This window comes from uncultured Roseovarius sp. (assembly GCF_913054395.1).
Classification (GTDB): domain Bacteria; phylum Pseudomonadota; class Alphaproteobacteria; order Rhodobacterales; family Rhodobacteraceae; genus Roseovarius.
This window is the reverse complement of sequence record NZ_CAJXIP010000019.1, coordinates 1-42202: the sequence shown is the minus strand read 5'-3', so window position 1 is coordinate 42202 and position 42202 is coordinate 1. Positions and strand designations below refer to the sequence as shown.

General features: G+C 62.5%; 36 protein-coding genes and 1 pseudogene. 21 read left to right on the top strand and 16 right to left on the bottom strand.

What is annotated here, in order from left to right; all coding sequences use genetic code 11:
* Positions 1 to 174: 174 nt before the first annotated feature.
* The 4 genes from QZ522_RS04670 to QZ522_RS04655 all read left to right on the top strand — a co-directional run bounded on the left by QZ522_RS04670 (position 175) and on the right by QZ522_RS04655 (position 5631).
* Positions 175 to 1056 (top strand): MBL fold metallo-hydrolase, encoded by an 882-nt coding sequence (locus tag QZ522_RS04670; protein ID WP_294608120.1) that lies wholly within the window; start codon positions 175 to 177, stop codon positions 1054 to 1056.
* A 17-nt stretch (positions 1057 to 1073) separates the two neighbouring features.
* Positions 1074 to 2747 (top strand): bifunctional protein tyrosine phosphatase family protein/NAD(P)/FAD-dependent oxidoreductase, encoded by a 1674-nt coding sequence (locus QZ522_RS04665; protein ID WP_294608118.1) that lies wholly within the window; start codon positions 1074 to 1076, stop codon positions 2745 to 2747.
* Positions 2748 to 2807: 60 nt separating this feature from the next.
* Complete coding sequence (gene sulP, locus QZ522_RS04660) at positions 2808 to 4541, top strand: sulfate permease (RefSeq protein ID WP_294608115.1); 1734 nt, start codon at positions 2808 to 2810, stop codon at positions 4539 to 4541.
* Positions 4542 to 4626: 85 nt separating this feature from the next.
* A complete protein-coding gene (locus QZ522_RS04655) occupies positions 4627 to 5631 on the top strand; it encodes a hypothetical protein (RefSeq protein WP_294608113.1) in 1005 nt (334 codons plus the stop codon).
* A 20-nt stretch (positions 5632 to 5651) separates the two neighbouring features.
* Here QZ522_RS04655 and QZ522_RS04650 read toward each other — a convergent pair whose 3' ends face one another.
* Entirely contained in the window at positions 5652 to 6065 is a 414-nt protein-coding gene (locus QZ522_RS04650) for a VOC family protein (protein WP_294608110.1), read from the bottom strand.
* 92 nt (positions 6066 to 6157) lie between these two features.
* On the opposite strand from QZ522_RS04650, the gene QZ522_RS04645 reads away from it, so the two are divergent.
* The 9 genes from QZ522_RS04645 to QZ522_RS04605 all read left to right on the top strand — a co-directional run bounded on the left by QZ522_RS04645 (position 6158) and on the right by QZ522_RS04605 (position 18336).
* Positions 6158 to 7438: an O-acetylhomoserine aminocarboxypropyltransferase/cysteine synthase family protein gene (locus tag QZ522_RS04645; RefSeq protein ID WP_294608107.1), complete on the top strand. Its 1281-nt coding sequence runs from the start codon at positions 6158 to 6160 to the stop codon at positions 7436 to 7438.
* 136 nt (positions 7439 to 7574) lie between these two features.
* A complete protein-coding gene (locus QZ522_RS04640) occupies positions 7575 to 9881 on the top strand; it encodes a hypothetical protein (protein WP_294608104.1) in 2307 nt (768 codons plus the stop codon).
* A complete protein-coding gene (locus QZ522_RS04635) occupies positions 9881 to 11794 on the top strand; it encodes a cation:proton antiporter (RefSeq protein ID WP_294608102.1) in 1914 nt (637 codons plus the stop codon). The genes QZ522_RS04640 and QZ522_RS04635 overlap by 1 nt, the downstream gene beginning before the upstream one ends.
* Positions 11795 to 11958: 164 nt before the next feature.
* Positions 11959 to 12435, top strand: a complete 477-nt coding sequence (locus QZ522_RS04630; protein ID WP_294608099.1) for an NUDIX hydrolase — start codon at positions 11959 to 11961, stop codon at positions 12433 to 12435.
* Between the two features lie 69 nt (positions 12436 to 12504).
* A complete protein-coding gene (locus tag QZ522_RS04625) occupies positions 12505 to 12951 on the top strand; it encodes a DUF1178 family protein (protein ID WP_294608097.1) in 447 nt (148 codons plus the stop codon).
* Positions 12952 to 12972: 21 nt separating this feature from the next.
* Entirely contained in the window at positions 12973 to 13620 is a 648-nt protein-coding gene (locus QZ522_RS04620) for an SDR family NAD(P)-dependent oxidoreductase (protein ID WP_294608094.1), read from the top strand.
* Positions 13621 to 13769: 149 nt separating this feature from the next.
* The gene (locus tag QZ522_RS04615; RefSeq protein WP_294608092.1) at positions 13770 to 15008 is read left to right on the top strand and encodes an aspartate kinase; all 1239 of its coding nucleotides are present in this window, start codon (positions 13770 to 13772) and stop codon (positions 15006 to 15008) included.
* A gap of 75 nt (positions 15009 to 15083) precedes the next feature.
* Complete coding sequence (gene ptsP / locus QZ522_RS04610; protein ID WP_294608090.1) at positions 15084 to 17324, top strand: phosphoenolpyruvate--protein phosphotransferase; 2241 nt, start codon at positions 15084 to 15086, stop codon at positions 17322 to 17324.
* Positions 17325 to 17457: 133 nt separating this feature from the next.
* Positions 17458 to 18336, top strand: coding sequence for a ZIP family metal transporter (locus QZ522_RS04605; RefSeq protein ID WP_294608087.1), 879 nt, complete (start codon positions 17458 to 17460; stop codon positions 18334 to 18336).
* Here QZ522_RS04605 and QZ522_RS04600 read toward each other — a convergent pair.
* Entirely contained in the window at positions 18253 to 19023 is a 771-nt protein-coding gene (locus QZ522_RS04600; protein ID WP_294608130.1) for an EcsC family protein, read from the bottom strand. The genes QZ522_RS04605 and QZ522_RS04600 overlap by 84 nt on opposite strands.
* Before the next feature lie 54 nt (positions 19024 to 19077).
* The gene (locus QZ522_RS04595; RefSeq protein ID WP_294608084.1) at positions 19078 to 19563 is read right to left on the bottom strand and encodes an N-acetyltransferase; all 486 of its coding nucleotides are present in this window, start codon (positions 19561 to 19563) and stop codon (positions 19078 to 19080) included.
* Between the two features lie 87 nt (positions 19564 to 19650).
* Here QZ522_RS04595 and QZ522_RS04590 point away from each other — a divergent pair, with 87 nt between their 5' ends.
* The gene (locus QZ522_RS04590) at positions 19651 to 20256 is read left to right on the top strand and encodes a flavin reductase family protein (RefSeq protein ID WP_294608081.1); all 606 of its coding nucleotides are present in this window, start codon (positions 19651 to 19653) and stop codon (positions 20254 to 20256) included.
* 72 nt (positions 20257 to 20328) lie between these two features.
* Here the strand turns inward: QZ522_RS04590 and QZ522_RS04585 are convergent, their stop codons facing one another.
* Positions 20329 to 21993, bottom strand: coding sequence for an iron ABC transporter permease (locus QZ522_RS04585; protein ID WP_294608079.1), 1665 nt, complete (start codon positions 21991 to 21993; stop codon positions 20329 to 20331).
* A 97-nt stretch (positions 21994 to 22090) separates the two neighbouring features.
* A complete protein-coding gene (cobT, locus tag QZ522_RS04580) occupies positions 22091 to 23107 on the bottom strand; it encodes a nicotinate-nucleotide--dimethylbenzimidazole phosphoribosyltransferase (protein WP_294608076.1) in 1017 nt (338 codons plus the stop codon).
* Between the two features lie 77 nt (positions 23108 to 23184).
* On the opposite strand from cobT, the gene cobS reads away from it, so the two are divergent.
* The gene (gene cobS / locus QZ522_RS04575; protein ID WP_294608074.1) at positions 23185 to 23943 is read left to right on the top strand and encodes an adenosylcobinamide-GDP ribazoletransferase; all 759 of its coding nucleotides are present in this window, start codon (positions 23185 to 23187) and stop codon (positions 23941 to 23943) included.
* 60 nt (positions 23944 to 24003) lie between these two features.
* On the opposite strand, the gene QZ522_RS04570 is transcribed toward cobS, so the two are convergent.
* From QZ522_RS04570 to QZ522_RS04550, 5 genes are all read right to left on the bottom strand, one after another.
* A complete protein-coding gene (locus QZ522_RS04570) occupies positions 24004 to 24516 on the bottom strand; it encodes a CarD family transcriptional regulator (RefSeq protein WP_294608071.1) in 513 nt (170 codons plus the stop codon).
* A 318-nt stretch (positions 24517 to 24834) separates the two neighbouring features.
* Entirely contained in the window at positions 24835 to 25173 is a 339-nt protein-coding gene (gene fdxA, locus QZ522_RS04565) for a ferredoxin FdxA (RefSeq protein WP_294608069.1), read from the bottom strand.
* A 52-nt stretch (positions 25174 to 25225) separates the two neighbouring features.
* Positions 25226 to 25606, bottom strand: a complete 381-nt coding sequence (locus tag QZ522_RS04560; protein ID WP_294608066.1) for an RNA-binding S4 domain-containing protein — start codon at positions 25604 to 25606, stop codon at positions 25226 to 25228.
* 2 nt (positions 25607 to 25608) lie between these two features.
* Positions 25609 to 28464, bottom strand: a complete 2856-nt coding sequence (locus tag QZ522_RS04555; protein WP_294608063.1) for a helicase-related protein — start codon at positions 28462 to 28464, stop codon at positions 25609 to 25611.
* Positions 28465 to 28487: 23 nt separating this feature from the next.
* The gene (locus QZ522_RS04550) at positions 28488 to 29051 is read right to left on the bottom strand and encodes a tetratricopeptide repeat protein (RefSeq protein WP_294608061.1); all 564 of its coding nucleotides are present in this window, start codon (positions 29049 to 29051) and stop codon (positions 28488 to 28490) included.
* Between the two features lie 71 nt (positions 29052 to 29122).
* Between QZ522_RS04550 and QZ522_RS04545 the strand changes: the two genes are divergently transcribed.
* Together QZ522_RS04545 and QZ522_RS04540 are read left to right on the top strand one after the other, a co-directional pair.
* The gene (locus QZ522_RS04545) at positions 29123 to 29413 is read left to right on the top strand and encodes an SCP2 sterol-binding domain-containing protein (protein WP_294608059.1); all 291 of its coding nucleotides are present in this window, start codon (positions 29123 to 29125) and stop codon (positions 29411 to 29413) included.
* Positions 29413 to 30408, top strand: a complete 996-nt coding sequence (locus QZ522_RS04540) for an alpha/beta hydrolase (RefSeq protein WP_294608057.1) — start codon at positions 29413 to 29415, stop codon at positions 30406 to 30408. Before QZ522_RS04545 ends, QZ522_RS04540 begins: the two co-directional genes overlap by 1 nt.
* On the opposite strand, the gene QZ522_RS04535 is transcribed toward QZ522_RS04540, so the two are convergent.
* The gene (locus QZ522_RS04535; RefSeq protein ID WP_294608054.1) at positions 30356 to 31186 is read right to left on the bottom strand and encodes a fumarylacetoacetate hydrolase family protein; all 831 of its coding nucleotides are present in this window, start codon (positions 31184 to 31186) and stop codon (positions 30356 to 30358) included. The two genes, QZ522_RS04540 and QZ522_RS04535, sit on opposite strands and share 53 nt — an antisense overlap.
* A gap of 142 nt (positions 31187 to 31328) precedes the next feature.
* On the opposite strand from QZ522_RS04535, the gene QZ522_RS04530 reads away from it, so the two are divergent.
* Positions 31329 to 33149 carry a M3 family oligoendopeptidase gene (locus QZ522_RS04530; protein ID WP_294608051.1) on the top strand — a complete coding sequence of 607 codons (1821 nt, stop codon included), beginning with the start codon at positions 31329 to 31331 and terminating at the stop codon, positions 33147 to 33149.
* A 161-nt stretch (positions 33150 to 33310) separates the two neighbouring features.
* Here QZ522_RS04530 and QZ522_RS04525 read toward each other — a convergent pair.
* Both QZ522_RS04525 and QZ522_RS04520 read right to left on the bottom strand, forming a co-directional pair.
* Positions 33311 to 33802 (bottom strand): annotated as a pseudogene (locus QZ522_RS04525) (oligosaccharide flippase family protein); the annotation flags it as partial.
* A 79-nt stretch (positions 33803 to 33881) separates the two neighbouring features.
* Positions 33882 to 34730, bottom strand: a complete 849-nt coding sequence (locus QZ522_RS04520) for a glycosyltransferase (RefSeq protein WP_294608127.1) — start codon at positions 34728 to 34730, stop codon at positions 33882 to 33884.
* 93 nt (positions 34731 to 34823) lie between these two features.
* On the opposite strand from QZ522_RS04520, the gene epsE reads away from it, so the two are divergent.
* The gene (gene epsE / locus QZ522_RS04515) at positions 34824 to 36059 is read left to right on the top strand and encodes an exopolysaccharide biosynthesis GT4 family glycosyltransferase EpsE (protein ID WP_294608049.1); all 1236 of its coding nucleotides are present in this window, start codon (positions 34824 to 34826) and stop codon (positions 36057 to 36059) included.
* On the opposite strand, the gene QZ522_RS04510 is transcribed toward epsE, so the two are convergent.
* On the bottom strand, positions 36043 to 38907 hold the full coding sequence (locus tag QZ522_RS04510) for a calcium-binding protein (RefSeq protein WP_294608046.1): 2865 nt from the start codon (positions 38905 to 38907) through the stop codon (positions 36043 to 36045). The genes epsE and QZ522_RS04510 overlap by 17 nt on opposite strands.
* A gap of 222 nt (positions 38908 to 39129) precedes the next feature.
* Here QZ522_RS04510 and QZ522_RS04505 point away from each other — a divergent pair, with 222 nt between their 5' ends.
* Positions 39130 to 39627, top strand: a complete 498-nt coding sequence (locus tag QZ522_RS04505; protein ID WP_294608044.1) for a L,D-transpeptidase family protein — start codon at positions 39130 to 39132, stop codon at positions 39625 to 39627.
* On the opposite strand, the gene QZ522_RS04500 is transcribed toward QZ522_RS04505, so the two are convergent.
* A complete protein-coding gene (locus QZ522_RS04500; protein WP_294608040.1) occupies positions 39624 to 40277 on the bottom strand; it encodes a YggS family pyridoxal phosphate-dependent enzyme in 654 nt (217 codons plus the stop codon). The genes QZ522_RS04505 and QZ522_RS04500 overlap by 4 nt on opposite strands.
* 245 nt (positions 40278 to 40522) lie before the next feature.
* On the opposite strand from QZ522_RS04500, the gene QZ522_RS04495 reads away from it, so the two are divergent.
* Positions 40523 to 40900, top strand: a complete 378-nt coding sequence (locus QZ522_RS04495; RefSeq protein ID WP_294608124.1) for a DUF3576 domain-containing protein — start codon at positions 40523 to 40525, stop codon at positions 40898 to 40900.
* A gap of 61 nt (positions 40901 to 40961) precedes the next feature.
* Here QZ522_RS04495 and QZ522_RS04490 read toward each other — a convergent pair whose 3' ends face one another.
* Positions 40962 to 42200, bottom strand: a complete 1239-nt coding sequence (locus tag QZ522_RS04490; protein WP_294608039.1) for a glycosyltransferase — start codon at positions 42198 to 42200, stop codon at positions 40962 to 40964.
* Between the last annotated feature and the right edge of the window lie 2 nt (positions 42201 to 42202).

The window sequence follows — 42202 nt, the reverse complement described above, 5'->3', positions numbered from 1 at the left end:
GCCTGCGGACATGCAAATCCTGCGGCTGATGCCTGCTCGAACCCCAAAAAGGCCGCGCCGCGGTCCAGTGCTTTTTCGCCCCCTATTGACAGGGATCATTCCAGCGAAAACTTCGCCAACTACATTGTCAGGGCACAAAGAGCTCGTGCATCTGACCCAAAGGAGGATCACAGTATGACCTACCCTGTAAACATGGATGTCAAACCCGAGGTCTCGGCTCATTTTGACGAGGCGACAAACACCATCAGCTATATCGTCAAGGACCCGGGCAGCACTCATTGCGCGATCATCGACAGCGTGATGGATATAGACTATGCCGCCGGCCGGATCACCTATGATCACGCGGATGCGCTGATCGCCGAGGTCAAGGAGCGCGGCCTGACCGTCGACTGGATCATCCAAACCCATGTTCATGCCGATCACCTGAGTGCTGCGCCCTATCTGCAGGACGCTCTCGGCGGCAAGATCGGCGTCGGCGAGAAAATCATGGTGGTGCAGGAAACCTTTGGAAAGATCTTCAACGAAGGCACAGAATTCCAACGGGACGGGTCGCAATTTGACGCTTTGTTCAAGGATGGCGATACCTATATGGTTGGCGGCCTGCAGGGATTTGCCATGTACACGCCCGGCCACACCCCCGCCTGCATGGTGCATGTGATGGGCAATGCCGCCTTTGTGGGTGACACGCTGTTCATGCCCGATGGCGGCTCGGCGCGCGCGGATTTTCCGGGCGGGGATGCGGCACAGCTTTACGACAGCATCCAGAAGGTGCTTGCCCTGCCCGACGAGATGCGCCTGTTCATGTGTCACGATTACGGCCCCAATGGCCGCGACATTCAGTGGGAAACCACCGTGGCCGAGGAAAAGGCCCACAACATCCATGTGGGCGGTGGCAAGACCCGCGAGGATTTCATCAAGTTCCGCACCGAGCGCGACGCGACACTGGCGATGCCGCGGCTGATCATCCCGTCGTTGCAGGTCAACATGCGCGCGGGCGAGGTGCCGAGGGATGAAGACGGCAATCCGATGCTCAAGGTGCCGGTCAACAAGCTTTAAACTCTGGGGGAAGTCTTTTGGATATCAAAACGATCACGTCAGGCCTGTCTGTCGCGGCGCAAATCACCGCCGCGGACATGCGGGCAATCAAGGATGCGGGCTTTCGCTCTGTGATCTGCAACCGGCCCGATGGCGAAGGCGCGGATCAGCCGACCTTTGACGAACTTTCCAGGGCGGCAAGGGACCTCGGGCTTGAGGCCGCCTATTTGCCGATCGTATCGGGCAAGGTCGCGGACGAGGACGCCGAGGCCTTTGACGCGGCCCTGACCGCCTTGCCGGGGCCGACGCTGGCCTATTGCCGGACCGGGACGCGCTCGGCCACTCTCTGGTCACTGTCACAGGCCAGGACGCGGGACCTGTCGGACATCCTCGCCGCGACCAAGGCGGCGGGCTATGACATGGCGGGCGTGGTGCGCCGGATTGCCAATGGCGGCAAGACGCCGACCGACACCGGCGACGCCAGCTTTGAAGTGGTGATCGTCGGTGCAGGGGCTGGCGGAATTGCCGCCGCCGCCAGCCTCAAGGCGCGCAAACCGGACCTTGAGATTGCCATCATCGACCCCGCCGACATCCACTATTACCAACCCGGCTGGACCATGGTTGGCGGCGGCATTTTCGAGCCGTCAGACACCGCGCGCACCATGGGGTCCCTCATTCCACGTGGCGTGCATTGGATCAAATCCGCCGTGGCGGCCTTCGAGCCGGACAACAACGCCGTCATCCTCGATGGGTGTCGCGTGGTGAAATACCAACGCCTCATCGTCTGTCCGGGGATCAAGCTTGACTGGCACAAGATCGACGGCCTTGTCGATACATTGGGTCAGAACGGCGTGACCTCGAATTACCGCTACGACCTGGCACCCTATACCTGGCAACTGGTGCAGGGGATGAAAGAGGGCCGCGCGATCTTTACCCAGCCACCGATGCCGATCAAATGCGCCGGTGCGCCGCAAAAGGCGATGTATCTTTCGGGCGATGCCTGGGCCCGGCGCGGGGTTCTGAAAGATATAGACATTCAGTTCAACAATGCCGGGGGCGTTCTCTTCGGGGTCAAGGATTATGTTCCGGCGCTGATGGAGTACGTCGGAAAATACGACGCAACGCTGAATTTCTTTCATAATCTGGTCGCCGTCGATGGCCCGGCCCGCAAGGCATGGTTCGATGTGGCCAGGCCCGACGCCCCGGTCGAGCGCGTCGAGATGGAGTTTGACATGATGCATGTCTGCCCGCCCCAGACCGCGCCCGACTTCATCCGCGTCTCGCCGCTGGCGGATGCGGCGGGATGGGTCGATGTGGATCAGGCGACGCTGCGCCACAAAAGCTATGACAACATCTGGTCGCTTGGCGATGTGATGAACGCCCCCAATGCCAAAACCGCCGCCGCCGCGCGCATTCAGGCGCCGATCGTGGCCGAGAATATCGTCGCGGACATCCGCGGCGGATCGCCCGTGGCGCAGTATAACGGCTATGGCTCCTGCCCGCTCACGGTCGAGCGCGGCAAGATCGTACTGGCGGAATTCGGCTATGGCGGCACCATGCTTCCAAGCTTTCCAAAGGCGTTCATTGACGGCACCAAGCCGTCGCGGGCCGCATGGTTCCTGAAGGAAAAGATGCTGCCGCCGATCTATTGGAAGGCCATGCTCAAGGGCCATGAGTGGATGGCCAAACCCGAAAAAGTCACCGTCAAGTAAACCCTCGCGCGCCGTCTTTGCCCCGGTTGCAAAGGCGGCCTTCACAAGACCGAGCCCTGAATGCCTGCTTACCTGACCCGCGCGCTTCCCATCCTGTCATGGGGGCGCGTCTATGATCGCACTGCCTTTGGCAATGACCTGGTTGCGGCGCTGATCGTCACTATAATGCTTATCCCGCAATCGCTGGCCTATGCCCTGCTTGCCGGATTGCCGCCCGAGGCAGGGCTTTATGCCTCGATTGCGCCGATCATCCTTTACGCGATCTTCGGCACCAGCCGCGCACTTGCCGTCGGCCCGGTCGCCGTTGTGTCCCTGATGACCGCCGCCGCGCTCAGCAATATCGTGGAACAGGGCACGATGGGCTATGGCATTGCCGCATTGTCCCTGGCGGTCCTGTCCGGGGGGATCCTGTTGGGCATGGGGCTTTTCCGGCTTGGGTTTGTCGCCAACTTCCTGTCGCACCCGGTGATTGCGGGCTTTATCACCGCCTCGGGGCTAATCATCGCCGCAAGTCAGCTCAAGCATATCCTGGGGATCAATGCGCAGGGCCACACCCTGTTGGACATCGTGGTGTCGCTGGCCGGGCACCTGGGCGAAACAAACCCCATTACCGCCGTGATCGGCATTCTGGGCACGGCGTTTCTGTTCTGGGTGCGCAAGGGCCTCAAGCCGCTGATGCAGCGCCTTGGTGCGGGCGCGGGCCTTACTGGCGTCGCGGTCAAGGCCGGGCCGGTCGCGGTCGTGGTCGTGAGCACGCTTGCCGTCTGGGGCTTGGGCCTTGCGGACCGGGGCGTCAGGATCGTTGGCGACGTGCCCCAGAGCCTGCCGCCGCTGACCATGCCTTCGCTCTCGCCGACGCTTCTGGGGCAGCTATTGCTACCGGCCTTCCTGATCTCGATTATCGGATTTGTTGAATCGATTTCCGTGGCCCAGACCCTTGCCGCGAAGAAACGCCAGCGGATTGATCCAGACCAGGAGCTGATCGGCCTTGGCGCCGCCAATATCGGCGCGGCCTTTACCGGCGGTTTCCCGGTGACGGGCGGGTTTTCGCGCTCGGTGGTAAATTTCGATGCCGGCGCCGAAACCCCGGCCGCGGGGGCTTATACGGCGGTCGGGCTTGCGATTGCGGCGCTGTTTCTCACCCCGCTGATCTATTTCCTGCCCAAGGCAACCCTTGCCGCTACCATCATCGTCGCGGTGCTGAGCCTTGTGGATTTCAGCATCCTCAAACGCAGCTGGGACTATTCCAAGGCGGATTTCGCCGCCGTTCTGGTCACGATCCTTCTGACGCTTGGTCTTGGGGTCGAGGCTGGTGTTTCCGCCGGGGTGGGCCTGTCGATCCTGCTGCATCTTTACAAGACCTCCCGCCCGCATGTGGCCGAGGTCGGACAGGTCCCCGGCACCGAACATTTCCGCAATATCCTGCGGCACAAGGTCAAGACCGATCCCCACATCGTAAGCCTGCGCGTCGATGAAAGCCTGTATTTCGCCAATGCCCGCTTTCTTGAGGAAAAGATTCACAACCGGGTGGCCAATGATCCGCAAATTCGCCACGTGATCCTGCAATGCTCGGCGATCAATGAAATCGACCTGAGCGCGCTTGAATCGCTTGAAATGATCAACGAGCGCCTGCACGAGATGAACGTCAGGCTTCACCTGTCCGAGGTCAAGGGCCCGGTCATGGACCGCCTCAGGCAACAGCATTTCCTGACGGAAATGACCGGTCAGGTCTTTTTGTCCCAATATGAGGCGGTCACGACCCTGAAATCCCTGCCCCGGGAAGACCAGGCCTGACAGGCGTTCACTTCCCCCTTCTGCCCCTGCGGGATTGCCCCTATAGTGGCCCGAAAAGCAGCAAGGCACGAACCGGGGCGCAGGCATGGCAAAGACCACGGAGAAGCACACCGATTTCAATATCATGATCGTTGGTCAGGGTGGGCGGCTACAATTCGAGGCGCTGATATTTGCGGCCTCGCTGCGCGACCAGAGCCCTGATTTCAAGGGCAGGCTGTTCGTAGCCGAACCCCAGCCGGGCGCGCTCTGGCCCAATGATCCGCGCATCAGGGGCGACGAGACCCGCGATCTTCTGAAGGAGCTGGGCGCCGAAATCATTCCGTTTGAGAACAAGCACTTCGGCCACACCTATCCCTATGGCAACAAGATCGAGGCTCTGTTCAGCCTGCCCAAGGGCGAGCCCTTCGTGTTTTTTGATACCGACACCCTGATCACCGGGGATCTGGCCTCGGTTCCGTTCGATTTCACCCGCCCCACCGCCTCGATGCGGCGCGAAGGCACCTGGCCGCAGCTTGAACTTTACGGCCCCGGCTATGGCGCCATCTGGAAATCACTTTATGACAAGTTCGGGCTTGATTTTGAAAGCTCACTGGATCTGGGGCAGCCCGATGAATACTGGCAGCGCTATCTTTATTTCAACGCGGGTTTTTTCTTTTACGACTGCCCGCGTGTCTTTGGTCAGCGGTTTCTGGACTACGCCCTGGCCATTGCCAACGATGCCCCGCCGGAACTTGTCTGCCAGGAACTTGATCCCTGGCTTGATCAGGTTGCCCTGCCTCTGGTGATCCACTCGTTTGGCGGTGCCCGCGACACGCCTGAGGCGGGGCTTCTGGATGGCGATATCACCTGTCATTACCGGGTTCTGCCCCTGCTTTATGCCCGCGAATCCGATCATGTGGTCAAGGTACTGGAAAGCGTAACCGCGCCCAATCGCGTCAAGAAGGTGCTGAAGGAATACGACCCGATCAAACGGATGATCTATCAGGGGCGCGGCCGGAAAGTGCGTGCGTTGTTCGATCAGGACGACCTGCCGCGCCGCGAACAGGCCATCCGCAATACGATCAAGCGCAACGGATTTTGGATGCGCTAAGCCCCGAAAGATTCAGCCTGTCACGACGCGAACACAGCGCCCATATCGGCAAAACCTTTCAATTCCACAGGGTTGCCCGAGGGGTCACAGAAAAACATCGTCCATTGCTCCCCCGGCTCTCCTTCAAAGCGCACGGTCGGCGGGATGACAAACTCTGTCCCGGCCTGTTCGAGGCGCGCGGCGACCTCGCGCCATGTCTCCAGCGGCAAAACCACGCCGAAATGCGGCATCTGAACCATGTGATCACCGACCTTGCCGGTTGGCTTGGTGGCAAAGGGCGCACCGAGATGCAGGCTTAGTTGATGGCCGAAGAAATCGAAATCGACCCAGGTTTCGGTCGATCGGCCCTCGGTCGCGCCCAGAAGGTCGCCATAAAAGCCGCGCGCCGCGTCCAGATCGGTCACATTTATCGCCAGATGAAACGGATATGCCATCTCGGGTCTCCTAGAATGAGTTAACGCCAGTTGTGGCGCAAACTCGGATGCCCTAAACCCGAATGCAAGCATTTCCGAGGAGGACAGATAAAATGGCTTATGGCTTTGACACATTGCAGATTCACGCCGGCGCCCGACCGGATCCCGCCACCGGCGCGCGGCAGGTGCCGATTTACCAGACAACGGCCTATGTGTTTCGCGATGCCGAACACGCCGCCGCGCTGTTCAACCTGCAAGAGGTCGGGTACATCTACTCGCGCCTGACCAATCCGACGGTGGCCGCGCTTCAGGAACGTGTCGCGACACTTGAGGGCGGTGTCGGCGCGGTCTGTTGTTCATCCGGCCATGCCGCCCAGATCATGGCGCTTTTCCCGCTGATGGGGCCGGGCCTTAACGTGGTGGTCTCGACGCGTCTTTATGGTGGCTCGATCACCCAGTTCAGCCAGACAATCAAACGCTTTGGCTGGTCCGCGAAATTCGTCGATTTCGATGACCTCGACGCAATTGCGGCGGCGATTGATGACGATACCCGCGCCGTCTTCTGCGAATCCATCGCCAATCCGGGCGGCTATATCACCGATCTCGACGCGGTGGCGAAGATCGCCGATACCGCCGGTGTGCCGCTGATCGTGGATAACACAAGCGCCACGCCGTACCTCTGCCGTCCGATCGAGCACGGTGCGACGCTTGTCGTGCATTCGATGACCAAATACCTGACCGGCAATGGCACCGTCACCGGCGGCGTCGTGGTGGATTCGGGCAATTTCAACTGGTCTGCCTCGGATAAGTTCCCCTCGCTCAGCGCCCCCGAGACCGCCTATCACGGCCTCAAGTTCCACGAAACCTTCGGGCCGCTCGCCTTTACCTTCCACAGCATCGCCATTGGCCTGCGTGATCTGGGCATGACACTCAACCCGCAAGCGGCGCATTACACCCTGATGGGGATCGAAACCCTCAGCCTGCGCATGGAGCGCCATGTTCAGAACGCCGAAAAAGTGGCCGGATGGCTTGAAAGTCACCCCGCGATCGAGGCCGTGACCTATGCCGGTCTTGCCTCGTCGCCCTATCACGACCGTGTCGCGCGGATTTGCCCAAAAGGCGCTGGCGGGCTGTTCACGATTGCGCTCAAGGGGGGCTATGATGCCTGCATCCGCTTTGTCGACAGCCTTGAATTGTTCAGCCATGTGGCCAACCTCGGTGACACCCGAAGCCTGGTGATCCATTCCGCCTCGACCACCCACCGCCAGCTTTCGCCGGAACAGCAAACCGCTGCCGGGGCTGCGCCGAATGTGGTGCGAATCTCGATCGGGATCGAGGATGCCGAGGACATCATCGCCGATCTCGATCAGGCGCTGTCCAAGGCGAACGGCTGATTCTTCCCCCGTTCCGGGCCGCCCGTGGCGGCGCCGGGACGGGGCTTTTAGTTTGCCTCGGCGCGAAGCTGCTATAAAATCAGCGCGGTGAACGCAGGACTCCCGATTGCGCAGTGCCGGTGTTAAAGCAGTATAGATGAAACCCAATTTCGCCTTATCCCTGTCCGTCGAAGGCATCGGCCTTTTGCACCGCGCGCATGCGGGCTGGCATCTGGTGGGCGAAACGACCCTCGACGCAGAGGACCTGAATGGCGATCTCGCGGCTTTGAAATCCAAGGCACTGGCACTTGATCCCTCGGGCTTTGCGACCAAGCTGATCCTGCCGAACGAACAGATTAAATACCTTGACCTGTCGGCGGATACGGCACCGGATGGTGATATTGACCGTGCGGTCGCTGAGGCGCTGGACGGGGCCACGCCCTATGCGCTTGAGGATCTGACCTATGACTGGGCGCTGGATGGCGATCGTATCCTGGTCGCCGCCGTTGCCCGCGAAACGCTGGAAGAGGCCGAAGCCTTTGGCCTTGAGCACGCGTTCAATCCGATAAGCTTTGTCGCGCGCCCCGATGCGAGCACCTTTCCCGGCGAGCCGTTTTTTGGCACCACCCGGCACGCCCGTGACACGCTTGGCCCCAAGGTGTCGATTGACCGCGACGAGACCGCCGTGTCGATCATCGGTGCGGCCCATATGCCCGAGGGTACAGAGGCATCTGCCCCGGATGCGCCGCAAGACCCCGCGCCCCCTGCCGCGCCCGAGAACAAGACCCCGGCCGTTGCCTTTACCAGCATCCGGGCCAATCGCACCGTTGATCCGGGGCAGGCGCCAAAGCTGGCGGGTGCCGAGCGATTTACGCCCACGGCCCCTTCGGCGCCGCTGCCGGATCTGCCTGGGCCCGGCCCCGCGCCGCAACTGACCGGCGCCGTTGATCCCGCCTGGGGCGATCTGGCCGCCGCCAGCCTGACGCCGACGCCCGAACCACAGGAACGGGCCGCAGCGGCTTTGCGCCGCAACAAACCGGCCAAACGTGCCGAGGCAAAAACAGGCTCGCCGAACGAGGCCGAGCGCATGACGGTCTTTGGCGCACGTGCGGATCAGCGCGTGGGCGGAAAGCCGCGCTATCTGGGCCTGATCCTGACCGCGGTCCTGCTGCTTTTCCTGATCATGGTTGCGGCCTGGGCGGCAATGTTCACCGACGGGGGCGTGGCCGGATTGTTCCGCAAGTCCCCCACGCCCGAGATCATAGCAACCCGGCCACCGCCCGCCCCCGAGACCGAGGACCCGGTTGCGGATGCCGTGAACCAGCCGACGCCACTGCCCGAGGCAGCCCCCCCGCAGGAGGCACAGCTTGACCCGGTGGTCGCACCTGCGCCAGTGTCCGAAGCCACCCCGCCAGAGACCGCGGCGCAAGAGACCGCACAGGCCGTTCCTGCTGCGGAACTGACGCCGGATCAGGCCTTGGCGCGCTACGCCGCGACCGGGATCTGGCAAATGGCACCGACCCAGACAGAGGTGCCCAATGCCACCGGGCTTGATGATTTCTATCTCACCTCAATTGACGACACGGTCAATTTTCAGGATGCGGTCGCCCTGCCCTCGCCCCAGGGCGCCGGGGTTGACCGGCGCCCCGAAACCCCCGCCTCGCCCGCGCCGCCGGACACGCAGTTCGCACTTGACCCGCGTGGCTTTGTTCTTGCAACACGCGGTGGGGCGCTGACGCCGGATGGCGTGCTTGTACGCGCAGGGCCGCCGCCGCTTGTGCCGCCGGACATGCCCGCCCGCGCCGTGCCCCTGCCGGGACTTGAGCAAACCGCCGAAGCGCAGGCCGAACAGCAGCGATTAGGCGAAATTCGCCCGCGCAGCCGCCCCGATAATCTGGCTGAACAACAGGAACGCGGCGTACTCAGTGGGCGCACCCGTTCGGAACTGGCGGCGCTGCGCCCGCGCAGCCGCCCGCAAACGGTGATCAACGCCGCCGCCCTCCTGCGCGCGCCCGAACCTGATGCTGCCGCAGTGGCCAAAGCCCTTGCCGAGGCCGTCGAAACACCGGACACCACCAGCACCGAACAGGCGGTGGTGGCTTCGCTCAAGCCCAAACCGCGACCCGGCAATTTCGAAAAGATCGTGAGCCGCAGCACGCCTTCGAATACGCCCGCGATTTCCGGCCAGGCCGCCAAGCCCGCCGCGCCGTCGATTCCCTCCAAGGCCTCGGTGGCGCGACAGGCGACCGCGCGCAACGCGATCAATCTGCGCGACGTCAATCTTATCGGCGTTTACGGCAACGCCAAGAACCGCCGCGCCCTGGTCCGGCTGGCCAATGGCCGCTATCAGAAAGTGCAGGTAGGCGACCGCCTGAATGGCGGGCAGGTATTGGCGATTGGCGACACGGAGCTTCGCTATAAGAAGCGTGGGCGCGACGTGGTACTGCGGATGCCCAAAGGCTGATGGAGGGGTTCCTTTTCCAGGCTTCGATCTATCTCGCGGCCACGGTGATCGCCGTTCCCCTGGCGGCACGCCTTGGGCTTGGGTCGGTGCTTGGCTACCTTCTGGCCGGAGTTTTGATCGGGCCGGTCTTTGGCTTTGTCGGCGGGCATGAAACCGCTGAATTACAGCACGTTGCCGAATTCGGCGTGGTGATGATGCTGTTTCTGATCGGGCTGGAACTTGAGCCGCGCGCGCTTTGGGACATGCGCCATCGCCTGCTTGGTCTGGGCGGGTTGCAGATCGTGCTAACCACGCTGGCGATCATGACCGGAGCAAGCCTTTTGGGGCTGGGCTGGAGTGTGGCGCTTGCGATAGGGCTTATCTTTGCGCTGTCGTCGACGGCGATTGTTCTGCAAACCCTGTCGGAAAAGAGGTTGATGCGGACGGGGGGCGGGCGATCGGCGTTTTCGGTGCTCCTGACACAGGATATCGCGGTGATCCCGATGCTGGCCTTCCTGCCGCTTCTGGCCTTGCCGAAGACTGCCGACATGGTTTTGGGCGAGGTGCTTTCGCGCGGCGCACAGCCGCCGGAACACGGCGCGGCGGGCGCACATCAGGTTGCGCAATCCCTGATCGCGAGCCTGCCGGGATGGGGTGCCACACTGGTCACAATCGGCGCCGTGGCCGCCATCATCCTGGCCGGAATTTACCTGACGCGGCCTGTGTTCCGCTTTATCCATGCCGCCCGGCTGCGGGAAATGTACACCGCGCTTGCCCTGCTTATCGTGGTGTCGATTTCGTTCTTGATGATGCTGGTCGGCCTGTCCCCGGCGCTTGGCGCGTTTCTGGCCGGCGTGGTTCTTGCCAACAGTGAATTCCGCCACGAACTTGAAAGCGATATCGCGCCCTTCAAAGGCCTGTTGCTGGGGCTGTTCTTTATCACCGTTGGGGCGGGAATCAATTTCACCATCCTGTTCGGCGCACCGTTCCTGGTGGTTGGGCTTGCGCTTGCGGTGATCGTGATCAAGGGCGGCGTGCTTTGCATTCTGGGCTGGGCCTTTGCGCTGCGCGGGCGTGATTTGTGGCTGTTCACACTGGGCCTGGCGCAAGCGGGGGAATTCGGGCTGGTATTGATCGGCTTTACCGATCAGCAACACGTTCTGCCGCGCGGCCTAAGTGAAACGCTGTTGCTTGTGGTGGCGCTGACCATGCTGATCACGCCGCTGTTGTTCATTCTCTATGATTGGCTGTCGCAGCACATTCAGGACAGTGACGACGGGCAGGATGCCGATGAGATCGACGAGAAAGGCCCGGTCATTATCGCCGGGATCGGGCGTTTTGGGCAGATCGTCAACCGGCTTGTGCGCTCAAGCGGGTTTGAAACCGTGGTGCTTGACCATGACCTGAACGCGATTCAGCGGATGCGCCGCTTTGGCATCAAGGGTTTTCTGGGCGATCCGACACGACCCGACCTCTTGCACGCCGCCGGCCTGCACGACGCGCGTGTCCTGGTGGCCGCGCTTGACGATCCTGATGCCGTGGTGCGCCTTGTCGCCTTTGCGCGCCGCGAGTGCCCCGATCTGCACATCATCGCGCGCGCGCATGATCGCACCCATGTGTTTCGCCTTTATCAGGCCGGGGCCAATGACATCGTGCGCGAACTGTTCGACAGCTCGCTGCGGGCGGGGCGCTATGTGCTTGAGAACATGGGCCTGACCGAGTTCGAGGCCGCCGAGCTTGAGAAAACCTTTTACAAGCATGACCGCACATCGGTCCGCGAATTGGCGGCGCTTTGGGATCCGACGATCCCCACGACCGACAATGCCGCCTATATCAGCCGCGCGCGAGAGCTGGAAAAAGACCTTGAAACCATGCTGCTGTCACAGCTTGAAGAATCCGCCGCCCTGTCAGCCGAGGAAAGAGACGAAACCTGATTTCCCGGAGCTGGTAACGCCATGTTGTTCAATTATTGGCACAATTGCCGCAAGGCGTCCTTGAAAAAGGGCGCGCGGTAAATCGCGCTGGCAAGATCGCGACAGGCCGTTATATAGTTGAATTCAATTCCCGACCGGACGAGCAGCCAATGGGACAGGGCCCTATGAGCCTTCAGGCAACACCCCAGATGCCGCTTGCCCTGCCAGCGGCCACAAAGACCGAAGTACGCACACAGTTTGCGGCGCTTTGCTATCGCATGGTGCGCGACAAGCCGGAAATCCTTTTGATCACAAGTCGCGGATCGGGCCGCTGGATCGTTCCCAAGGGATGGCCGATACCGGGCAAGACCCCCTCTGAGATCGCCCTGACCGAAGCCTGGGAAGAGGCCGGCGTGCGCGGTCGCGCCTATGAGCGTTGCATTGGCGTCTATTCCTATACCAAGGCGATCGGTCCAGAGCGCGGCCTGCCCTGTGTTGCCATGGTTTACCCGGTGCGGGTCAAGACGCTTGCCGGGAAATACCCCGAAGCCGGACAGCGCAAACACAAATGGCTGCGCCCCAAAAAGGCCGCGGCCCGCATCGACGAACCCGAATTGGCGCATATCATCCGCGCCTTCAACCCGCATCAACTCGGCATCTAAGTGGTGCATATACCTTGAACTTCGCGCGATCACGCGTAACTATCATATGTATTCCATCTGGACCTGGACATGATTCAATTCAGCCTGAAATGCGCCGGGGATCACCGCTTTGACAGCTGGTTCCAATCGGCCGAAGCCTTTGAGAAGCTGCGCGCGCGCGGCATGGTGACCTGTGCCGTATGCGGATCTGATGAAGTGGAAAAGGCGCTTATGGCGCCGCGGGTGCGGGCAAGCCGCGCGCGCGCGGTCGAGGATTCCCCCACGCCCGAGGATGGCGCGATCCCCCAACCCGCCAGCCCCGCGGAACAGGCCATCGCCGAATTGCGCCGCCGGGTCGAGGAAAACTCGGAATATGTCGGGCGTAATTTTGCGCGCGAAGCGCGAGACATGCATGGCGGGCTGGCCCCCGAACGCGCGATCTATGGCGAGGCGCACCCCGATGAGGCGCGAAAGCTGTTTGAAGCGGGCGTGCCCGTCACCCCCCTGCCGTTCATTCCAGGGCGCAAATCGAACTGATCCCAACCCGAAAGGTCATTCATGCATATCGTCATCACGGGCGCGAATCGCGGCATTGGCAAGGCCCTGGCCGATCACTATCGCGCGGCGGGTCACCGTGTTACCGGAACGGCGCGACAGCCGACCGGAGAGCTGATCGCGCTTGATGTAACCGATCCGACAGCGCATCACGCGATGGCAGAGCAGATGGGCGATCAGCCGGTCGATCTTCTGATCTGCAACGCCGGGGTTTATCCCGACAGGCACGAAACCCTCGAAAACGGCTACCCGGCCTCGATGTGGGCGCAGGCATTTGCCACCAATGTGACCGGCGTTTTCCTGAGCATTCAAACGCTTTTGCCGCGGATCAAGGCAGCGAAGGCAGGCAAGATCGCGGTGATCTCAAGCCAGATGGCAAGCGACACCCGTGCACCCGGCGGAAGCTATATCTATCGCGCCTCAAAGGCGGCGGCGCTAAATCTGGGGCGCAACCTGGCGGTAGACCTGGCGCCAAGCGGCGTTGCGGTTGGTATTTACCACCCCGGCTGGGTGCGCACCGGCATGGGCGGCGACGGCGCCGCCATCTCGGTTGACGAGGCGGCCGAGGGTCTTGTCGCGCGGTTCGCCGAACTTGACCTTGCAAGCACCGGATGTTTTCGCACCTATGACGGCCAGGATCACCCCTATTAGGCGCGCGCGCAGTTTCGTCATGCTGCGAAAATGCCCGGAGAAACGCGCACGAATTTTCCGGGCGGAGGCATCCTGCGACACCTGCCCTCTTGCACCGGGCCCTGCCCGCGCGTAAACCGCGCGCGATAAACCGGCTCAGGACATTGCACATGCCCGTTCTCGTCATGAAATTCGGTGGCACCTCTGTTGCCACGCTTGACCGTATCCGCCGCGCCGCCAAACGCGTTGGCGTCGAAGTGGCCAAAGGCTATGACGTGATCGTCATCGTCTCTGCGATGTCGGGCAAAACCAACGAGCTTGTCGGCTGGGTGAATGAAATCTCGCCGCTTTACGATGCACGCGAATATGACGCCGTGGTCAGCTCTGGCGAAAATATCACTGCGGGCCTCATGGCGCTGACGCTTCAGGAAATGGACGTGCCCGCGCGCAGCTGGCAGGGCTGGCAAGTGCCGCTAAAGACCAATTCGGCGCATTCGTCGGCGCGGATCGAAGAAATCCCGACCGACAATCTCAACGCCAAGTTCTCAGAGGGCATGCGCGTGGCGGTGGTTGCCGGCTTTCAGGGGATTTCCCCGGAGGGGCGTATTACCACCCTCGGCCGGGGCGGATCAGACACCACCGCCGTGGCCTTTGCCGCCGCCTTTGATGCCGAACGCTGCGATATCTACACCGATGTCGATGGCGTTTATACCACCGATCCGCGGATCAGCTCCAAGGCGCGAAAGCTTGACAAGATCGCCTTCGAGGAAATGCTTGAACTGGCCTCGCTCGGGGCCAAGGTATTGCAGACCCGCTCTGTCGAGCTGGCGATGCGGTTTAATGTCCGGCTGCGGGTTCTCAGCAGCTTTGAGGAGCAATCAGACGACGCAGGGACCCTGGTCTGCGCCGAGGAGGAAATCATGGAATCAAATGTCGTCAGTGGCATCGCCTATTCGCGTGACGAGGCAAAGATGACCCTTATTTCTGTCGCCGACCGCCCCGGCATCGCCGCCGCCATCTTCGGGCCGCTTTCAGAAGCGGGGGTCAATGTCGACATGATCATTCAGAACATCGCCGAGGAAGGTCGCACCGACATGACCTTTTCGTGCCCCACAGATCATGTCAAGCGCGCCGAAAAGGCGCTGCAAGAGGCCAAGGAAAAGGGCGAAATCAACTATCACGATCTGGTCGCCGATACCGATGTGGCCAAGATTTCCGCCGTGGGCATCGGCATGCGGAGCCAATCGGGCGTGGCCGCCAAGATGTTCAAGACGCTGTCGGATGAAGGTGTGAACATCAAGGTCATTGCAACATCAGAGATCAAGATTTCTGTTCTGGTTGACCGGAAATACATGGAACTTGCGGTCCAAGCCCTGCATGATGCCTTCGAACTGGATAAAGCGGCCTGATCCTGTTTCCTGCCCGATGCGTGTCGGCAAGGGTCGGGCCAAGACCTGAAACGGCCCCCGGGGTGCGATGCTGCCATGACCAAGACATTCAAGACCGACAGCCGCCAAATGCTGGGACGTCTGCGCGACGTCATGGCAGAGGATGCCGCAGGTCAGACGCGGCTGGATCAGATCACCCGGCTGATCGCCGAGGAAATGCGCACCGAGGTGTGCTCGATCTATCTGTTCCGCGACGAGGACACACTCGAGCTTTGCGCGACCGAAGGGCTTAACCCGCAGGCGGTGCATGAAACCCGGCTTAAGCTTGGCGAGGGCCTTGTGGGCCGCGTGGCACGCACCGGCCAGGTTGTGAACACCGACGATGCGCCCTCGGCCAAGGGCTTTCGCTTCATGCCGGAAACCGGCGAAGAGGCCTATTCGTCGTTCATGGGTGTTCCGATCCAGCGGCTTGGCGAAAAGCTTGGCGTGCTGGTCGTGCAATCCAAGCAATCCCGGCTGTTTTCCGAAGAAGAGGTTTACGCCGTCGAAGTGGTCGCCATGGTGCTCGCCGAAATGGCCGAGCTTGGCGTTTTCGTCGGTGAAGGCGCGGCCATGTCGGCGCGCCATCAGCAGGCCAAGCTGTTCCGCGGCACAACCGTGCAGGAAGGCACCGCGCAGGGCCATGTCTGGCTTCATGAACCCCGCGTCGTGGTCACCAACCCGATCGCCGAAGACCCCGCGCGCGAGCTTGAGCGCCTGCATGAGGCGGTCGAGACCCTGCGCGTTGGCGTTGACCGGATGCTATCCACCGCCGGTGGCGACAAGGATCAGCTTGACGTGCTCGAAGCCTACCGGATGTTTGCCAACTCCAAAGGCTGGATGCGCCGGATGGAAGAGGATATCAACAGCGGCCTTTCCGCCGAGGCCGCCGTCGAGAAAGAACAATCCGCCGCGCGTGCACGGATGAACCAGGTAAGTGACGCCTATCTGCGCGACCGCCTGCATGACCTTGACGATCTGTCCAACCGGCTGTTGCGGATTCTGACCGGGCAAGGCACCGAGACCGGGGCAGAGATGCCGCCCGACCCGATCCTGATCGCGCGCAATATCGGCCCGGCCGAGCTTTTGGATTATGGCCGCTCTCTCAGGGGGATCGTCCTTGAAGAGGGATCGGTCGGCAGCCATGCCGCGATCGTCGCGCGGGCGCTGGCGATACCGCTGGTGATCCATGCGGCGCGGATCAGCAACGAGGCGCTGAATGGCGATTACATTCTGGTGGATGGCGATCAGGGTCTGGCGCATCTGCGCCCTGACGACGCCGTCGTGGCGGCGTTTCGCGACAAGATCGCGATGCAGGCCCAGGCGCAGGAACGCTATGCCTCGATTCGCGACAAACCGGCGGAAACCCTGTGCGGTCAACGCATCAAACTTAAGATGAATGCTGGCCTGATGGCCGACCTGCCCAGCCTTGAAAGCTCAGGCGCCGAAGGCGTCGGCCTTTTTCGTACCGAGCTTCAGTTCCTGATCCGAAGCCATATGCCCAAGCGTGCCGAACTGTCCGAGCTTTATTCGCGGGTGATGGATGCCGCCAAGGATCAGCGCGTGGTCTTCCGCACTCTGGACATCGGGTCGGACAAGGTGCTGCCCTACATGCAGGCCACGGACGAGCCGAACCCGGCCATGGGCTGGCGCGCGATCCGCGTCGGATTGGACAAGCCGGGCGTCATGCGCATGCAGCTTCAGGCGCTGATCCGCGGCGCCAAGGGGCGGCACCTGTCGATCATGTTCCCCTTCGTGGCGCAGCGAAGCGAATTCACCGCCGCGCGCGCCGAGATGGACAAGGCGCTTGAACGCGAGCGCATTCTCGGCCATCCGCTTCCGGCTTCGATCGAGTTGGGGGCGATGCTGGAAACGCCCTCGCTCGCCTTTGCCCCGGATGATTTCTATAGCGAGGTAGATTTCATCTCGGTGGGGGGCAACGACCTCAAACAGTTCTTCTTTGCTGCGGACCGTGAAAACGAACGGGTACGCAAGCGCTACGACACCCTCAATGTCAGCTTTCTGAACTTTCTCGAAGGCATCGTCTATCGCTGTGCCACCACCGGTACGCCGCTCAGCTTTTGTGGCGAAGATGCCGGTCGTCCGGTCGAGGCCGCCTGTCTGGCCGCCATCGGCTTTCGCACGCTGTCGATGCGCCCCGCCTCTATCGGGCCGGTCAAAAGCCTGTTGCGCCGACTTGATCTCGGCGAATTGCGCAGCGTCATCCATACTGAGCGCGACCGCGGCACCCAGTCGGTACGCAGCGCGGTGATGGAGTATCTGCGCGGTCGCTTCTAAGCCCGCGCCGACCGGCCAAACCAGCCCCCTACCGCCGCGACACACCAGCCGACAACGCCTGATTACTTGCGCTTTTCAATTACGCCGTCATCCCACTATAAGGCGGGTGCAGTCAGGCAGGCATAGGGCACCCGTGGACTATTTATCACCCGTCGCACTCGGATTTCTGGGAAGCCTCATTGCCGGTCTGATGACCGCCCTCGGCGCGATTCCCGTGCTCATGGGCAAAACCCCGAACCGTACCCTGCGGGACATGTCCCTTGGCTTCGCAGCCGGGGTGATGCTTTCGGCCTCATTCTTTTCGCTGATCATTCCATCGCTTGACGCGGCGACCGAACGATATGGCGAGGGCGCCCTGCCTGCGGCGCTTGCCGCGGCCGGTATCCTTTTGGGGATGGCTGCCGTTGCCCTGCTCAACGAGACCTTGCCACACGAGCATTTTCGCACCGGCCCCGAAGGCCCGGAAGCGCCCTCTCTGCGGCGGGTCTGGCTGTTCATTATCGCGATCACGATTCACAACTTTCCCGAAGGTCTTTCCGTCGGCGTCAATTTTGGCGCGCATGGTCTTGCCGAGGGCATGCCGCTGGCGATCGGGATCGGGCTTCAGAATGCGCCCGAGGGTCTGGCGGTTGCGGTCGCCCTGCTCGGCGAAGGCTATGGCCGCCGCCGCGCCTTTGGCATCGCGGCCCTCACCGGCCTGATCGAACCGGTCGGCGGCCTCATCGGTGCGGCGATCATCTCGGTTTCCGAGCCGTTCCTGCCCTGGGGACTGGCCTTTGCGGCCGGTGCGATGCTCTATGTCATCAGCCACGAGATCATCCCCGAAACCCACCGCAGCGGCCATCAGAACAAGGCCACGCTTGGCTTTGCCATCGGGCTTGTGCTGATGCTGTTTCTTGATGTCTGGCATGGCCAGGCCACGGCGGCGCTAGCCCCGCCTCGCCGGAAGGTTCTCGACCGCAAGGCGAAAGGCCTCGACCATTTCACCGTGGTCACGCCCGGCATCAATTGACAGGCATCGCAGCCCGAAATGCACATGCGCCATCTGCTGGTAATAGCTTGTGTAGGCGTAATTCGTCGCCGCCCCGGCGGCCGCGCCCAGGATCGGCACGGTCTGCGCCGCAAGCTTTTGACCGAGCACCGTTGCAAGCCGTGGCGCCACCCGCGCGATCAGCGAATTGAGCGCGGCCCCGGTCACCGTGACGCGCGTGCCGATAAACCCAAGATCGGCCCCGTCATCATCCGACAGAGGGCCCGCCGCACCGAACACCTCAACCGCCTCGAACCGCACGCTCGGCTCTGCCGGATCAAAGCCATATTCGATCGCCACATCCTGAATCGCGCGCAAAAGCACCGTCGTGGTCACCGGCAATTCCGCGAGCGCCGTCGGCAGGCCGCCCATGCCACCGGCAGCCCCCATGGCCGTGGTCACCGCCCGCGCCATCCAGCCGGGCTGATCGCCGACCACATCGCGCGAACGATGTGCCATATCCATCGCCCGGTGAAGCGCGCTTTCGGTGACCTCGCCAAGGCGCAGGCGCACCGCCACAGGCAGCCGATCCAAAAGCCCCTCTGCCTGTCCGCCCACAAGGTTCAACACATCAATCGCGGCATTGCCCGCCCGCGCATGGCGCCGCGCCAGCGCGCCAAGCCGTGCGTCGATCTCGCCTTGCTCAATCGGCTTGCCCAACAGTTCCATCTTCATGTCCTGACACCTGTGCATGTCCCGAGATTGCCCACAGCAGGGCGCATTTCAAGCGTGACGTGTCACTTTCCCGCGCACATTCTCCCATGCGCCGGGTTTTAATTCCAGCCCCAGAACCCGCTCGGGGTTGGTCGGCGGCGGCATTTCCACCCCGCTCAGCCTGGTAAAGCCGAAGCGCCCGTAATAGGGCGCATCGCCCACCAGCATCACCCGCGCCCAGCCCTGTTCAGCGGCGCGATCCAGGCTGTCCTGGATCAGGTAGCCACCAAGCCCTTCGCCCTGATGGGTCGGGTGCACCGCCACAGGCCCCAGCAAAAGCGCGTCAAGCTGCCCGATCAGCACCGGCCAAAAGCGGATCGCCCCGGCCAGAATCCCGTTCGGGTCGCGCGCCACAAGGCTAAGCCCCGCCACCGGCGGCACCCCGTCGCGCAGCCGGTAAGACGACAGGGCCTCGCGGCCCGGCGCAAAACACAGGTCATAAAGCGCCTCGACTTCCCACCAGTCTTCGGCTGTTTCGGGCCGCAGATCGAACATGCGGGTGATCCCTTTCGTGAATTCGACTGGCAATGCGCCTAACACGACGCTAGGTCTGGCACAAACCAGATCATGAAGGAGAGGCAGATGTTCTACAAACCAGAGGATGGCCACGGCCTGCCGCATAACCCGTTCAACTCTATCGTCAGCCCGCGCCCGATTGGCTGGATCTCGACGCGCGGCACCGACGGGCGCGACAATCTTGCACCCTATTCCTTTTTCAATGCCGTTGCTTACGTGCCGCCGCAGGTGATGTTCTCTTCGACGTCGGCCAAGGAAGATCGCGGCGATACCAAGGACAGCGTCGCCAATATCCGCGAGACCGGCGTGTTCTGCGTCAATATCGTAGAATACGAAATGCGCGACGCGATGAACAAAACCTCAGGCCTCTGGGATCGCGAGATGGACGAGTTCGACCTCGCCGCTCTGGAAAAAGCTGAATGCGAGACGATCGCCTGTTCGCGCGTCGCCCGCGCCCCCGCCAACCTTGAATGTAAACTGACCCAGATCCTGCAATTGCCCGGCGAAGCGAATTTCGCCGTCTTCGGCGAGGTGACCGGCGTGCACATGCGCGACGACTGCGTGGTTGACGGCATGTTCGACGTCTTGCGTTACAACCCGCTGACCCGCCTTGGCTATCAGGACTATTCGGTCATACGCGAAAAGTTCAGCCTCAAACGCCCCGGCGAATAAACCTCTTCTTCTTGCCGAAAATATCCCGGGGTGAATTGGCCAGGGGCCAAGAGGGGCGGCGCCCCTGCCCTGCTATCCGGCTGAAATCGCCGTCCCAAGCTTGGCGGCGCTGCGTCCGCGGCTGTCGCGCCCGATCGTGCGGCACAGGATCAGCACCGGCACAAGGCCGAAGCCGACCAGCACCAGCGAGGGCACCGCCGCCTCGGCCAATCGCTCGTCGGCGGCAAGGCGATGGGCCTGTACCGCCAGCGTCTGAAAGTTGAACGGATGCAGGATAAGCGTGGCGGGCAGCTCTTTCATCACATCCACGAAAACGATCAACAGTGCGGTCAAAACGCTGGTCCGCGCCACCGGAAGATGCACCCGCATCAACAGCTTCGGCCCCGGCTGGCCGAGGGATCGGCCAATCGCATCGAAATGCACCGGCACCGTGGCCATGCCGCTGTCATAGGCATTCAGCGCCGCGGCCATGAACCGCGCCAGATAGGCCAGCACCATCAACCAGATCGACCCGGTGATCAAAAGCCCGGTACGGATGCCGAATGTCTCGCGCATGAAGGCATCAATCGTATTATCGAGCGCCGCCATCGGCACCATGAGTCCGACCGCGATCACGCCGCCGGGCACCGCATAGCCAAGCCCGGCACCGATCACCAACCAGCGCGAGGCACGCCCCGGTCTGGTACGCGCGCGAAAGCCGACAAGCACGGCGCCAATCACCGTCAGCACCGCCGCCACACCGGCGAGCGTCACCGAATTGGCCATGAAACCAAGATAGCGGTCCGACAACAGGCTCTGGCCCGATCCTATCGCCATGCTGCCCAGCATGACCACCGGGATGACAAAGCCAAGCAGGACCGGCAAAAGGCATATCGTGAAAGCCCCCCAGCCGACCGCACCGCGCAGGGCGGGTCGCTCCATTGTCTCGAACCGCGCCCCGCGTCCGGCGGTGCGCGCGCGCCCCCGGCTGGCGCGTTCCAGCCCGGCCAGAAGCAGGGCAAAGCTCAACAGGCACAGCGCCAGTTGCGCCGCTGCGGCGCGATCCCCAAGCGAAAACCACGCCTGATAGATACCGGTGGCAAAGGTCTGTACGTTGAAAAAGGCCACCGTGCCGAAATCGGCAATCGTTTCCATCACCGCCAGAAGGGCACCGCCCGCAATCGCCGGGCGCGCCATCGGCAGGGCCACCCGCCAGAACGCCGCAAGCGGCGAGCGCCCCAGCGTGCGCGCCACCAGAAAGGCATTGGCGCTTTGTTGACGAAACGAGGCCCGCGCCAGAAGGTAGACATAAGGATAAAGCACGATGGTCAGCATAAGCGCCGCGCCGCCAAGGCTTCGGACTTCGGGGAACCAGTAATCGCGCGGCCCCCATCCGGTCACCGCGCGCAAGGCGGTCTGCACCGGGCCGGGATGGTCAAGCATATGGGTATAGGCATAGGCCATCACATAGGCCGGAAACGCCAGCGGCAGCGCAAGCGCCACCTCAAGGATCCGCACGCCGGGAAAGCGATAGACCGTCACCAACCAGGCGGTCACCGACCCGATCACCGCCGTGCTTGTCCCGACCACCGCCACCAATGTCAGCGTGGTTGCCGTATAGCGCGGCAGAACGCTTGAAAGCACCTCGCGCCAGGTCTGCAAATCGCCGGTCAGCGCCGCCAGGGCCGCCGCAAAAATCGGGGCGACGCAAAACGCCACCACGACCCATGCCAGACGATGCAACAGGCGTTCGCTCATGCCTTCGCCTCCTTGGGCGTGATTTCCGACTGTTTTGATCAGTATTCCCTGCGCCCGGAAGGGTCAAGAGAGGCGGGCGCGCTGTTTTGGCAGGTGTTCAGCCGGTCGAGACCCCTGCCTCTGCAAAGCTCGCCATACCGGAATGACAGGCAAGCGCGCCGCGCAGCACACCAATCGCAAGCGCCCCGCCAGAGCCTTCGCCAAGGCGCATGCCAAGCGACAGGATCGGTTCTTTTTGCAGATGCGCCAAAAGCCTGACATGACCCGGTTCGGCGCTGACATGACCGGCCACCGCGTGATCGAGCGCGCCGGGGGATGCCACCTCAAGACAAGCCGCCGCAGCGGTACAGATAAAGCCATCCAGAATCAGGGGAACAGAAAGGATCCTCGCGCGCAGCATCGCGCCGGCCATGGCCGCCAATTCGCGCCCGCCAAGACAGCGCAGCGCCTCCAGCCCGTTGTTCTCGGCGCCCGGATTGGCCGCAACTGCACGCGCCACGACCCTGGCCTTATGGTCCATCGCCTCGGGCGCAAGCCCGGTACCCCGCCCGGTCCAGCCGGAGGCACCCCCGCCAAACAGCGCCAGCGCAATTGCCGCCGCGCTGGTGGTATTGCCGATGCCCATCTCGCCGACCACAAGCAGATCGGTCCCGGCATCCACCGCATCCCAGCCGGTTTTGAGCGCGTCTATCAGGTCGTCCTCGCTCATCGCCGGGCCACCGGTCATATCTTTTGTCGGGGTGTCCAGCGCCAGGGCATGCACATCCATCCGCGCGCCCACGGCCCCGGCGATCTGGTTCACCGCAGCGCCACCGTTCTGAAAGTTCGCCACCATCTGGGCGGTGACCTCGGCGGGAAAGGCGGAAATGCCTTGCGCCGTGACCCCGTGATTGCCCGCAAAGACGATCACTTGCGGATGCTCGACCCGTGCGCGTGCGTCGCCGCGCCAGCCGCAATACCAAAGCGCCAGGTCTTCAAGTCGCCCAAGCGCGCCCGGCGGCTTGGTCAGTTGCCCGTCGCGCGCACGCGCCGCGTCAATCGCTGCGGCGTCTGGTCCGGGCAAATCCTGTAAAAGGGCGGAAAATTCGGCGAGGGTCGTGAAATTCAGGGGCATAAGAGCCTCATTGCATGTTATTTACCCTCTGTGTATCGCAGGGTCAGCCAAGGCCCCAGCCGAAAAAGGGCACGCCCATGACGGAAAACGACAAGAGCCTGATCCACCCCCTGGATCTGCCGCTGGCGCTGAGTCTTCTCAGCCGTTTACCGGTGCCGGTGCGCGCCTATGGACGCAGCGCAGAGGCCGCCTGGGCCTATCCGCTGGTCGGTACGATGCTTGGTGCCCTCGCCGCCCTTGGCGGGCTTGCGGCGGGGTGGCTCGGCCTTCCGGCACCGGTGGCCGCACTTGTCGCACTGGCCATGTTGATCGTGCTGAGCGGGGCCATGCACGAGGACGGGCTGGCGGATACGGCGGATGGGCTCTGGGGCGGCTGGACCCGCGAAAAGCGCCTTGAGATCATGAAAGACAGCCATATCGGAAGCTACGGTGTTCTGGCGCTGATCCTGTCGCTTGGGGCGCGGTGGTGCGCGCTCTGGCTGTTGTTTCAATCTGGCGCGGCGGTGGCGACAAGTGCGCTTATCGTTGGGGCGACACTCTCGCGGGGGATGATGCCGATGGTGATGATGGCGCTGCCGCATGCGCGCGAAACCGGCCTGTCGCATCGCGTCGGGCGGGTCGCACCGAGGGCCGCCGCGCTTGCACTGGTGCTTGGCGGCGGAATTGCGATTGTGCTGCTTGGCGGGGCCGGGCTTGTGGCGGCGGTCTGGGCTGCACTGGCGGCGCTAGGCGTCGGCGCGGTGGCGCGGGCCAAGATTGGCGGGCAAACCGGCGACATCCTTGGCGCGACCCAGCAAATCGCGGAGATCGCAGCCCTGTTCAGCCTGCTGGCCTGACCCGGAAACGAAAAAGGCCGCGCCCATCCGGCACGGCCCTTTCCTCATCTGTTCGCCGGATCAGGCAGCGGCGCGCGATTCCAGAACGTCATCGACCTGTTTGGCGGCAAGCACCTCGTCGCCACCGCTCACGGCGGCCACTTCGCGGGTCAGACGCTCAAGCGCGGCCTCGTAAAGCTGACGCTCGGAATAGCTTTGCTCGCGCTGATCATCTGCGCGGTGCAGGTCGCGCACGACCTCGGCAATCGCGATCAGATCGCCAGAGTTGATCTTTTGTTCATATTCCTGGGCGCGGCGCGACCACATCGCGCGCTTGACCTTGGCCTTCCCCTTAAGGGTGGTCATCGCCTTGGAGACCACATCGGGGCTTGAGAGGCTGCGCATGCCAATCTCGGTTGCCTTGTTGGTCGGCACCCGCAAGGTCATCTTGTCTTTTTCAAACGAGATCACGAACAGTTCCAGCGTGATACCGGCGATTTCCTGTTCTTCGATCGAAACAATCTGGCCCACGCCATGGGCCGGGTAGACCACATAGTCATCAGGGCGGAACTCGGACTTTTTAGACTTCGTCATTCAGGTCTTCCTCGCAAGGGGGCCCGTTCGCAAACGCAAAAACACACGCCAAGGGCCGGATCGGTCCACGGTATATGTGCATTTATCGCAGAGAATTCCACCCCCGGGCTGTGGCACGGGCGCATGGAAACCGGGCAAATCTATTCTTCTGTCATAAATGTATAACACAAAAAACGGCCCCGCGAAAGGCTGCTAGGTGCGGGGCGGCAATAACACCTTTGAAATCAGGCTTTTGGCCTGTCAAAGACGGGGTAATATGCCGCCTTCCCCGTCGATCTGAACGAATCGGTTCGGGGCCGGGCCTTCTGTGCCGCTGGCTTAGCCGCCTTCGCCGGGGGCCTCGGAAAAGTATTTCTCAAGCTTGCCGGACTCGCCATCACGCTCTTCCGCCTCGGGCAGCGGATCTTTCTTGGTGATGATCACCGGCCACATCTCAGAGTATTTGCGGTTGAATTCAACCCACTTTTCCATCTCCGGCTCGGTGTCCGGGCGGATCGCGTCGGCGGGGCATTCCGGTTCGCAGACGCCGCAGTCGATGCATTCATCGGGGTGAATGACCAGCATGTTCTCGCCTTCGTAAAAACAATCCACCGGGCATACCTCGACACAGTCAGTGTATTTGCAGGCAATGCAGTTGTCGTTCACGATATAGGTCATGGCCGTCTCTCATACTTGGCGGGATGCGCCTCACCTAATCCAGAGGCGCGGATCATTCAAGCGTTCCCGGCCCATTCAGATCGAGTTTGCGCCGGTCACGCTTGGTCGGACGTCCTTTTCCCTCATATTTGGGCGCAGCAGGAACAGTTTCCTCGGAAACCGGCGGCGAAAGGTCGTCATAGAGGGCCTGCGCCTCGGGGGCGGGGCCGCGCCGGGTGCCGATGGCCAACACCCTTACCACGCGCACCGCCCGCGCCTGCGGGAAGGTTAGAACGTCCTCGGGGGCAACAGAGTGCGCGGGCTTGGCCACGCGGGTGCCATTGACCCGCACATGGCCCGCCGAAACCTCTTTGGCGGCCAGCGTGCGGGTTTTGAAAAACCGCGCATGCCAGAGCCATTTGTCGAGCCGGATTTTCGCCCCGTCCGCCGCCAAGATCAGCCTTTGGTCTTGAGGCCCATCAAGGCCGCAGCGAAGGGATTATCGGGGTCGATGCGGTCTTTTTTCTCGGGCCGGGCGCTAAAGGTCTTGGCGCCCTTCTCTTGCGGGGCGCCACGCGGCTTGCCTTTGCCGGGCTTGCCGCCACGCGGCTTGCCGGATTTGGCGGCCTTGTCACGTCCACCACCAGCGGGGCGCTCGGCTCGGGCACGATTGGCGCGCGGAGCCCAGGTGAAGGTATAGAACACCTCGATCTCGGGCGCGGCCACCTCGGGGGTTTCGCCGGGGGCAGTCTCGGCCTCGGCGGTCACCGCAATCTCGGCAGGAACTTCGGCCTCGGGGGCGGGATCGGCGACAATCGGCGCGACGCCTTCATCGGCGATCGTTTCGACGATATCGGCGGCGGTTTCAGGCGTTGAATCCCCCGCCGCAGCGGCGGCATCGGCGGGCGCATCGGCAATGGCCTTGTCGGCCGGCTTGACCTTTTCACGTTCGCCACGCTCGGCCTTATATCCGAGGCCCTGCATCAGGGCCGCAAACTGTTCCAGCGTCATGCCGGTGATCGAGAGCATGTCCGCCTTGGCCTCGAATCCGCCACGGCTATCTTCCGAGCGCAGCATATCAGCCAGCCGTTCCAGCATGTCGATGCGAATCGCCCGCTCCCCGGCGGCGCGATAGCCCGACATCGTGTGAAAGCCCCTGGCGACGCTGTCGTTCGACGGCACGGTCACAAGGCCCGGCGGCGGTGCCTCGGGGAATTCGTCAAGCCCGTTGCTGAGCGACCAGAGCACAAGGCGCAGGCGCGTCGGCGCGGGTTTCAGCAAAAGCGGCATGAAGACCGTGAACTGACCGAAACGAATACCGTGCTTGCGCAGCGCACCGCGGGCGTCCTGATCAAGCGCCTTGACCTCATTGGCAATCTCGCCGCGCGGCAGGATGCCAAAGCCCTCGACAAGGCGAAAGCCAAAGCCGCGCGCAAGGCCGCTCAGGCTTTCGTCGCGCTGGATGTTCAACAGCGGCTCGAACAGGGTCGCAATCTTGCGATCAATGAAGTGTTGCAGGCGCCGCTGCACCTTTTGCACAACGTCCGGACCGGCTTCTTCGTCGACAAAGGCAACCACCTGCGGCTTGAGAGGATCGGCACCGGCAACCAGTTTGCCAACCGCTTCTTTCCCCCAGAGCAAACCGCCCTGTTCGGTGAAATCGATCTCGGTATCGGGCGCGTTATAAAAGCGGTCCGCCTTGAGGTGGAAATGCGGAGCAAGGGCAGACAGGCTCGCCTGTTGCAGCGTCCGCGCCTCGTTGCCGGCAGCCGCTTTATCCTGGATAAAGCGGAACCCTTCAAGCCGACCGACGAATTCGCCCTCGACCGTTACATCACCATTCTCGTTCACTTCGGCCACCATGGCTTCCTTCTGCTTGAGCCGGCGCAAAAGCACGGATGTGCGCCGGTCCACAAATCTTTGGGTCAGACGCTCGTGCAGCGCATCCGACAGGCGGTCTTCTACAGCGCGCGTGGCCCCGCGCCAATGGCTTTCGTCATCAACCCAGCCTTTTCGCTGCGCAACATAGGTCCAGGTGCGGATATAGGCGAGACGTTTCGATAATGTGTCAATGTCGCCATCAGTGCGGTCAATGCGCTTGACCTGCCGCGCAAGCCAGTCGTCGGGCACCCGGCCAAGGGTGTGCAGATCGCGGAAGATCGTATTCAAAAGGCCGGTATGTTCGCCATGGCTGATGCCCCGGAAATCGGGGATCCGGCAGACATCCCACAACAGCCGCACGGCGGGGCCGCCGATGGCGCGCTCTGCGATTTCGGGTTGGGCGGCGAGGGTCTTGAGCGCACCAAGATCATCCGCCTCGCGGGCACGGGCCAGCAACTCGTGATCCGGGCGCATCTCAAGCGCGCTGATCAACGCCGATGTGGTGCCGAACGTCAGGTTCGAGTTGCGCCATTCCAGTTTGCGGACCGGGGCAAAGCGGTGATCCATGATCGCCTGCGCCACCTCGGCGTCAAGATCGCGGGCCTCGCCGGTGACACCGAATGTGCCATGGCTCATGCCGCGCCCCGCACGCCCGGCGATCTGGCCAAGCTCGTTGGGGGCAAGCATGCGCATCCGCTGGCCGTCGAACTTGCTAAGCGAGGAAAACGCGACATGGTTGATATCAAGGTTCAACCCCATGCCGATGGCGTCGGTCGCCACGAGATAATCGACGTCGCCGTTTTGATAAAGCTCGACCTGTGCGTTGCGGGTGCGCGGGGAAAGTGCGCCCATCACCACAGCCGCCCCGCCCTTCTGGCGGCGCAGCAACTCGGCGATGGCATAGACGTTCTCAACCGAAAACCCGACAATCGCGCTTCGGGCGGGCATTTTGCTTATCTTCTTGGGGCCACCGTATGACAGCTGCGACATCCGCTCGCGGGTCAGGAACTCGACCCCCGGCACAAGCGCGGCGATGGTCGGGCGCATGGTGTGGCTGCCCAGAAACTGGGTTTCGCGCAGGCCGCGCATCCGCAACAGGCGGTCGGTAAAGACATGGCCGCGCTCGGGATCGGCGCAGAGCTGAATTTCATCGACCGCAAGGAAATCGGTGCCCATGCCCTCGGGCATCGCCTCGACGGTGCAGACCCAGTATTTGGCGCGCGGCGGCGTGATCCGCTCTTCGCCGGTAACAAGCGCGACAACCGAGGGCCCGCGCAGCGCAACGATCTTGTCATAGACCTCGCGCGCCAAAAGACGCAGCGGCAGGCCGATGATCCCGGTGGGATAGCCCAGCATCCGTTCAATCGCATAATGCGTCTTGCCGGTATTTGTCGGGCCCAGAACCGCAAGGATTCTTGACTGCTCGGCCATGTGCCGTCTCTCCCGTTACCTGATCAGAGGTCTGCGCCGCCCAGTTGGCTTTTGATGTCTTCCATGGCGCTGGTTACGTCCTCGTGATGAGGATGTATAGCCAGAACACGGGCAAAGGCCTCTTGCGCAAGATCGGGCTGGTTCATTTCGTCCAGCAGGATGCCAAGCCCGTAGAGGACGTTGTAATGGCGCGGCTCGAGCGCCAGCGCGTGTTCGATATCCGACAGGGCAAGCCCATAGCGGTCGGCCTTGAAAAATGCGACCGAGCGCAGGTGCCAGGCCTCGGCAAACCCCGGTGCATGATCAATCAGCGCGCTCAGGTGTTCGATCGCCATTTCGGTATCGCCCGCCTCGATCGCGTCGCGCCCGCGCCGGAGCAACAGGTCCATCGCAGGCGAGCCGGATTTCTCGAACTCAAGCTCGATTTCACCGGCGATTCGCCGCGCCTCCACGGCGTCGGCCTTTTGCAGGTCGGCAAACAACCTGTCCAGGCGCGCCTCCTGATCCGCCAGGGCGGGTAGGGAAAACGTGACTATCGCCAGAAGTGCCGCGACGATACGGTTGAGGTTGGTAAATACTCTGCCCATAACGGCGATGAGTTTAGCGCAGAATGCCGGGATGCAAACCCCCGACAACCCAATTGTGAAAGGAACCGCAAATGAGCGAAGTGATTACCGCAGCCGTGGCCGCATTGAACGCAAAAATGGGCGACGGAGGCTTTGACGGCGTTGCAAAATTCGTGATCGAGGGCGAAGGCGCCATCCTGATCGACGCCAATGGCGCACGGGCGGATGATTCCGAGGCCGATGTAACCCTCACCGCCGATGCCGACACGTTCCAGTCGATCCTTGAGGGCGACCTTGACCCCACCGCCGCCTTCATGACCGGCAAGCTGAGTGTTGACGGCGACATGGGCATGGCGATGAAGCTTGGCGGCGTGCTGTCCTGATGAAAGAGGCGCCGCTTCATTCCGAGATTGCAAAAGGCCCGGATGACGGCGCCGCGTGGTGGATGACAGCCGCCGACGGGGTGCGCATCCGTGTCGGTCTCTGGACTCGGGCGGCGCCGAACGGCACGGTGTTCCTTTTCCCCGGACGCACCGAATACATTGAGAAATACGGCGATGCCGCCGCGCATTTTGCCGGGTGCGGCTTTGCCACGCTGGTGATCGACTGGCGGGGTCAGGGGCTTGCGGATCGTCTTCAGGACGACGCGATGTCGGGCCATGTGCACCATTTCACGGATTACCAGATGGATGTCGCCGCGATGACCGAGGCCGCGCGCAGGCTTGACCTGCCGCGCCCCTGGTACCTTTTGGCGCATTCGATGGGCGGCTGTATCGGGCTGCGTGCGGTGATGGAGGGCATGGAGGTGCAAAGCTGTGCCTTTTCCGCCCCGATGTGGGGGATTGCCATGTCAGACGCGCTGCGCCCGGTGGCCTGGTCCCTGTCCTGGAGCAGCCGACAGTTGGGCATAAGCCACTTTTATGCCCCCGGCACCGCCCCCGAAAGCTATGTCCTGACAGAGCCGTTCGAGACCAACAAGCTGACCAATGATCGCGAGATGTATCAATACATGATTGATCAGGCCAACGCCCACCCCGAGTTGGGGATTGGCGGGCCAAGCCTGCGCTGGCTGCACGAGGCGCTTAGCGAAACCCGCACATTGGCGCGCCGCCCCTCGCCCGACCTTCCCTGCTTGACGCTGCTTGGCACGGATGAAGAGATCGTTGATGTGGCACGGGTGCATGACCGCATGGCACAATGGCCGGGCGGGCGTCTGGAACTTGTCGAGAACGGCCGCCACGAGACCCTGATGGACAGCCCCGAAATGCGGGGCCGCCTGTTCGCGCAGCTGTGTGATTTTTACAGCAGTTCGGGCGATGGCAATGCTACGGATCCTGCACGACCGGCGAGCGCTGTTCGCCAAGGCCGGAAATCCTGAGCACCATTTCGTCGCCCCCCGACAGATAGCGCGGCGGCGTATGCCCCATGCCGACACCCGGCGGCGTGCCCGTGGCGATGACATCGCCCGGTTCAAGCGTCATCAGATCGCTGAGATAGGCCACGATCTGCGCCACGGTAAAGATCATCAGCCGGCTGTTGCCAGTCTGCATCCGCTCGCCGTTGACATCGACCGAGAGGTCAAGGTTTTGCGGATCGCCCACCTCGTCCGGGGTCACAAGCCAAGGCCCGATCGGCCCGAAGGTGTCACAGCTTTTGCCCTTGGTCCACTGGCCCGATCGCTCAAGCTGAAATCCGCGCTCGGAGACATCGTTGACAATGGTATAGCCCGCCACGTGATCAAGCGCATTCGCCTCGCTGACATATTTGGCGCGCTTGCCGATCACGATGCCAAGCTCGACTTCCCAATCGCCGCGTTTCGATCCGCGCGGCAGAACCACGGTGTCATGTGGCCCGTTGATCGCCGAGGTCGCCTTGAGAAACACCACCGGGTCCTTCGGCGGATCAACGCCAAGCTCGGCGGCGTGGTCGATATAGTTCAGACCGATGCAGATCAGCTTGCCGATATTACCCACCGGCGGGCCGAGACGCGGGTTGCCCTCTACCAGCGGCAGGCTTTCGGGTTTCACCGCGGGCAGGTCCCCAAGCACAGCCCCCGCCAGATCGGGCAGCACGCCCGAGAGATCGCGAAGCTGCCCCGCGCTATCCACGAGTGCGGGCTTTTCCTGTCCCGGCGCACCGTATCTTGCAAATTTCATCGTCCAGTTTCCCCTATTGCATTTGCGCCCACCCTAGCCCGCCGCCCGCGAATGGCAAGTCGTTGACCCGGCAACACCGGCCCCTTGTGGCGCGCGGCGGCGCGGCCTATGTCTTGGGGCAACAATCAACAAGAGGTGCTTCATGTTCAATCTGCCGTTCCCGCTCCGCGATGCAAATGCCACGTCTGGCAACAAGGATCTGGGAAAGCTGCCGGAATGGGACCTGAGCGACCTCTACAGCAGCGAAGACGCGCCCGAACTCAAGCGTGATCTCGACTGGCTTGAAACCGCCTGCGCCGAATTCGCCCGCGACTATGAAGGCAAACTGGCCGATCTGGATGCGACGGGCCTTTTGGAATGCCTGCACCGCGACGAAAAGATCAGCAATATCGCCGGGCGGGTGATGTCCTTTGCCGGGCTGCGGTATTACCAGCTTACGACCGATGGCGGGCGGGCCAAGTTCATGTCCGACTGTCAGGAAAAGGTGACCAATTACACCACGCCGCTGGTGTTTTTCTCGCTTGAACTGAACCGGCTGAACGAAGATGCGCTAGGTGCGATGTACGCCGAAAACGCCGATCTGGCCCGCTATAAGCCAGTGCTTGACCGGATTCGCGCGATGAAGCCTTATCAGCTGTCCGACGAGCTTGAAAAATTCCTGCATGATCTGGGCGTTGTGGGCGATGCCTGGGAACGTCTGTTTGACGAAACCATCGCGGGCCTCACCTTCAACGTCGATGGCGACGAGTTGAACATTGAGGGCACGCTGAACCTGTTGACCGAACAGGATCGCCCCACCCGCGAGGCCGCGAGCCGCGAGTTGGCCCGTGTCTTTGGCGAGAATATCCGCACCTTTGCCCGCGTCCATAACACCGCCGCCAAGGAAAAAGAGGTCATCGACCGCTGGCGCGGCATGCCCACAGCCCAGACCGGGCGACACCTGTCGAACGATGTCGAACCCGAGGTGGTCGAGGCGCTGCGCAACGCGGTGGTCGAGGCCTATCCCAAGCTGAGCCACCGGTATTACGAACTTAAACGCAAATGGCTCGGGCTTGAGCGGATGCAGGTCTGGGATCGCAACGCGCCCCTGCCGATGGAAAGCACCAAAATCGTCGATTGGGACAGCGCCGAAACGACGGTGATGGAGGCCTATGGCGCCTTTGATCCGCGCATGGCCGATCTGGCGCAGCCGTTTTTTGACAAAGGCTGGATTGATGCGGCGGTGAAACCCGGCAAGGCGCCGGGGGCATTTGCCCATCCCACGGTCACCAATGTGCACCCCTACGTGATGCTCAACTACCTGGGCAAACCGCGCGATGTGATGACGCTTGCGCATGAGCTCGGGCATGGCGTGCATCAGGTTCTGGCCGCGGATCAGGGCGAACTGCTGGCCAGCACGCCGCTTACGCTGGCCGAGACCGCATCGGTCTTCGGTGAAATGCTGACCTTCCGCAAGATGCTTGACGGGGCCAAAACCGATCAGGAACGCAAGGTGCTTCTGGCGGGCAAGGTCGAAGACATGATCAACACCGTCGTGCGACAGATCGCGTTCTACGACTTTGAATGCAAACTTCACGCCGCCCGGCGCGAGGGTGAGTTGACGCCCGACGACATCAACGCGCTCTGGATGTCGGTGCAGGCTGAATCCCTTGGACCGGCGTTTGATTTCATGGACGGATACGAGACCTTCTGGGCCTATATCCCGCATTTCGTGCACTCGCCGTTCTACGTCTATGCCTATGCCTTCGGCGACGGCCTCGTGAACGCACTTTATGCGGTCTACGAGGAAAACCCCGAAGGGTTCCAGGAAAAGTATTTCGACATGCTCAAAGCGGGCGGATCAAAGCACCACAAGGAATTGCTGGCGCCGTTTGGGCTTGACGCCAGTGACCCGGCGTTCTGGGACAAGGGCCTGTCGATGATCTCTGGCTTTATCGACCAGCTTGAAGCGATGGAAGACTAACGCGGTATCGCCTTCACCGGCGGCAGGGCCAAGGCCATGTCGCGGATGAATCCGGCACCACCACGACCCGCCTGCGAGATGATCCCGTTCAACACACGGATCGCCGCGGGCGAGGTGACCGGCACGAAGTGGTTCAGGCTGTTGCCATCGGCCAATTCGGTGAAATCAATCACCGTCACCCGGCCAAAGCGCAAATGGCGCTTGGCACTGTCAAGCCGTGTCGGGTTGAATCCGGTGATCAGCAGGGATAGCCCCGCCACCGGCAAAAGCTGCATCAGCAGGGGCGAGTCGTATATTTGTGCCACCGGCCAGGCCAGGGCACAGGCGGCAAGCCACAGGCCAAGCCCGCGCATCATCTGAATGGTCCAGGCGGTGTTCAGAAAGTCCGGATCGTCGCCGCGTTTGCTCTGCATGATTGCCGGGCTGACGCCGACGTCGGAAAACTGCATGAGGCCCTGAATGATCACGCTGACAATCGCCATGATGCCAAACGCCTCGGGGAACAAAAGCCGGGCCAGAACCAGGTTCGAGACAAGCCGAAGCACCTGAGAGCCACCAAACCCGGCCACCGTAAGCGCCGAAGAGCGCATTGCGCGGGCCAAAAGCCCGTTCCCTGTAAAGACCTGCGTTACAACGCGCACTCTGGATTCCATACCTACCCTGCTACGACGCGCCCGGCTTTCGCCTAACATTACGGCAGTTCTGCGACAATTCCATTGAATTCGCAGGGCGTTAGCGCCCGCGTGTCCATTCGCCGCTGCTTTTGCCGGTTCTGACCGCAATGGCGACCGCCACATAGGCCAGGAATCCGACCGGTGCACGCAGGGCCGCGCGGGGGAGCCATGCGCATGCGCCGGGGCGCGTATCGTCATTGACCAAAAGCGCCGGATATCTCTCGGCAAACTCGCGGACGCCGCGATCCTGTCTGCGCCGCACTTTCACAAGCGCGCCGAACCCTTCTACGATGGGCCAGCAATACCCGGCCTTGACCGCGATCCGTTCCGCCGGGGCAAAGTTCAGCCGTGCGAATGTGTCATCCGAAATGATCGCGGGCCAGTCGCCCCACCGCGCCCGCCCGGCGCGGTTCATCGCGAAAAACCCACAGCCCGGCACGCCATGATGAAAGAACGGCACCTGACGGTAAAACCGGGCATAGGCCCGGCTAAAGGCATTGTGCGGCGAGGGGATTTGGACACGGCCACTGGCATAAGCGGGCGTATCCCCGGCGAGGGCGCCTGAAATCTCGGACAAAAGGCGGGGGTCGATCTGCACATCGGCATCAAGATAGGCACGGATATCGCCCGTCGCCGTCCGTTCGCCCGCGTTGAGCGCGCCGGGTTTGCTGCCCTCGACAAGATCAAGCACTTGCAACTGCCAGCCACGCGCCTGCGCTGCGCCCGCATAGGCCTCGGCCTCGGGCACAGTCGCGTCCGAACAGCCATTGGCGACCACGATCACTTCGACCCCGCCGTCGCTCCAGTCCGACGCAAACAGCGCATCAAGGCATGGCCCGATCATCCCTGCCTCGTTATGGGCGGGGATGATGATGCTCAGGCTGGGTCTGGCGTGGTCCGTCAACAGTGGGTTTCCAATTCTTTTGCCCGCAAATCTTATGCGACTGTGCGTCCTGTGCTAAGTCCCTGTTTAGCAAACCTTTCAAAAGCGGAACAGCAGATGTCAGACCCCAAGCCCGCAAAACAGGATGCGCCCCTGAAATTGGGCTATCTCGTGCCACAGTTTCCGGGCCAGACACATATCTTTTTCTGGCGCGAACTGGCGGATCTGGCGCGGCTGGGTGTTGAGACGACGCTGTTCAGCACCCGGCCACCGCCGCCGGGCCTGATCTCGCATGACTGGTCAAAAGAGGCGATGGCGCACACCATCTATCTCGGCGAAGCCGCGCCGCGTCGGGTGCTTGGGGGGCTGTTGCACGCGCCCTGGGGCGATATTCTGGGCGAGGGGGGCGGCAAGGCGTTTTTGCGCGATGCCCTGGTCTGCCTGCCAGCCGCGTACCGTCTTGTCGCCGAGTGCCGCGCGCGCGGGATTGATCATGTGCATAGCCATTCCTGTGGTCGCGCCGCGCTTATCTGTGCATTGGCCCGGCGTATGGGCGGACCAAGCTATAGCCTGACCCTGCATGGGCCGATGTCGGATTATGGCCCCGGTCAGGGGATCAAATGGCGCCATGCCAGCTTTGCCACCATCATCACCCGCAAATTGCTGGCCGAGGCCGAGGCGGAACTTGGGCCTGATCTTCCGCGCGATGTGACGGTTCAGCCGATGGGCGTCGACACCGAAGATTTCAAGCGCACGACGCCCTATCAGCCGCCCGCACCCGGCGCGCCCTTGCGGCTTTTTGCCTGTGGTCGGTTGAACATGGTCAAGGGGCATCAGGATCTGCTGAGTGCACTGCGTCTCCTGCTTGATCGTGGCGTCGATGCAGAGCTTGATATCGCGGGCGAGGATGACGTCGGCGGCGCGGGCTATCATCAGGACCTTCAGGCGCATCTGGATGGCCTTGGCCTTGACCGAAACGCGCGGTTGTTGGGGGCGATAAGTGCCGCCGAGGTGCGCCGTCACCTCTTGGCGGCGGATGTCTTTGTGCTGGCAAGCTGGCACGAACCGCTTGGTGTCGCCTATATGGAGGCGATGGCCTGTGGCGTGCCCACTATCGGCACCGATGCGGGCGGTGTGCGAGAGCTTATCACCCATGGGCAGGACGGCATGCTCGTGCCGCCGAAAGATCCGGAAAGGCTTGCCGATTCAATTGCCGCCCTGGCGGGCGACCCTGCGCTTTGTGCGGCCCTCTCAGAGGCGGGACGACGCCGGGTCGTGGATCATTTCCGCTCGTCCCTTGGGGCCGAGACCCTGATCAAGGGCGTGCGGCGGGCGCTTACATCAGATCGTTGAGGGCGTGCTCGGCACCCGGCTCGGCAGTGAATGTCACGGCCTCGATCGCAACCATGGTCACCTTGCCGCCTGGTCCGGTCAGGATCACGCGGGGGCCATCGCGGCGGCTTGTGTAGGCCGCACGCGCCCCCGGCAGGATCGCAAGATCACGGCCCTCGCCGCCGTGCAGCCGGTCATCGCCGCCATGCCCGCTTAGCACGTCGTCGCCCGCCCCGCCCAAAAGGATATCGCCCTTGGCCGTTCCGTTGAGCCTTGCGCCGGTATCGTCGGCCCGCCGGGTCATGCCCTGAAGGAATGTACCCGGCGCGCGTCTCGCGGCCCAATCCGGCGCAACCTGATTGGCGCGCATCAGGGCGTTCCACCGCGGATTGTCGTCATCAAGGTGGCGAAGCGCGCCCCAGCTTCCCCATTTCGAGGGCGCGGCGACATCGACGAAAGCATTGAACAATGTGCCGCCCGCTTTTGACCAGCCTGCCGACAGGTCGTCATAAAGCGTGCCCATCTGCGGGGTGTAGTTGAAGGCGGTGAAAAACGCGGTCAACGCCTCGTTGTCCACGGCCGTGCCATGGCCGGTCACATGGCTTCCACCCTCATACATGACAAGGCGCAGGCCATGGCGTTCGGCGGCCTCGGCGTGATAGGGCAACAGCTCTTGCAGCAATTCGCGGAACGATCCCTGCCGCAGGCTTGCCGCCGCCAGATCATAGGCCAGATCGTTTTCATGCACGTCAATATAGGCGGCGCGTGCCTCGCCTGACAGGTCATCTTCCACGGCCTTTGCCTCGGCCACGGCGCGGCTTGCGGTGAGCCATGACAACACGGTTTCCACGGTGTCCTCACCGCCCAGATCATGGCCGAAATAGCCGGTGACGGCATAGGCGTCAAAGGCCTCGGCAGGGGGGTGCTTCAACTGTCCGCCTGCAAGTGCCAAAGGCGCCTGCAACAGCGGCTCTTCAAGGCCGGGCCAGCCGGTATGGGCGGCCGCCACCATCACCAGCCGCGCGGCGGCCCCGGCGCCATAAACCTCGCGCCAGATCGCCGACATCTGCGCGCCGCGCAGCCCCGCGAATTGAATCCAGCCATCCCCGTCCGCCTGCTCGCCCCAGAGGGCAGCGGCGGCATCGCGGGCCCAAACCGCCTGTGGAAAGATGAAGTTCCAGACCTCGTTGGAATATTCCACATAGGCGCTCAGGGCGGGATCAAGGTGATCGCGGACATACTCGGCAAAGGCACGGATATAATGGTCATCGGCGGCGTGGGGCATGTTGAACCAGGGATCGGCGCCGATCTCATTGGCAAGCGCGACCATCACCTCGACCGGAACGCCGCGCCAGACATAGCTTGCATCGTTCAGCGTCGGGCGGTCGTCCCAAGTGCCCTGAAGCGAGCCATTGGTGAACATCCAGTCCATGAACCGCAGCACCCGCAAATCGGCGATGCGGTCGATCCAGAGCGGGTTGAAGATCACTCCAAGGTCATGCAATGCGACCTGATCCTCGCGTACAATCGTGATGTTGCGCAGCGGATCACCGGGATCGGTTTCCAACAGGCTGAGGGCAACCGGCCCGTCGCCCGGGGTCACGTCAAAGCGCACCTCGTGCAGGCGATAGTTGTAGCGCAGATTGTCGGCCCGCCCGGTCACCCGGATCACACCCTCGCCGTCGTAGCGCAAAAGATAGCGACCGTTCAGGTGGCTGGCTTCGGCCGGTTGGTCGGTGAGAATGAACGCCTCAAGCGCACGGGCGCCTTCGGGGATCGCAAGCGGCCAGCCGTTGGCATCAAGATACCCGCCCGCTTGCAGGGCCTCGGTGCTGAAGGCTCCCCACTCCCCGGCGCTATGACCTATCCACGGGCGGGCGGTTTTCATCACGTCGAGAAACGGGTGCTGGCTTGACCAGTCGGAAATGCCGTTCAGCCCCATGCCAAGGCTTGGGTTCTGCACCCCGACGCCGGGCAGGATCGCGCTTGCGGTTTGCAGGCCACTGGCGGCAGGCGCATTATGTGCCTGCTCGCGGGCTAGCCCAAGCGCCTTGGAAATCTCCGCCACGATTTGCGGATACTTGGCGCGCACCACCGGGTGCACCGTGTCGGGCAGGGCAAAATTTTCGGGCGGCGCGGCCTCAAAAAATGCGCCATAGGTGACAAGGGCGGCGAGGAAATAGAGCGTATCGGTGCCATGTGGTGCGTTGTCGGTGAAAAGCGCCTCTGCCGGCACGTCGGCCAAAAGGCCGGTTTGCAGGGCGGACAGGATCGACGAGACCGGGACCAGCGTCACATCCACGCCGGGGCGCGCGGCGCCGAGCCCCTGAACATAGCTGTCATACCAGTCGCGATACCCTCCCGATGCATGCGCATGCCAGCGGCGCAAACCACGCCCGGAGGGCGGGAAATCAGGCGCAAACTCTCCCATATCGGGCCAGCCCTCATAGATCATGACCCGCGCGCCGGGCCATGTCTCTTGCGTCCAGTCAAGTATCCTGAGCGTGGCGGACAGCGGGCTTTGGGCGCCGGGGTTGTCGCCTTCATAGGGGGCGTCCGGGGTCTGATACTGAATAAAATTCGCAGGGTTGATCAGCACCGTGTCAAACCCGGCACCGGCCCGCGGCGCGCCTGCCGGTGTAACGCCGGGAAAGGACCAGTTCGGCCTGGGCGGGAGGGTGGCAAAGTCGCGCAAAAAACCCCATTGCCCCGACACCGCATAGGCCTTGCCGCCCGCGCGTGCCAGCTGGCCAAGCCAATAGGGCACGGCCGTGCCGGGGCTGTCACTGAGGTGATTGATCAGGCTGTTGCCGAAAATATAGCTTTTGACGCTGTTGCGTTCTGCCAGGGCCATGTCGGCCGTCAACATGGCGAGCCCGGTGAGAAAAAGTCGTATCCAATGCATATCGTTCCGCTGTCCCGCAAGGCCGTCACTTCGGCAATATAGACGCAGCAGGCGCGCCTTGCCACCGTCGGCGTCAACCGTGGCGCGCGGGGAATTTGAGTATTTTTGGAAAGCTGAAAGATCATGCTGCGAAAAACCGGTCTGTGGCGACTTTCCCTGTGGCGGGATTTGCGGCACAACGGGGTCATGACGCCTGATGATCTTGTTCTGAGCCCTCTTGGCCTGCGATTTCGCGGGCGCCGATATCCCTGTAGTATCGGGAGGGGCGGGATATCCGCGCACAAGCGCGAGGGTGACGGGGCGACACCGGTGGGGGTGCATCGGATTGTCGGCATGCTGTACCGGCCGGATCGTATGGCGCGCCCCGCCGATTGGGCGATGCCGATCCGTCCCGGCGATCTGTGGTCGGATGATCCGGGCCATGAAGGTTATAACACGATGGTGCGCGCGCCCTATCGCCACAGTCACGAGACGTTGCGCCGGGGCGATCCGCTTTATGATCTGGTGCTGGTGACCGGTTGGAACTGGCCCGAGGCGGTGCCGGGGCGGGGGTCGTGCATCTTCATCCACCGCTGGCGGCGGCCGGGCTATCCGACGGCGGGCTGTATCGGGCTGCGCCCGGATCATCTTTGTCGGATTGCCGCGCAGATCAGCGAAAGGACGCGGCTGATCGTCAGGGGCTAGGCGTAGTCGCGCTCGCCGAAGATCGCGCTGCCGACCCGGACGTGGGTGGCCCCAAGGGCGATGGCGCGCTCGAAATCGCCGCTCATGCCCATCGACAGGCCCGTCAGCCCGTTGCGCGCCGCCATCTTTGCCAGAAGCGCGAAATGCAGGCTTGGTTCTTCGTCGACCGGCGGGATGCACATCAGGCCCTTGACCGGCAAATCAAGCGTACGGCATTCGGCCACAAAGGCATCCGCATCCGCCGGCAGAACGCCGGCTTTCTGGTCTTCTTCGCCGGTGTTGACCTGAAGGAACAGATCGGGGCAGTGGCCGGTTTCCTGTGCAAGGCGGGCGATGGTCCGGGCCAGCTTGGGGCGGTCGACCGAGTGGATCGCCTGAAACAGGTCAAAGGCCTGACGGGCCTTGTTGGTCTGAAGCGGGCCGATCAGATGCAGGTCGATCCCGTCATAACGCTCGCGAAAACCGGGCCATTTGCCGGCCGCCTCCTGCACGCGGTTCTCACCGAATGTGCGGTGGCCCTGTTCAAGCACGGCCTCGACGCGCGCGTCGGGCTGAACCTTGGAGACGGCGATGAGGGTCACACTGCCGGGCGCGCGCCCGGCCTCGGCCTCGGCTTTTTGCACGCGCTCTTTGATCTCGCTCAGGCCCACGGCGCATTTCCTTTCACAAGTGGCGGTCATTTATCCATGCCACAGCCCGAAGGGCAGGCACAAGTACATGCAGGCGCCTCAAACGCCTTGCCCCTTTGGCCCAGCTTGGATAGTAGGGAAGAGAAACAGTGTCGGACGGTGCAATGATCAAATCCCGTATGAATATCGCTGGCCTCTGCGCGGCCTGCCTTGTGCTCGTCACCGGATGCGGCGCTTTTAAGGATGCAAAGCTTGACCCGGAGGCGATGCGTGTCAAAAGCGGACGCGAGGCCAACACACGCGGCGACGGCACCTCTATTCTTGATGCCTTCAAGGGCGCCAAGGATCAGGTCAAGGTAAACCGCTTTTTGTGGACCGCCACGCTTCAGGTGCTCGATTTCCTGCCGGTCGAGGCGGCCGACCCGTTCACCGGTGTGATTTCGACCGGCTTTGGCACCCCTCCGGGCGGCGGCCAGGCCTATCGTGCCACCGTGTTGATCAGTGATCCGGCGCTTGATGCGCGGGCACTTAACGTGGCGCTGCAAACCCGTGGCGGACCGGTAAGCGCCGCTACCGAGCGCGCGGTCGAGGATGCGATTTTGAACCGGGCTCGCCAGTTGCGGATTGACGCCGCGCGGTTCTGATTGAGGCAAAACGCCTGCCGGGGTGTTTTCCCCGGCACGGCGCGTCAAATCCGGGGCCTGGCTAAAGCGGCTGATCCATCACATCGGTGACCCAGTCGAGTTGTCGCGGCAGGCAGATCGTATGAAGATCATACTGCGCGCGGATCGTATTGCGCGCGGTTTCGCCCAAACGCCTGCGCGCCGCGCCGTCTTCCAGCAGATCGCAGACCTGACCGACCAGGGCATCGCCATCAAAGAAATCGACCAACCGCCCGGTTTCCCCATCGCGGATCACCTCGCGCACGGGGGCGGTGTCACCGGCCACGATCGCCGCACCACAGCTCATCGCCTCAAGCAGGCTCCAGCTCAGCACGAAGGGATAGGTCAGGTAAACATGCACCCGGCTGACCTGAAGCAGGCGCAGGAACTGATCATAAGGGATGCGCCCGAGAAACCGCACCCGATTCCAATCGGCATCTGAAATCTGGTCGCGCACCTCGTCGATGAAGATCTGTTTCCAGGTCTGCCCCTTCGGCGCGCGCGCGCCATAGCTAACCTCATCGCCACCAACGATAAGTATCGTCGCGTTCGGGCGTTTGCGCAAAAGCCGGGGCAGCGCGCGCATGAAGATGTGATAGCCGCGGTAAGGTTCGAGATTGCGGTTCACGAAGGTGATCACCTCATCCTTGCGGGTGACATCGCATTGCCCCTCGATGGTCAGCCGCGCATCCGGATCAGGGCAGGCCTGAACCGTGTCGATGCCATCATGGCTTAGGGTGATGCGGTCGCGGAAGGGGGCGGGAAAGCTATCGGCCTGAAAGGCTGTCGGGCTGATGCCGGCATGGGCAAGGTCGAAATGCAGGTGGTTGTTGAGGTTTTTCATCCGAATGCGCAGCGGTTCGATCTCGGGGGATTTGCCGGCGAATTCGGGGTCGAAATTCAGATGCGGAAACCCCGCGTGGTGATAAAGTTCGCAGTAAAGCCCCATCCGCGCCTTTGGCCAGACATCGCGCAGAAACATCGATTCGCCCCAGCCCGGATGCGCCAGAATGAGATCGGGTTCGAAACCCGCATCGCGCATCTTGCGGGCGGCCCGGTAACAGGCCTCGCCGCGCGTCACCTTGGTATCGAGATCGATAAGCCAGGGATGAACTTTTTGACCGTCCCGTTCCGGCAGGGCATAGGGCAGAACCCGTACCCCTTGCCAGTTGGTCGGCTCTTTCACCCGGAGTGTCAAAGCCACGCATTGATGTCTTTGAGCTGCCAGAAGCGGGGCGAGGTGCTTGTATTGGCCGGGGAAATTCTGATGGATGAAAAGGATTT

Bases quoted from the DNA above. Each gene is read 5' to 3' on its own strand.
- QZ522_RS04670 (WP_294608120.1), top strand. From the start codon at position 175: ATGACCTACCCTGTAAACATGGATGTCAAACCCGAGGTCTCGGCTCAT.
- sulP (WP_294608115.1), top strand. From the start codon at position 2,808: ATGCCTGCTTACCTGACCCGCGCGCTTCCCATCCTGTCATGGGGGCGC.
- QZ522_RS04655 (WP_294608113.1), top strand. From the start codon at position 4,627: ATGGCAAAGACCACGGAGAAGCACACCGATTTCAATATCATGATCGTT.
- QZ522_RS04650 (WP_294608110.1), bottom strand. From the start codon at position 6,065: ATGGCATATCCGTTTCATCTGGCGATAAATGTGACCGATCTGGACGCG.
- QZ522_RS04645 (WP_294608107.1), top strand. From the start codon at position 6,158: ATGGCTTATGGCTTTGACACATTGCAGATTCACGCCGGCGCCCGACCG.
- QZ522_RS04640 (WP_294608104.1), top strand. From the start codon at position 7,575: ATGAAACCCAATTTCGCCTTATCCCTGTCCGTCGAAGGCATCGGCCTT.
- QZ522_RS04635 (WP_294608102.1), top strand. From the start codon at position 9,881: ATGGAGGGGTTCCTTTTCCAGGCTTCGATCTATCTCGCGGCCACGGTG.
- QZ522_RS04630 (WP_294608099.1), top strand. From the start codon at position 11,959: ATGAGCCTTCAGGCAACACCCCAGATGCCGCTTGCCCTGCCAGCGGCC.
- QZ522_RS04625 (WP_294608097.1), top strand. From the start codon at position 12,505: ATGATTCAATTCAGCCTGAAATGCGCCGGGGATCACCGCTTTGACAGC.
- QZ522_RS04620 (WP_294608094.1), top strand. From the start codon at position 12,973: ATGCATATCGTCATCACGGGCGCGAATCGCGGCATTGGCAAGGCCCTG.
- QZ522_RS04615 (WP_294608092.1), top strand. From the start codon at position 13,770: ATGCCCGTTCTCGTCATGAAATTCGGTGGCACCTCTGTTGCCACGCTT.
- ptsP (WP_294608090.1), top strand. From the start codon at position 15,084: ATGACCAAGACATTCAAGACCGACAGCCGCCAAATGCTGGGACGTCTG.
- QZ522_RS04600 (WP_294608130.1), bottom strand. From the start codon at position 19,023: ATGGAACTGTTGGGCAAGCCGATTGAGCAAGGCGAGATCGACGCACGG.
- QZ522_RS04595 (WP_294608084.1), bottom strand. From the start codon at position 19,563: ATGTTCGATCTGCGGCCCGAAACAGCCGAAGACTGGTGGGAAGTCGAG.
- QZ522_RS04590 (WP_294608081.1), top strand. From the start codon at position 19,651: ATGTTCTACAAACCAGAGGATGGCCACGGCCTGCCGCATAACCCGTTC.
- QZ522_RS04585 (WP_294608079.1), bottom strand. From the start codon at position 21,993: ATGAGCGAACGCCTGTTGCATCGTCTGGCATGGGTCGTGGTGGCGTTT.
- cobT (WP_294608076.1), bottom strand. From the start codon at position 23,107: ATGCCCCTGAATTTCACGACCCTCGCCGAATTTTCCGCCCTTTTACAG.
- cobS (WP_294608074.1), top strand. From the start codon at position 23,185: ATGACGGAAAACGACAAGAGCCTGATCCACCCCCTGGATCTGCCGCTG.
- QZ522_RS04570 (WP_294608071.1), bottom strand. From the start codon at position 24,516: ATGACGAAGTCTAAAAAGTCCGAGTTCCGCCCTGATGACTATGTGGTC.
- fdxA (WP_294608069.1), bottom strand. From the start codon at position 25,173: ATGACCTATATCGTGAACGACAACTGCATTGCCTGCAAATACACTGAC.
- QZ522_RS04555 (WP_294608063.1), bottom strand. From the start codon at position 28,464: ATGGCCGAGCAGTCAAGAATCCTTGCGGTTCTGGGCCCGACAAATACC.
- QZ522_RS04550 (WP_294608061.1), bottom strand. From the start codon at position 29,051: ATGGGCAGAGTATTTACCAACCTCAACCGTATCGTCGCGGCACTTCTG.
- QZ522_RS04545 (WP_294608059.1), top strand. From the start codon at position 29,123: ATGAGCGAAGTGATTACCGCAGCCGTGGCCGCATTGAACGCAAAAATG.
- QZ522_RS04540 (WP_294608057.1), top strand. From the start codon at position 29,413: ATGAAAGAGGCGCCGCTTCATTCCGAGATTGCAAAAGGCCCGGATGAC.
- QZ522_RS04535 (WP_294608054.1), bottom strand. From the start codon at position 31,186: ATGAAATTTGCAAGATACGGTGCGCCGGGACAGGAAAAGCCCGCACTC.
- QZ522_RS04530 (WP_294608051.1), top strand. From the start codon at position 31,329: ATGTTCAATCTGCCGTTCCCGCTCCGCGATGCAAATGCCACGTCTGGC.
- epsE (WP_294608049.1), top strand. From the start codon at position 34,824: ATGTCAGACCCCAAGCCCGCAAAACAGGATGCGCCCCTGAAATTGGGC.
- QZ522_RS04510 (WP_294608046.1), bottom strand. From the start codon at position 38,907: ATGTTGACGGCCGACATGGCCCTGGCAGAACGCAACAGCGTCAAAAGC.
- QZ522_RS04505 (WP_294608044.1), top strand. From the start codon at position 39,130: ATGACGCCTGATGATCTTGTTCTGAGCCCTCTTGGCCTGCGATTTCGC.
- QZ522_RS04495 (WP_294608124.1), top strand. From the start codon at position 40,523: ATGCGTGTCAAAAGCGGACGCGAGGCCAACACACGCGGCGACGGCACC.